Here is a 55,560-nt window from a genome sequence, read left to right as displayed (position 1 = left end):
GTGGACTCGCCGCCGGGGACGACCAGGCCGTCGACCTCGGCGAGTTCCTCGGGACGCCGCACCGGCCTGGCCACGGCGTCGGCCGCGGCCAGGGCGACGAGGTGCTCCCGTACGTCGCCCTGGAGGGCCAGGACGCCTATGACAGGTGCTTCGCTCACGGGTGGGTCACCAGCCGCGGTTGGCGTAGCGCTCGGCCTCGGGGAGGGTGTCGCAGTTGATGCCGACCATGGCCTCGCCGAGGTTGCGGGACGCGTCCGCGATGATCTTCGGGTCGTCGTAGAAGGTGGTGGCCTTGACGATGGCGGCGGCGCGCTTGGCCGGGTCGCCGGACTTGAAGATGCCGGAGCCGACGAAGACGCCCTCGGCGCCGAGCTGGCGCATCAGCGCGGCGTCGGCCGGGGTGGCCACGCCGCCGGCGGAGAACAGCACCACGGGGAGCTTGCCGAGTTCGGCGACCTCCTTGACCAGCTCGTAGGGGGCGCGCAGCTCCTTGGCGGCGGCGTACAGCTCGTGGTTGTCGTAGCCGCGCAGACGGGCGATCTCGTTCTTGATCTGGCGCAGGTGGCGCACGGCCTCCACGACGTTGCCGGTGCCGGCCTCGCCCTTGGAGCGGATCATCGCCGCGCCCTCGGCGATACGGCGCAGGGCCTCGCCGAGGTTGGTGGCGCCGCAGACGAACGGCGTGGTGAACGCCCACTTGTCGGAGTGGTTGACCTCGTCGGCCGGGGTGAGGACCTCGGACTCGTCGATGTAGTCGACGCCGAGCGACTGCAGCACCTGGGCCTCGACGAAGTGGCCGATGCGGGACTTGGCCATCACGGGGATGGAGACCGCGTCGATGATGCCCTCGATCATGTCCGGGTCGGACATGCGGGCCACGCCGCCGTCCTTGCGGATGTCGGCCGGGACCCGCTCCAGGGCCATGACGGCGACGGCACCGGCATCCTCGGCGATCTTCGCCTGCTCCGGCGTGACGACGTCCATGATCACGCCGCCCTTGAGCTGCTCGGCCATGCCGCGCTTGACGCGCGCGGTGCCGGTCTCGGGACCCTGGTTTTCGGAGAGCGTGCTGGACACGAATGACCTCGCTGAGGGGAAAGAGGGGGTTTCTGCAGCACCGAGGAAACGTGAACGGACCAGTCCACAGCAAGGGCCAATGGGAAGCCGGTGGATCCTTTTCGGTCGGCTTCCGTCCCGAGGGTGGCCGGAAACCGTCTCTACGCGGCCCGCTCGACCAGCGCGGCCGGCGGCTCGTCGTCCATCTCGAAGGCCATCGGGAAGGGCGCGTGTCCCGCCAGCCGGAACCAGCGCACCTTGCGGTGCCGGCGCAGCGCCCGCGCGGCCCGTACGGCGTCGTTGTGGAAGCGGCGCGCCATCGGCACCCGGCGGACCGCCTCGGCCAGCTCCAGGGCCGCGTCCTCTCCCCCGGGCGCCTCCCGGACCGCGTCGACCTGCGGCGCGTCGGCGAAGACCGCGCGCAGCGCCTGGCTCAGTTCGCTCTCGGCGACCTCGCGCTGTTCCTCCACGGCCTGCCGTGCGGCGTGCGCCGCCTCGTACAGCACGATCGAGGCGGCCGGGTCGAGCACGCCGGAGGTGGCCAGTTCCTGCGCCACCGAGGCGCGGCGCAGCAGCTGCGCGTCGAGGGCGGCACGGGCGGCGTCGATACGGGCGTGCAGCCGGTCCAGCCGCCCCGCGGTCCAGCTCAGGTAGAGGCCGGTCGCGACGAGGGCGACGAGGATCCAGATCAGGGTTGCGGTCACGGGCGAAAAGGCTAGTACCGCGGGCCGCGGCCGCCGTCCATCGGGGCCGCGGCCCGGCCGTCAGTCGCGGGCCAGGCCGAACCGGGCCCGCAGTCCCGTGGCGCGGTCGTCGGCCGCGACCGCCGCCGCGCCGGCGGTGACCGTCTCGTAGACCGACAGGATGTCCGCGCCGACCGTGGACCAGTCGAAGCGGCGCACATGGGCGCTGCCGTGTTCGCGCAGCTCCGCGCGGCGCTCGGGGTCGGCGAGGAGCCGTACGGCCGCCTCGGCGAGCGCGTCGGCGTCCTCGTTGGCGAAGAGTTCACCGGCGGCACCCCGGTCGAGCACCTGGGCGAACGCGTCGAGGTCCGAGGCGAGCACCGGCGCGCCGGCGGACATGGCCTCGACGAGGATGATGCCGAAGCTCTCGCCGCCGGTGTTGGGCGCCACGTACACGTCGACGCTGCGCAGCAGACGGGCCTTGTCCTCGTCGCTGATCATGCCGAGGAACTCCACGCGCGATCGCAGCTCCTTCGGCAGCGACTCCACCGCCTCCTCCTCGTCGCCCCGGCCGGCGACCAGCAGCCGGGTCTGCGGGCGGGCGGCGAGGATCTTGGGCAGGGCCTTCATCAGCACCGGCAGGCCCTTGCGGGGCTCGTCGATGCGGCCGATGAAGCCGATGGTGTCGCCCTGCCACTCCGGTCTGGGCTCGGCCTCGGCGAAGAAGTCGACGTCGACGCCGTTCGGGATGACCACCGCGTCCCCGCCGAGGTGCTCCACGAGGGTGCGGCGGGCGTACTCGCTCACCGCGATCCGCGCGCTGATCTTCTCCAGGGCCGCCTGGAGGATCGCGTACGCGGCGATCATCGCGCGGGAGCGCGGGTTGGACGTGTGGAAGGTGGCGACGATCGGGCCCTCGGCCGCCCAGCAGGTCAGCAGGCCGAGCGAGGGCGAGGTCGGCTCGTGGATGTGGACGACGTCGAAGGCGCCGTCGTGCAGCCAGCGCCGCACCCGCGCGGCCGACAGGAAGCCGAAGTTCAGCCGGGCCACCGACCCGTTGTACGGCACCGGCACCGCGCGGCCCGCCGAGACGACGTACGGCGGCAGCGGGGTGTCGTCGTCGGCCGGGGCGAGGACGGACACCTCGTGTCCGAGCCGGATGAAGTACTCGGCCAGGTCCCGGATGTGGAACTGGACGCCGCCCGGCACGTCCCAGGAGTACGGGCAGACGATGCCGATCCTCACGAGGTCCCCTTCCGGTCCTGCTGGGAAGCCGCCGTCGCGGGATCCCGGGCGGGATCGAGGTCCGCGGTCCACAGGCGCTGCAGCATGTGCCAGTCCTCCGGATGCTCGGCGATTCCCGTGGCGAAGGCGTCGGCCAGCGCCTGTGTCATGGCAGACGTCTTCTCGGAGCGGGTACCTGACTCGGGGACCTCGACCGGTGGGAGCAGGCGTCCGCGCATGACGGGTGAGTCGTCGTACCAGAGGGTGACCGGCAGCAGCCGGGCCCCGGTGTGCTGGGCGAGGAGGGCGGGGCCGGCCGGCATCCGGGCCCTCTCGCCGAAGAAGTCGACCTCGACGCCGGAGGCGGACAGGTCGCGGTCGGCGACCAGGCAGACCAGTCCGCCGTCGCGCAGCCGCCGGGCCAGGGTGCCGAAGGCGGAGCCGCCGTTGTGCGGCAGCACCTCCATGCCGAGGCCCTCGCGGTAGGCGACGAACCGGTCGTACAGCGTCTCCGGCTTGAGGCGTTCGGCGACGGTGGTGAACGGTATGCCGAGCTTGGTGGTGACCCAGGCGCCGGCCAGGTCCCAGTTGGCGAGGTGCGGCAGCGCGGCGATCACGCCCTTGCCGGCCGCCATGCCGTCGGTCAGGTGGTGCAGGTCCTTGAGGTCGAGGCCGGCCGCGATGCGCTCGGCGCTCCAGGCCGGCAGCCGGAAGGACTCCATCCAGTAGCGCAGGTAGGACCGCATGCCCGCTCGGGACAGTTCGGCGAGCCGCTCGGGCGTGGCGCCCGGCACCACCCGCGCGTAGTTGCGCTCCAGCCGCTGCACGCCCGCGCCGCGCTGCTTCCAGGCGAGGTCGGCGATGGTCCGGCCGAGGCGGACGGCCACCGGCTCGGGCAGGCGCTTGACCGTGCCCCAGCCGGCGCCGTACAGGGCGTCGGTCAGCCGCTGTTGTGCGCTCACTTCGCGGCTTCGCTCCCCCGGGTCTCCTGCCGTCCGGCGGCCTCCGCGTCGGCGGCCTCCGCGTCGGCCGCCTCGGCCTCGGCGGACTCCCGGCGCACGGTGACGACCCGCTGGATCAGCGTGACCAGGCTGCCGACGGCCACGATCCACAGGGCCACCGGCAGCAGGTACTGGATGCCGGGCACACCGAACGCGTGCAGGCCCGCGAGACCGGCCGCGACCAGCGAGACCACCAGCCGCTCGGCCCGCTCGACCAGCCCGTTCACGGCGACCGGCAGCCCGATCGACTCGCCGCGCGCCTTGGTGTACGACACCACCTGGCCGCTGGCCAGGCAGAAGATCGAGACGGCGCACAGGACGTTGTCGTCACCGTTGCCCGCGTACCACAGGGCGAAGCCGCCGAAGACCGCTCCGTCGGCGACCCGGTCGAGGGTGGAGTCGAGGAAGGCGCCCCAGCGGCTGGAGCGGCCCAGCTGGCGGGCCATGTTGCCGTCGACCAGGTCGGAGAACACGAACAGCGTGATCACGACCGTGCCCCAGAAGAACTCGCCCCTGGGGTAGAAGACCAGCGCGCCCGCGACCACTCCGGCGGTGCCGATGAGCGTGACCGTGTCCGGGCTGACCCCCCGCCGGATGAGAAACGCGGCGAACGGTGTGAGGACACGCGTGAAGAATGCACGCGCGTACTTGTTCAGCATGGCCTTCCCGACGGTCGGTGGGGCCGCGTGGCCCCTGCTGGCCACCCGGCGGGCCCAATCGTAGCCACGCGCGCGCGTACGCGGCGGAGTGGCACCCGGCCGCCCGCACCGCCGCCCGCGGCCCGGACCGGCCGCACCGCCGTGATCAGGGCCGGAGTCCGGATCACGTCCTTCGTATGGACGCACCGTGACGGGAGTGGAAAGCTCGAATGACCGCGGGCGTCGCCGGAGCCGCACCGCACGCGGATTCCGCGGGTCCGCGCCCACAGTGACCTCACCGTGCACGGGAGGCAGGATCATGGGCGACAAGGCGCACACACACCCCGGGGCCGCCGGCAGGGCACAGGCGGCCGACCACCCCGCGTCCCTTCGGAATGTGGTGCTGGTCGGCCACTCGGGATCGGGCAAGACGACTCTGGTGGAGGCTCTCGCGCTGACCGCGGGAGCGGTGAACCGGGCGGGCCGCGTGGAGGACGGCGGCACCGTCTCCGACTACGACGAGATCGAGCACCGGCAGCAGCGCTCCGTGCAGCTCTCGCTGGTGCCGCTGGAGTGGGACGGCATCAAGGTCAACCTGCTGGACACCCCTGGATACGCCGACTTCGTCGGGGAGCTCAGGGCCGGTCTGCGCGCGGCGGACGCGGCCCTCTTCGTCGTCTCGGCCTCGGACGGCGTGGACGGCTCGACACGGATGGTCTGGGACGAGTGCGCGGCGGTCGGCATGCCCCGCGCCATCGTCGTCACCCACCTGGAGGCGGCCCGCGCGGACTTCGAGGAGATGACGCGGGTCTGCGCGGAGGCCTTCGGCGGTGACGACCCGGACGCCGTGCTGCCGCTGTACCTGCCGCTGCGCGGCCCGGAGGGGCCCGACGGGCACGCGCCCGTGCACGGTCTGATCGGGCTGCTGTCGCAGAAGCTGTTCGACTACTCCGGTGGCGAACGCAAGGAGTCCGAGCCCGGCGAGGAGCACCTGCCGCTCATCGAGGAGGCGCGCGGCCGGCTGATCGAGGGCATCATCGCCGAGAGCGAGGACGAGACCCTCATGGACCGCTACCTCGGCGGTGAACAGGTCGACGTCAAGACGCTGATCGAGGACCTGGAACGGGCGGTCGCGCGCGGGGTGTTCTTCCCCGTCCTGGCCGCCGCTCCCGCCGCCGCGGGCGCCCGCCAGGGGCTCGGCACGGTCGAGCTGCTGGAGCTGATCACCCGCGGCTTCCCGACCCCGCTGGAGCACGGCACCCCGCGCGTGACCACCCTCGACGGCCGGCCGCGCGACCTCGCGCCGTGCGACCCGGACGCGCCGCTGGTCGCGGAGGTCGTGAAGACCTCCTCCGACCCGTACGTCGGCCGGATCTCGCTGGTGCGCGTGTTCTCCGGCACCCTGCGCGCCGACCAGACGGTGCACGTCTCCGGGCACGGGCTGGCCGACCGGGGCCACGAGGACCACGACGTCGACGAGCGGATCGGCGCCCTGTCCACGCCGTTCGGCAAACAGCAGCGGCCGGTGTCGCACGTCATCGCGGGCGACCTCGCCTGTGTGGCGAAGCTCGGCCGCGCGGAGACCGGCGACACCCTGTCCGCCAAGGACGACCCGCTGCTCATGGAGCCGTGGGAGATGCCCGACCCGCTGCTGCCGCTGGCCATCCAGGCGCACAGCAAGCCCGACGAGGACAAGCTGTCGCAGGGCCTGGCCCGGCTGGTGGCCGAGGACCCGACGATGCGCCTGGAGCAGAACCAGGACACCCACCAGGTGGTGCTGTGGTGCCTGGGCGAGGCGCACGCGGACGTGGCACTGGAGCGGCTGCGCAGCCGCTACGGCGTCCAGGTCGACGTCGTGCCGCACCGGGTGTCGCTCCGGGAGACGTTCGGCGGGAAGGCCGCCGGGCGCGGCCGGCACGTCAAACAGTCCGGCGGGCACGGCCAGTTCGCCATCTGCGAGATCGAGGTGGAGCCGCTGCCGAACGGCTCGGGCATCGAGTTCGTGGACAAGGTCGTCGGCGGCGCCGTGCCGCGGCAGTTCATCCCCTCGGTCGAGAAGGGCGTACGCGCCCAGGCCGCCAAGGGGGTCGCGGCGGGCCATCCGCTGATCGACGTGCGGGTGACGCTCCTCGACGGCAAGGCGCACTCCGTGGACTCCTCGGACGCCGCGTTCCAGACGGCCGGCGCCCTCGCCCTGCGGGAGGCGGCCGCGGACGCGAGGATCCATCTGCTGGAGCCGGTGGCCGAGGTGAGCGTCCTGGTCGGCGACGACTACGTCGGCGCGGTGATGAGCGACCTGTCCGGGCGGCGCGGCCGGGTCCTCGGCACCGAGCAGTCGCCCGCCGGACGCACCCTCGTCAGGGCCGAGGTCCCGGAGATCGAGATCGGCCGCTACGCCGTCGACCTGCGCTCCCTGTCGCACGGCACCGCCCGCTTCAGCCGCCGGTACGCGCGGCACGAACCCATGCCGCCGCAGATCGCGGAACGCGTCAAGGAGGAGGCGCGCAGCGCCTCCTGACCACCGCCGGGTGCCCGCGGACACCTCCGCGGGCACCCGCGCACGCGCCGCGCACCGGCGGCTTCAGGACGCTTCACGTCCCGTCGGCGCCCGCCTTGCGCCTTCCGGCGACGCACACCATCGCCTGGAGATACGCTGAAGAACTGATCAACAGGTGTGCGCAGCAAGGAAGTCGGGAAGGCCGCATGACGACAGTCGCGGCGATCGGGGGCGGGAATGACCGTTGAGGGCGGTTACGCGGAGTTCTTCGGTCCGCAGGTACCGCGCACGGGCGACGAGGGACAGACGCCGACGTTCGCGCTGGCCTCGGCGGCCTACCGGGACAACGAGGCCGAGGAGATACTCAAGGCCAACAACGAATGGCACAAGTCGGCCGTCAGCAAGCCGAGGCTGGCGCTGTTCCGGCCGAATCTGGGCGAGGCGTTCTCACGGGCCCTCATCGACCGGATGCTGGGCCCGGGGCGCGCGCCGCTCATCCAGTCCTTCGGCACCCAGCCGCAGGTGGTCGTGGAGCACGCGCTCGCGGCCCACCGCATCCGCCGGGATCGGGACAACTGGCTGAGCGCCATCATGGTCCTGTGCGGCGTGCTGTTCCTGCCGGGCCTGCTCATGTGGCTGCTGGTCTTCCAGATCCGCACGACGATGGCCAAGCGGGAGGACAAGCGGGCCGGCGTGCTCGCGACCGTCCTGCTGCTCGCGGTGGCCGCGCTCGCCGTGCTCTTCCTGATCCGCATGCCGTTCGGCGGGTTCTGGGGCTGGTACGCGCGCGCCGCGGTGGTCGCCCCGGTGGTGGGCTGGTTCTGGGCGAAGCGGATCTGCGAGCGCACGGCGCACGACCTGCGGGAGCGCTGGAGCGGCCTGCTCTCCGGCAGCAGTGTCGGCGCCAAGGTGCCCGAGGCGGTGCCGAGCAGCCCCGGCGAGACGGCGGCCGAGGCGCTGCGCCAGTCCCTGGCCCGGCTCAGCGCCGAGCAGCAGTCCAACTCCGTGTTCTACGCCGGGCCCAAGGGCATACTCGGCATGGGCACGCGCTGGGGCAGCTGGCAGCTCGCGGAGGATCTGGTGCCGGCCGACCCGGGCCGGGAGATCAACCCGTTCCGCAGCTGGGACGTCGTCAGGGCCATCCACGACCAGCTGCGCATGCTGGAGCGCGGTCCGCTGCACACCGGGGGCTTCCCGAAGCCGTCCGTACGGCACTGGATCGTCACCCCGATCGGCGAGAACGCCGGTTCGGTGTCCCGCCCCGACGGCACGGACGTCGAGGCGTACCAGGTCAAGCCGCACGCGGTTCAGGAGATCTGCAACAAGCAGCAGTTCGGTGCGGGCGACCGGCACTACCTGGGCGTGCAGTGGACGCTGTGGGACGGCCAGCTGGTGATCACCATGCTGATCACGGTGACCGTGCTGCACGAGACGCTGCGCATCGAGGTGACAGGACACGCGCTGGGGCCGGTGCACTCGCTGTTCACCAGCAAGCCTGCGGCGAAGGAGAAGGAGGTCCAGAAGTCGATCAAGTTCTGGGAGACCCGGAAGATCAAGCTCCCGCTGGTCGACTCGGACGAGGTGGTGCGCCTGGCCGCGCGGGCGCCGCTGACCTGGTACCCGCCGCTGCTGTACTGGCTCGGCGGCAAGCTGAGCCTGCCGGAGCCGTTCGGTCTGCGCCACGCGTGGGCGGACAAGCCGTGGCGGCACCGTTTCATGGCGGACGACGCGCTCAGGGCGGCCACGCCGGTGCTGCGAGTGGTGCACTCCGCCGCGATCAAGGTGCTTGAGGAGAACGGCGTGGACACCACGAAGTTCGGTGCGCGGTCGTCGTCCCTGAGCACGGCGGTGCAGGAGGCGACGCCGAAGAAGGCCGACGTCTACGACGCGTGAGCCTCCGGCGGTTAGCGGGAGGTGGGCCGAAGTCGGGGCCGCCGAGGGCTTCGCCCCCGGACCCCCGTCGGCTCAACGGCCTCGTCCTCGAACGCCGGACGGGCTGAATGTTGCGGGCGCCCGCATCAACCGGATCAGCCGGTTGGTGCGGGCGTCCGCGGCGTCCGCGTCCGCATTCGGACGGGCCGGATGATGTGGGGCGTCCGCATTCGGACGGGTCGAATGACGTGGGGCGTCCACATCCCGACGGGCCGGATGACGTGGGGCGTCCGTCACAACCGGATCAGCCGGTTGGAGCGGGCGTCCGCGTCCGCATTCGGACGGGCCGAATGACGTGGGGCGTCCACATCCGGACCGGCCGGACGATCCGGGCGTCCGCGATCCGGATCGGCCGGCTGGTGCCGGCGTTCGCCGCGGTCAGTCGGTCGGCCAGGCGTCCGCCAGCATCTTGCGGGTGTCCGCCAGCAGCTGCGGCAGCACCTTGGTGTGGCCGACCACCGGCATGAAGTTCGTGTCGCCGCCCCAGCGCGGCACGACGTGCTGGTGCAGGTGGGCGGCGATGCCGGCGCCCGCGACCGTGCCCTGGTTCATGCCGATGTTGAAGCCGTGCGCGCCCGAGGCCGTGCGCAGCGCGGTCATGGCCTGCTTGGTGAGCTCGGCGAGCTCGGCGGTCTCCTCGACGGTGAGGTCCGTGTAGTCGGCCACGTGCCGGTAGGGCACCGTCATCAGGTGTCCGCCGGTGTACGGGTAGAGGTTGAGCACCGCGTAGACCAGCTCGCCCCGCCGCAGGACCAGCCCGTCCTCGTCGGACTTGGCCGGGATGGAGCAGAAGGGGCAGCCGTCGTCGGCGCCGGGGCCGGTCGGCTTGTTCTCGCCCTGGATGTAGGCCATCCGGTGGGGCGTCCACAGACGCTGGAACGCGTCCTGCGTGCCCACTCCCAACTGCTGCTCCGGCTCACTCGTCATGCGTGCAGCATATGGCGTGGCCGGGGCGCACGGGAAAGGCCCCCGGGATCGCTCCCGGGGGCCCCGCGGCCGTCCGCGCGGTCAGACCTGGGTCCGCTCCTCCACGACCTTGGCGATCTTCGCGATCGCCTCGTCGACGGGGATGCCGTTCTCCTGGGAGCCGTCGCGGTAGCGGAAGGAGACGGCGCCGTTCGCCATGTCCTCGTCGCCGGCGATGACCATGAAGGGCACCTTCTGCTTCTGGGCGTTGCGGATCTTCTTCTGCATCCGGTCCGAGGAGGAGTCGACCTCGACGCGCAGCCCCTGCTTGCGGGCGGCGTCGGCGAACTTCTCCAGGTACTCGACGTGGGCGTCGCCGATCGGGATGCCGATCGCCTGGACCGGGGCCAGCCACGCCGGGAACGCGCCCGCGTAGTGCTCGAGGAGCACCGCGAAGAAGCGCTCGATGGAGCCGAACAGCGCGCGGTGGATCATGACCGGGCGGGTCTTGGAGCCGTCCGCGGCCGTGTACTCCAGGTCGAAGCGCTCCGGCAGGTTGAAGTCGAGCTGGATGGTCGACATCTGCCAGGTGCGGCCGATGGCGTCCTTGGCCTGCACGGAGATCTTCGGGCCGTAGAAGGCGGCGCCGCCCGGGTCCGGGACGAGCGGCAGGCCCTGCTTCTCGGCGACCTGGCGCAGCGTCTCGGTGGCCTCCTCCCAGGCCTCGTCGGAGCCGACGAACTTCTCCGGGTCCTTGGTGGACAGCTCCAGGTAGAAGTCGGTCAGGCCGTAGTCGCGCAGCAGGTTCAGGACGAAGGTGAGCGTCCTGTCGAGCTCCTCCGACATCTGCTCGCGGGTGCAGTAGATGTGCGCGTCGTCCTGGGTGAAGCCGCGGGCGCGGGTCAGGCCGTGCACGACGCCCGACTTCTCGTACCGGTACACGGTCCCGAACTCGAACAGGCGCAGCGGCAGTTCACGGTAGGAACGACCGCGCGCGTCGAAGATCAGGTTGTGCATCGGGCAGTTCATGGGCTTGAGGTAGTAGTCCACGCCCTCGTCGAGCTGCATGGGCGGGTACATGCCGTCGGCGTACCAGTCCAGGTGGCCCGAGGTCTCGAAGAGCTTCCCCTTCGTCGCGTGCGGGGTGTAGACGAACTCGTAGCCCTCCTCCTCGTGGCGGCGGCGCGAGTAGTCCTCCATGACCCGGCGGACGATGCCGCCCTTGGGGTGGAAGACGGCGAGGCCGGAACCGATCTGCTCCGGGATGGAGAACAGGTCCAGCTCGCTGCCGAGCTTGCGGTGGTCGCGCTTCTCGGCCTCGGCGAGGAACTCCAGGTGCGCCTTCAGTTCGTCCTTGGACGGCCAGGCGGTGCCGTAGATGCGCTGGAGCATCGGGTTCTTCTCGCTGCCGCGCCAGTAGGCGGCCGCGTTGCGCATCAGCTTGAACGCCGGGATGTTGCGGGTGGTGGGCAGGTGGGGACCGCGGCAGAGGTCCTTCCAGCACAGCTCACCGGTCTTGGCGTCCAGGTTGTCGTAGATCGTCAGCTCGCCGGCGCCGACCTCGACGTCCGCGCCGTCGTCGTGCGACGCGGCGCCCTTGAGGCCGATCAGCTCCAGCTTGTACGGCTCGCCCGCGAGCTCCTCGCGGGCGGCGTCGTCGCTGACGACGCGGCGGGAGAAGCGCTGGCCGCGCTTCTGGATCTCCTGCATCTTCTTCTCGATGGCCTTGAGATCCTCGGGCGTGAACGGCTTGTCCACGTCGAAGTCGTAGTAGAAGCCGTCCCGGACCGGCGGGCCGATGCCCAGCTTGGCCTCGGGGAACAGTTCCTGCACGGCCTGGGCCATGACGTGCGCGGTGGAGTGGCGCAGGATGTTCAGGCCGTCCTCGGACGAGATCTCGACGCCCTCGACGGTCTCGCCGTCCTCGACCTCGTAGGAGAGGTCCTTGAGCTCGCCGGCCACGCGCGCGGCGATGATCGAGCGCTCGCCGGCGAAGAGCTCCGCGGCCGTGGTGCCCGTCGTCACCACGCGTTCTTCCCGCTCGGAATCGCGTTGGATGATCACACGGACGTCTGACACCGGTCTCTCCTGACTGAAGGGTGAGTGCGGCGCCATACCGGAGCGCACGCATGGGTGCGATCGTACCGACCCGGGAGGGCCGTCCGCGAAATCAGTCCGCGCACTCCGGCCCGCAGGCCTCTCCGAAGAACTCCAGGTTCTCCTGGAGCGCCTTCATCAGCCGCTCCCGCTCGGCCTCGTCGACCTGTACCGGTGCCAGCTCGCCGGCCTCGGTGAGCCGGCGGAAGCCGCCCCGGCTCTGCAGCCGCCCGCGCACCCGCACCGGCAGCCCGACGAGGTGCGCGTGCCCGGCGATGCGGTAGTCCTCCTCGCCGAGCACGATCCGGACGTGGCCGATGTCGGCGCCCGCGAAAACGCGCAGCCGGACCATGCCCTCGCCCCGGGGCCCCGACCGGTGCATCCGTACGACGGCGCCGGTGAGCCGCACCGTCACGGACGGTTCCGCCCGCTGGTAGCGCAGGCCGGCCTCGCGCAGCACGGTCAGGTCGCCGGCGGAGAACTCGACGGGTTCGGCGGTGGCCGCGCAGCCCTCGGGCACGCCGGCCGCCGGGGCCCAGGCGACGCCGATCCGGGCGCCCTCGGTGCCGCGGACCAGGGCGACGAGCGCCTCGGTGAGTTCGTGGCTGACGCCCACCGCGACGGCGGTGTCGAAGGCGTCCATGCCGCCGGTGGCGCGACGGTAGTCGATGGCCTCGCGGGTGGCGTGCAGGGCCTGGTGGAGGCAGACGGCCAGGGAGCGGCCGGTGGTGACGGGGGCGAACGCGGTGAGCCGGCGTCCGCCCGGCGCGGGACCGACCAGGACGTCCTCGAGCACGGCGGCGGCCGCGCGGCGGTTGCGGGCGCCGTGGAAGCCGGCCCGCGCGCGGGTGGCGAGCGCGGCGGCGAGCAGCGTCCTGCGCGCGGCGGAGCGCAGCTGCTCCTCCGCGGTCCAGGCGGTGGCGCCGCCGGGGCCGGCCGGTGTGTCGCGCTCCCAGTGGATCTCGTCGCTGGGCACGGCGAGGGAGAGCAGGATCTCGCGGGCGGAGGGCGTGCCGCTGCGGGACAGGGCGAGCAGCGCCTCGGCGAGCAGGTCCTCACTGTCGGGGAAGGCGCGGCTGACGGGTACCAGCAGGCTGGTGCCGGTGCCGGGTCCGGGCGGGGTCCAGCGGCCGTAGCGTCCGGGGGCGCCGCCGCGCCGCTGCCAGCCGTGCCGGTGCAGGAGTGCGGTGAGGACGGCGGGGTCGGTGTCGGCCGGGTCGGGCGGCCGGCCGTCGAGGGCGGACTCGGTGAAGGCGGACTCGGCGGGGTGCCGGCGCACGGGGCGCAGTGGTGGTGGCGTCGGGCGGTGCGTCACGGTTTTCCTCCCGTCCCGACCCGCGTCATGATCTCGCACAGCGCCCGGTCGTCGAAGATGCGTGAGGTGGGGATGCGCACGGTGGTGCGGGTGCGGCCGGTGAGCGGGTGTCCGGCGAGGTTGGTCCAGTAGCAGCAGTGCCGCAGGTCGAGCCGGTCGTGGCCGGCGCGCAGCCAGTCGTCCTGCGAGCGCGGCACGATCATCACCACCAGGATCTTGTGCACCGTGACCGGGGTGCGGGCGAGCTTGGCCAGGTGCGCGTTGTCGAGGGTGAAGGAGAAGAAGCGGCCCGGCGGGTTCGGGGCGACCTGGTAGGTCGCCTTCAGCTGGACCTTGATGGTGACCTCGTCGTCGACGGTGTGCCCGGCGGCGCTGTGGCTGACGTGCCAGTCGATGCCGTTGTCCGGGAAGGGCTGGGAGAGCGAGCAGCCGGCGGCCGCGGCGACGGCGTGCAGATAGCCGACCTGCAGGGTCTCCATGCAGGCGGTGGTGGCGAGGGTGCCGCGAGCGGGTGGTGTGCGTTCGGGCAGCAGCCCGCCCCGTTCGGGCTGCGCGATGGCCATGGCCAACAGCCTTCCAGAACAGTGGTGTCCCCGGTGCGGGTCGCTGAACTGCAAGGACCCGTGCTCCTGTTGTCTCCTTCCGGCGTACGGTGCAAACAGCCCGGGTATCACCGTTTCGGGCAGTGGACGGTGCGTCAACTGCCGATGGTGGACAAGGGGTTGTTGGGTATGACGTGCTGGTTCGAAGGGCCGCTGGCAGCCTTTGACACGGAGACGACGGGTGTGGACGTCGAGACCGACCGGATCGTGTCGGCCGCGCTCGTCGTCCAGGACGCCCCGGGCACCCGGCCGCGGGTCACCCGCTGGCTGGTGAACCCGGGGGTGCCGGTGCCGGCCGCGGCGACGGAGGTGCACGGGCTGACGGAGGAGCATCTGCAGCGCAACGGCCGCTGGCCGGCGCCGGTGATGTACGAGGTGGCGGAGGCCCTGGCCGAGCAGGCCCGGGTGGGCCGCCCGGTGGTGGTGATGAACGCACCGTTCGATCTGACGCTGCTGGACCGGGAGTTGCGCCGGCACCGGGCGTCGTCGCTGGACCGCTGGATCGAGCGGTCGCCGCTGCTGGTGCTGGACCCGCGGGTGCTGGACAAGCACCTGGACCGCTACCGCAAGGGCCGCCGCACCCTCACCGACCTGTGCGCGCACTACGGCGTCGCCCTGGAGGGGGCGCACGACGCGGCGGCGGACGCGGTGGCGGCGCTGGAGGTGACCCGGGCGGTCGGGCGGCGTTTCGCGTCCCGGCTGGAGCGGCTGTCCCCGCGTGAGCTGCACACCCTGCAGGCGGTATGGCACGCGGCGCAGGCCCGGGGACTCCAGGAGTGGTTCGCGCGCAGTGGTACGGGCGAGGTGGTGGACCCGGCCTGGCCGCTGCGTCCGGGCCTTCCGGCGGCGGCGTGAACGACCGGTACCGACGGGTGCGGGCGGCGAAGCCCCCGCCCTGCGCGGCGAGGCCGCGCGGAAACGGACGATGGCGACTCCGCCTGCGTTTCTGCAGACACGAGCCGCCATCTACGGTGTGGGCGATACTGGGTTCGAACCAGTGACCTCTTCGGTGTGAACGAAGCGCTCTCCCGCTGAGCTAATCGCCCGGGAACGCACTGAACAATACAGGTCCGGCCGGGCTTCCTTCAAACCGCTTCCAGGTGGCGGACCAGTCCGCGCCTCCCCGCCCGCATCATCAGCGCGTGGTTGGCGCGGAAGAAGGGCCGTCCCGGCACGGCCAGCCGCCGCATCAGCGGCTTGCGGACCTCCACCTCCTGGTCGTAGCGGACGAGGCAGCCGCCGGCGGGCCGGGCGGTGACGCTCCAGCGGGCCCAGCCCTCGAGGTCGCCGAAGATCGCGGCCTCGAGCACCCCGGCCTCCGGATCGCGCCGCTCCTCGCGCATGGTGAGGAACAGGTCGTACGGGAGGAGCGAGCGGATCCGGACGGCGGCGCCGGTGTCGTCGAGCCGGGTGACCTCGCGCACCTGGGGCCACCACAAGGGGTAGTCCTCGAAGCGCGCGAGGGCCTGGTGGACGACGGGGGCGGGCGCGGTCAGGGTCCACAGACTGCGGAAGCGGTAATGGTTCCAGTCCATGGACGGAGTCTGCCCGTCCGCGCCCGCTTCGTGCCTACGGCATGCGGTCGCCCAACAGGGCCAGGTTCTCGATGGCGGCGAGACCGTAGAGCGCGGTGTCGTTGGTGGACACCCAGGTGGCCTCGCTGCCCGCGACGAGTGCCGTCGGGCCGGTCACCTTCTCGGTCTTCCAGGGCGCCGACTCCTTGTAGCCGTCGGAGTCGTAGAACTTCGCCCAGGCCCGCTCGGCGAGCTTGTCGTCGCCGGTCCGCACGGCGGCGTAGGCGTCGAGGCGGGAGTGGCCCTGGAAGAGGATGAGGCTGCCGAAGTGGGCGCCGTAGCGTGCGGCCTGCTCGGCCTTGGTGGCGTTGTAGTAGCGGCAGTAGTCGTAGTACGCCTCCGCGAACTCCGGCATGTCGACCAGGTCGATGAGTTCGGCGCACAGTTCGCCCAGGCCGAAGACGGCCGACAGGTGGGAGACCTCGACCTTCGGTGTGCCGGCGACGGCGAACTTCCCGGTGTCCAGGTCGTACAGGCCGCTGCCCTGGACGAAGCCGTTGGGCTGGGCGGCGATGGTCTCCATGGTGGACAGCACGCGGGCCCTGGCCTTCTCCCACTTCGGGCCCCTGCGCTCCCACTCGGTGAGCCAGGCGGAGACCAGGCCGCTCCAGTCGGTGCCGAAGCCGACGGACAGGGCGTTGCGGTCGGGGGTGTACGGCTCGGTGCGGATCTTGCGCAGCGGGTCGAGGGCGAGGAAGGTCTCGTCGGAGTCGACGTTGGCGTGCATGAGGTCGCCGACGCGTTCGTCGGCGGTGAGGAAGTAGTAGTAGCGCCGGTAGGTGGTGTTGGCGATGCGCTGCTGCTTGGCGCTGTCGGCGAAGTGCTGGACGCCGTGGCGGGTGCCGAGGCCGGCCCACTTGCCGAGGTGGTAGACGTCGACCTCGCCGGTGTGGCGGGTCATGGCCTCGGCGAAGCGGAAGATGTCCGCGCGGCCGGAGCGCAGGTAGGCGTACCAGAGCCACAGGTCGGGCGAGAGCTCGGAGTTGTCCCAGGCGTAGCCGCCGACGTCGTAGCGCCACTGGTGCCGGACGGTGTCGTAGGTGTGCATGATGTCGCCGTAGTCCCAGAAGCCGTACCAGCGGCGCTGCTCCACCTGGTCCTTGTAGTAGGTGAAGAGGAAGTCGAGGTGGTCCTCGATCTTCGCCTTGGCCGGGGTGGAGCGGTCCGGTTCGGAGTACAGGCCCTTGCCGAAGACGCCGGCCCTGATGAGCTGTGCGGGCGGGGCGGCGAGCTGCGGCAGGACGCGGACGGCCTCGACCTGTTGGGCGAGCCGGTCGGCGCCGGGCGTGGACTCGTTGGCCCAGAAGAGGAGTTCGGAGGTGCGGGCGATGCCGTAGGGCGTGCCGAAGCCGGGCTCGTAGTCCTCGTAGGTGATGTTGAGGCCCTCGAGCTGTTCGGGGAAGGTGTCCTGGCCCATGCCGTCGTGGTAGAAGCGCAGGTCCATGGGCTGGGCCTCGGGCGACCAGAGCCAGAGGGTGACCTCGGCCTCGTCGGTGTGGGCGCCGCGGATGTCGAGCTGGGCGGGGTGCTTCTCCCAGAAGTCGCGCAGGCCGAAGGAGAAGCCGCCGCTGACACCTCCGACGTAGCCGAAGCCGGAGGCGCGCCGGCCGCCGCCCGCGGCGATCCAGCCGTGGCCCTTCTTGGTGCGCTTGCGCAGGGCGAAGCCGTCGGCGGAGAGCTGGGAGAGGGTGTAGTCGCCCCACTCGGGGATGTACTGCAGGCGGCTGGTGACGCGCTGGTCCCAGGTGGACGGGTCGGGCAGCTTCTTGCCGTCGAACTGGGCCTGCTGCACGGCGATGCCGGGGTCGCGGCGCAGTCCGGTGATGCCCTTGACGGCCTCGCGGAGCAGGCCGGTGCCCTCGCCGCCGATGCGGATGTGACGGTCGTAGGACTCGTCGCGCATCGGTACGGAGAAGCGGACGCCGATGCCGCGGACGAAGTCGCCGCTCGCCTTTCCGGGTTCCTGCGTCCCGTCGTAGGTGATGGTGTGCACCATGCGGAAGGAGTCGGCGCCCGCGTAGAAGTAGAGGCGGACGGAGAACGGCAGCCAGCCGCGGCTGCCCCTGCGGTGCTTGCCGTCGATGCGGACGACCGCGCGGACCGGTCCGTCCTGCTCGACGGTGACCTCGGAGACGGTGCCGTCGAAGCGTTCGGTGCGGACGGTGGTCTGGTCGCCGTCCTCCAGTTCGGGCTGGCGCAGCACGACCAGGCGGCCGTTGCGGGCGATCTCGGTGGAGCCGCGGGTGACCGACTTGACGATCGTGGCGCCGGAGGTGCCGATCCTGGCGGTGATCACGCCGGTGGAGACGTCGACGGTGCCGCCGCGCCGGTCGACGGTGACCTTCTTCTCGGGCGCGGCGGGGGTGCCCGCGGCCACGGTGAGCTTGCCGGTGCCGGAACTCACCGCGTGGGCGGTCCACTTCAGGGAGCCGTCGGGCCAGTAGGCGATCGGCCAGGACTGGACGGGGACGGACGTGCCGTCGGCGTCGGTGACCGCGAAGGTCTGGTCCTCCTGGTGGGCGCCCCGGGGCCAGGGCACGCCGACGGTGGAGCCGGGGGCCGCGCCGAGGCCGCCCTCCTCCAGCCAGTCCAGGGTCACCGGGTCGGCGGCGGCGGCTTCGTCCCGGGGCGCGGCCGCGGCGTTCTGCGACCCGAGGGCCCAGCTGAACTGGGCTGCGGCGCCGGCGACGGCGGCGGCCTTGAGCAGGGATCTGCGGGGGATGGGGGACATGGCCTGTCCTTTCCGAGCGGGTGCAGGATGGTGTCAAGGGCATGACAGACGGAGGTGCGGCGCCGAAGCGCCGACCTCGAACGAGAGGGGCACCGCGTCTCAGCGGTGCCGGTACCGCTCCTCCACGGCGACGGCCGCCGCCGCGCCGGCCCCGAGCACCGGGACCGCCAGCGGCGCGCTGAACCAGGCGGAGCAGGCCACCACGGCCAGTCCGCCGATGATCAGGAAGGATCCGGCGGGGTCGAGTACGGTGTGCCGGCCGGCCCGTGCGAGCAGGGGCCGCCAGGACGTGCCGGGCCGCCAGAGCGCCGCCGCGCGCAGCAGTGCCGCCGCCGCTCCGATGAGGGCGAACACTCCGACGGCGCCCACCAGCGCGCCTCCGGGCAGACCGGCCCGTACGGCCCGGAGGTCGAACCACACGGCGGCGACGGCCGCCCAGCCGGCGAGACCGACGATCCAGCCCCCGCGCACCGCCGAGCGGAAGTCCGCGGCGAACTCCCGCCATCCGCCGGGCTCGTGGGCCAGGTGCCGGCCGAGGTGCCGGGCGCCGGCCGCGAGCGCGGCGGGGTAGGTGACCAGCGGCAGCGCGGCCACCGCGATCCAGACGCCGGTCAGCAGGCACTCGGCGAACAGGGCGAACCTTCCCCAGAACCTCGACTCGGTGCGCGCCAGGGACATCGTCGCTCACTCAGCCCTTCAGTCCGGAGGTCGCCATGCCGTCGATCAGATAGCGCTGGAAGGCCAGGAAGAAGGCCAGCACGGGCAGGAGCGCGACCAGCGACATGGCGATCATGCCGCCGTAGTTCGCGAGTCCTTCCTGGTCGACGAACATCTTCAGGCCGAGGGAGACCGTGTACTTGCCGGGCTCGTTGAGGTAGATCAGCGGGCCCATGAAGTCGTTCCAGGCGTTGATGAAGGTGAAGATGGCGCTGGTGATCAGGGCCGGCCGGCACAGCGGCAGGACGATCGACCAGTAGATGCGCATGTGGCCGCAGCCGTCGAGACGGGCCGCCTCGTCGAGCTCCTTCGGCAGGTTGCGCATGAACTGCACCATCAGGAAGACGAAGAACGCCTCCGTCGCCAGGTACTTGCCCAGCAGCAGCGGGGTGTACGTGTTGATCATGTCCATGTTGCGGAACAGCACGTACTGCGGGATCAGCAGCACGTGGTACGGCAACAGCAGGGTGCCGATCATCAGCGTGAACAGCAGGTTCCGGCCGGCGAACCTGATCTTGGCGAAGGCGTACGCGGTCAGCGAGCAGGAGATCAGGATGCCGACCACCGAACCGACCGCGAGGAGCAGCGAGTTGACGAAGAACGTGGAGATGGAGATGTCCGCGATGCCGTCGGTGAGGCTGGTGTAGTTGTCGACGATCGGGTCGGCCGGGAAGAGGTCCAGGCTGCCGACGATGTCCTCGCTCTTCTTGAACGACCCGCCGACGACCCAGACCACGGGGTAGAGGATCACCGCGAGGATCGCCAGCGATCCGAGGTGCCAGGCGAGCGAGCCCGGCAGCCTGCGCCGGATGGCGCCCTTCGAGGACGGGGCCGGCGTGATGTCGGTGGCCTGCGCGCTCATCGGCCGCCCTCCTCGTAGTGCACCCAGCGCTTCTGGGACCAGAACAGCACCGCGGTGACCAGGGCGACCGCGACCAGCAGCATCCACGCCATGGCGGAGGCCAGGCCCATCCGGCTGTTCTCGAAGCCCTGGACGTACAGATAACAGGTGTAGACCATCGAGCCGTCGGCCGGACCGCAGGCGTTGCCGCCGGCGCCGCCGCCGACGATGTAGGCCGAGCTGAAGATCTGGAACGAGTGGATCGTCTCCAGCAGGACGTTGAAGAACAGCACCGGCGAGATCATCGGCAGGGTGATGTTCCAGAACTGCCGCAGCTTGCCCGCGCCGTCGACGTCGGCCGCCTCGTACAGCTCGCGCGGGACCTGCTTGAGGCCGGCCAGGAAGATGACCATGGGCGCGCCGAACTGCCAGACGGTCAGCGCCACCAGGCTGTAGATGATCATGTCGGGGTCGCCGGTCCAGCCGCCGACGTCGATCCCGAAGATCTTCTGGGTACGGTCCACGATCGCGTCGTCCGAGAAGATCGCCTTCCAGACGATGGCCACGGAGACGCTCGCGCCGATCAGCGACGGCGCGTAGAAGGCGGCCCGGTAGAAAGCCTGTCCGCGCCGCTTCTGCGCCAGCAGCAGGGCCACGCCGAGGGCGGCGATCAGCTTGATCGGCGTGCCGACGACGACGTACCAGAGCGTGACCTGCACCGAGTGGCGCCAGCGCGGGTCGGCGAACATCTCCGAGAAGTTGTCCAGGCCGATCCACTGCGGGGCGTCGAAGAGGTTGTAGTCGGTGAAGGCGAAGTAGAGCGAGGCGACCATCGGTCCCGCTGTCAGAAGCAGGAAACCGGCGATCCAGGGCGACATGAAGAGGTAGCCGGCCAGGTTCTCCCGGCGGCCCCGCCGCGCGAGGGCGGTGGGGCTCGGGGACTTCACCGGACCGTGCCGCGGCTCGGAGTCCTTCGCCAGGTGCTCCGTCGCAGGGGCGTGTGTCACGGCGGTTCCCATCAGCCGGCGAGAGCCGTCTTCGACTCGGTGAAGAACTGCTTGACGGCGTCGTCCACGGACCGCTTGCCGAGTGCCATCTCCTCGGCGATGCGCAGGAAGGCGGCCTCGCAGACGTCGGCACCGTTCGGGTGCGGGGTGATGGTCTCCAGGACGCCCGCCTCGACGAGGGACTCCTCGTAGGCGGCGATCGCCTTGTTGACCGGGTCGGTCGGGGTGTACGCGTCGTACTGGACCTGCGTGGCGGGCACGCCGCGGTCGTAGCCCATGATCTTGGCGACCTCGGGGTCGTGGACCATGAAGTCGATGAACTGGGCGACCTCCTTGGGGTGCTGGGTGCGCCGGGAGGCGCTCAGCATCAGGGAGCCGAGGTACTGGCCGGTCCGCTTGCCGTCCGTGGTGGGGATGGGCGCGAGGCCGTACTCGCTCTTGCCCTCGGAGGTGTAGCGCACGGTGAAGTTGTCCCAGGTGAACTCGCTGCCGGCGAGTTCGGCGGAGAGCGCCGACTTGGGCTTGACCTGGACGACCTTCTTGGCGTTCGCGAAGAGGCCGGACTTCACGCCCTTCTCCGCCTTGGTCCACCACTGGGTCAGGTCGGCCTCGGTGAAACCGAGACCCTCCTTCGTGAAGAAGGCCTTGCCGTTCTGACGCAGATACAGGTCGTAGAGGTACATGACGCCGTACATGCCGCTGTCGCCGGCGCGGCCCGTGCGGTCGCGGATGTTCTTCATCGCCTCGTCGAAGTCGTCCCAGGTCCAGCCCATTTCGGGCTTCGCGCCCGCCCGGGTGTAGACGGGCTTGTCGATGACCAGGGCCATCGAGTTGGAACCGACAGGGACGCCGAGGAGTTTGCCGTCGATCTCGCCGAACTTCTCCAGGCCCGCACGGAAGCCCTCCATACGGAGGTTGCCGGCCTTCACCTGCTCACTGAGATCGAGCAGGACATTCTTCGCGTCGTATTTGCGAAGAAATCCGATGGCATTCTGGAAGACGTCCGGCGGATTACCGCCGGAGGCCTGGGTGTTGAACTTCTTCCAGAAGTCGCCGTACGGCTGGAAGTCGGTCTTGACCTTGATCTTCGGGTACTTCTTCTCGAAGAGGTCGATGGTCTTGTTGATGCGTTCGGCCCGGTCCTCCGCACCCCACCAGGAGTAACGGATCGTCACCGTTCCGTCTCCCGAGCCGCTGCCGCCACCGCACGCGGTGGCGGTCGCGCCCAGTCCCGCGACGGCCAGTGAGGCCCCCGCGGCCTTGAGGACCGTCCGCCTCCCGGTCACCCTCTCCGCGTCCCTGCCCTGCTGCATATGAGCCTCCCCGCGACGTTCCCGTCCGCCTCGTGAATCGTTTCAAGTAAGCGCTTGCTGGCACAAGTTACGGAGGGCCTACGGGCACGTCAATGATTCGGACAGGAATTCATGGCCGCCCGGCCCGGGCGGCAGCGCCGCCCGCCCGGCCCGCGGAGGCGACCACGGCGGGAAACGTCCAGGTCGAAGCCCTGCGGCCGACCGGCCGAACAGCAGCGGGACGGCCGGGACGAACGCGGCAGAAGGTTACGGTTGGATGAAGGAGGCCGTAAGCGGAACCGCCCGGCGGCCCTCTGGCGACCGCAGTCGAGGCACGCCCGCGCACACGACGAAGCGGCCCGGCTCACGCAGGGTGAGCCGGGCCGCCTTGTGATCCGGTGGGCGATACTGGGTTCGAACCAGTGACCTCTTCGGTGTGAACGAAGCGCTCTCCCACTGAGCTAATCGCCCGGACGCAGGAAGAACATTACCCCATGTCAGGGGGTGCCCGTGACCGGCGGGGGCGAGACGGCCGGGACCGGCGCGCCCCCGCCGCCCCTCACTGGTCCTCGATCTTCCAGGGCATGACCAGACCGAACTTCCAGAGGTAGATCCCCGCCAGCACCGCGATGATCACCAGACCGACCGAGGTCAGAATGATGTTCCGGCGCCGCACCTTCGGATCGAGGGCTCGCTGCGCCGCCTCGGTGACCTTGCGCTTGGTCCAGCGCAGCACCAGCTGGGCCCAGACGAACTCGGTCGCCCAGATGGCCATGCCACCGAAGATCACGACCCATCCCGGTCCGGGCAGCGGCAGCATGATGATGCCGGCCACCACGACCGCCAGGCCGACGACGAAGACGCCGACCTGCCAGCTCAGATGCAGCGCACGACGCGCCTTGATGAATTCCGGTGCCCGCGAGCCGAGCTCTCGCTCGCCCTGGTGCTCGCTCTCGTCCACAGTCGCCCCGTGTGCCGCCACGGCCGCCTCGCCGGGCTTGTTACTCCCCGTGTTCATACAGCCAAACACTACCCGAGCGAAACACATCACCGGAATGGGCGCACGCCGCGAACGATCTCTCGGCCGGAAGAGTTACTCGAACACACGCAAAACACTCAGAGGGGTTTACAACGGCACCGTAGGTGGCATGTCGATTTCGCCGACGTGCGAATCCCCGAGCGCACACTGAGCGAAAGGCCCTGGCGCTTATGAACACCACGGTCAGCTGCGAGCTGCACCTGCGCCTCGTTGTGTCGAGCGAGTCCTCCCTGCCTGTCCCCGCAGGCCTGCGGTACGACACGGCCGACCCCTACGCCGTGCACGCCACCTTCCACACCGGAGCCGAGGAGACCGTCGAGTGGGTGTTCGCCCGCGACCTCCTCGCCGAGGGACTTCACCGCCCCACCGGAACCGGCGACGTCCGCGTCTGGCCGTCGCGCAGCCACGGTCAGGGCGTCGTCTGCATCGCCCTGAGCTCGCCGGAGGGAGAGGCGCTGCTCGAGGCCCCGGCACGGGCCCTGGAGTCCTTCCTGAAGCGCACCGACGCCGCCGTGCCGCCCGGCACGGAACACCGGCACTTCGATCTCGATCAGGAGCTCTCGCACATCCTGGCGGAAAGCTAGGCGAGAGCCACCGGACAGCCCGGCGCCGTCGACTCGGGGAGACGGCTCGGGCCAGGACAACCGCATACAGGCAGCCGTACGCGGCTCACACACCGGCGCCGACGCCGCGGGGTTCCGCGGGGGGCGCCGTTGTGCTGCGCGGGGGTGGGCGGTGCGGGCGTCACCCTGGCCACCACGCCCCCTCCGCCCGTCCGGCTCCGGCCCCGCCCCTGCCCGCCGGACGGACCTCCGCCCCCGGCGGCGTGGACCCACACGCGCCTCAGGCCCGCGCACACGCCCACGACGCACCGTCCGGCCCCGCCCCTGATCGGGAACCGTGGAGGGGTTTCCGGCGTTGGATTCGAAGCCGTGTGCGGAGCGGGGAGGTGCGGGGTGCACCGGAGCCACTACCATCGGCCAGCATCGGCGGGCGCCCGCCCGTCCCTCAGGCCAGGGAGCGAATCGTGCTGATCACCCACGACACCCGGTGTGCGCTCGGCACCGTGGTGGATCTGGTGAACACCGCGCCGGAGGACGACACGACGCCGGAGGGGCTGCCGGATGTCGCGGCCCTGGAGGTCTTCGTGCAGCAGCACAAGGTCAGCGACGTCGGAGTGCTGTCGGAGTTCGACCTGGCCGCGGTGCGCAAGCTCCGCTCCCGGTTCGCGGCGGTGTTCGCCGCTCCGGACGCGCGCAGCGCCGCCGGGCTGATCAACGAACTGATCGCGGCCGCGGGCACCACTCCCCGGCTCACCGACCACGACGGCTACGACTGGCATGTGCACTACTTCGCGCCGGGCGCCTCCGTGGCCGACCATCTGGCCGCGGACTGCGGGATGGCGCTGGCGTTCTTCGTGGTCGCCGGGGAGCAGGAGCGGCTGCGGCGCTGCGAGGCCCCGGACTGCCGGCACGCCTTCGTCGATCTCTCCCGCAATCGCTCGCGCCGCTACTGCGACAGCCGCACCTGCGGCAATCGCCTGCATGTCGCCGCCTACCGGGCACGGCGCAAGGAGGCGGCGGGCTGATCCGCCGGGCGGGGCCGGACTCCGGCGCGCGGACAACCCGGCGGGGTGGGTCGGCGAGGACGGGCCGCCTGGTGACGAAGTACCGACCGGTTGGTTGAAGGGTCGACCAGGCTGTGGGAGTCGAGTCGGCCGGGTGATGGCCTGTCGCGCCGGGAAGTGTTCTCGATGCCGTGCCGACGCGGTCCCGACGGGTGACGCCGGGTACCGCGGGTACGGCTCACAGCCACAGCAGGTCGTGCAGTGCAGCCGTGAGCAGCAGACACCCGATCACCGCAAGGAAGATCATTAGCGGTGGCTGGGAAAGGGCGAAGAGGCATCCACGCGGCTCGTCCTGCTGCGGCGCGGCATCGCTCTGTGTCGTGTCCAGCATCTCGCCGCGATGATGACGCATCGGAGGCACCGACGCGATCAACGTCCATGGAAAGAGCGTCGGCTCGCCGATTCCGCGATCTACGGTTCAGGTTCTGACCGCTTCGGGGCGCTCCTGGACCCTCTGTGACGTTTCAGCTGGTTCCTGCCCGTGCGCCCGCGGGTGCGGCACGGACTGCCGGCCGCTCACGGTCATATGCCGTGCTTCTTGAGGATCGCCTCGATGTCGCTGAAGTCGTCGTCGCCCCCGCGGGACGCCGGCGCGGCTCCGGCAGCTCCGGCCGCCGGGCCGGAGCCCCTGTCCAGGGAGGGTTTCGAGGCCCGCGGCGCCACCGCCTCGGGTGCTGCCGCCGCCCTCGCGGCCGCCCGGCGCTCCTTGCGGGTGCCACCGCGACGGCGCTCCACGGCGCGCGTCGAAGCGAACAGCACCCAGGACAGGCCCAGCAGCCCGAAGCCGGCCCAGGCCGTCGGGCTGAAGGCGGTGTCGGCGAGCCAGTCCACCACCCCGGCCATCACCAGGCCGACGGGAACGAGCGAGTAGGCGGCGATACGGGCCGCCGCGAGAAAACGCTTGCGGTAGGCCGTGATCATCGCGATGCCCAGGCCTGCCGCGGAGACGGCGGAGCAGACGGTCTCGGCAATCATCCGGTCCTCCAGGGCAGCGTGCGGTCGCGACGGGCGCTTCGTCCCTTCCATCCTGCACCTGCCGTACCCCGCGGGGCCATGTTCCGGCCGGCACATCAGGGACATCTCCGGGTCGGCTCATCCGCAGGTCGAGGTGGAGGTGGGCGCCGGAAGGGGCTGGAGGGCGCACAGGTCGGGTCAGAATCCGGGATTCGGAGACGGTAAGACGGGCGCCCCGGGCCGGCGGAAGGAGCGGGACCCGTACGGGAGCAGTCCGGGCAGTACGGGCAGTACGGGCCGTACGGGAGGTGCCGGGGAGGCGGAAGCGCCCGGCCGGATTGGGTGGTGCGGGGCCCGGCTGGGAGACTGGAGGGATGAGTGACTCCTCCCCCGCCCGTCCCGCAGCCCCCGTCCTCGACGTCTGGTGCGAGCTGCAGTGTCCGGACTGCCGCAGCGCCCTCGACGACCTCCGCGCCCTGCGCGCCCGCTACGGCGACCGTCTGGAACTGCGGCTGCGGCACTTCCCGCTGGAGAAGCACAAGCACGCCTTCGCCGCGGCCCAGGCCGCCGAGGAGGCGCTGGAGCAGGGCAGCGGATGGCCGTACGTGGAGGCCGTGCTGGACCGGGTCGAGGAGCTGGACCGGCGCGGTGAACCGTTCCTGGTCGAGGTCGCCCGGGAACTGGGCCTGGACGCCGAGGAGTTCGACACCGCGCTGATCGACGGGCGGCACATCCTGATCGTGGACGCGGACCAGGCCGAGGGCAAGGCCATCGGGGTGACCGGCACCCCGACGTACGTCATCGGCGGTGAGCGCCTCGACGGCGGCAAGAGCCAGGAGGGCCTGCGCGAGCGCGTCGAGGAGATCGCCGACCGGCTGCTGGCGGCCGGGCAGGACGGCTGACACCCGGCCGCCGGGCCCGTGCGACGCACCCGGCCACCGCACCGCGGCTACACCAGAGGCTTGTACAGCGCGTAGCGCGTCGTGTCGTAGCCGAGGGAGTCGTAGAGCCGTTCGGCCGGTGTGTTGCCGGCGAACACGTTGAGGCCGATGACTCGCCGGCCGGCGGCGATCGCCTGGGCCTCCGCGAGCAGCATCAGGGTGCGCCCGTGGCCGCGGCCGCGGTGGGCGGCGTCGGTCTCCACGTCGAAGACGAAGGCGTCCTCCCCGCGCACCGCCAGCCACAGCGTGCCCACGGGTGTGCCCTCGTGCTCGAGGACGGAGAACAGCATGCCCGCGGTGGCGCGGCCGTCGGGCAGCAGCTCGGCGTGGTCCCTCGCCGCCTTGGCGCGCGCCTCGTCCTCCGGCACCCCGCGCGCGATCCAGTCCCGCGCGTAGTCCTCCGCGCCCTTGGCCGCCCAGCGCCCGAACTCGTCGTCCGTCATGGGCCGGGCCGTGCTGCCGTGCGGCAGCTCCGGCGGCGCGGCGGGCAGGGTCTTGGCCATGTTCCGGTTGCGCACCACGTAGCCGAGCGCGCCGGCGAGGCCGAGCGCGGTCGCGGAGCCGGCCGGAACGGCCGCTTCGATACGGCGGCAGCCCCAGCCGCGCGCCACCTCCTCGGCGGCGAGCGCGGCCACCGTGCCCCGGCCCCGCCTGCGGTCCGGTTCCTCGATGCGCAGGCTCACGATCCGGGCCACGGCGTCACCGAACACCGGGTGCGTGCCCAGGTGTATCTCGCCCACGGGCCGGCTGTTCACGCACACCAGGTAGCGGCGCGAGCGGGTCCCGTCGGGGTTCTGCTGAAGCGGCTCGGCCGGCCGCAGGGTGGTGGTCATCACGGGTGTTCTACCCGCTGCCGGGCCCCGGATCAGCCGAATTTCCCGACGTCCCGCCGCCCGGCCGGGCCGTCACGGATCGAGGTCGGCGCCCGAGCGCTCCTCGAAGATCCGCATGGCCTTGGCGGTCACCGGGCCCGGGGCGCCGGGCAGTTCGCGGTCGTCGACGCGGTGCACGGCCTGCACGTCGCGCAGGGTGGAGGTGAGGAAGACCTCCTCGGCCCGCCCGAGGACGTCCAGCGGCAGGTCGGTCTCCTTGGCGCCGGTCCACTCGACGGCCAGGGCGCGGGTGATGCCGGCGAGGCAGCCGGAGGCGAGCGGAGGGGTGTGGAGTTCGCCGTCGAGGACGACGAAGACGTTCGACCCGGTGCCCTCGCAGAGCTGTCCGACGGTGTTGCCGAACAGCGCCTCGGAGGCGCCCCGTTCGCGGGCGCGGGCGAGGGCGACGACGTTCTCGGCGTACGAGGTGGTCTTCAGGCCGGCGAGCGCGCCGCGCTCGTTGCGCGTCCAGGGGACGGTGATGACGGCCGTGGAGTCGGGGCGGCGGGTGGTGCCGCCGAGGGCGACCACCAGGGTCGGGCCGTGGTCGCCGCGGTCGGAGCCGAGCGGGCCGTGGCCGCCGGTGTAGGTGATGCGGAGCCGGCCGAGCGGCATCGGGTTGGCCTCCAGGACGGCGGCGCAGGCGCGGCGGACCTCGTCGAGGTCCGGGTCGGGCAGTCCGAGTCCCCGGGCCGACCGGGTCAGCCGGTCGAGGTGCCGGCTGAGCGCGAACGGACGGCCGTCCACGGCCTTCACCGTCTCGAAGATGCCGTCGCCCACGGTCAGTCCGTGGTCGAAGACGGAGACGCGGGCGGACTCGATGTCCTGCAGCCCGCCGTCGAGCCAGATCTTCACCTCGTGGTCCCTTCACTCACCTCGTACGCTCCCGACGCTACCGCGAGCAGCCGGGACGCCTTCAGCTCGGTCTCCCGCCACTCCCCCTCCGGGTCGGACCCCCAGGTGATCCCGGCGCCGGTGCCGAACCGCAGCACGGCGCCGCCGCCCTCGTCCCGGTCGATCCAGAAGGTGCGGATGCCCACCGCCAGCTCGCCGGTGCCGCGGTCGGCGTCGACCCAGCCGATGCCGCCGCAGTAGGGGCCGCGCGGCGCCGTCTCCAGGGCGTCGATGATCCGCAGCGCGCTCGACTTGGGCGCGCCGGTGACGGAGCCGGGCGGGAACGCCGCCGCGAACAGCTCCGGCCAGCCGGCGCCGGGCCGCAGTTCGCCGCGCACCGTCGACACGAGGTGGACCAGGCCCGGGTGCTTCTCGACGGCGCACAGATCGGGCACCGTGACCGTGCCGGTGGCGCAGACCCGTCCGATGTCGTTGCGGACCAGGTCGACGATCATCACGTTCTCGGCGTAGTCCTTCTCCAGGAGGTCCGCCTCGGTGCGTCCGGTGCCCTTGATCGGTCCGGACTCCACGATCCGCCCGGCGCGGCGCAGGAACAGCTCGGGCGAGGCGGTGGCGACCTCGACGCCGTACCCGGGCAGGCGAATCGTTCCTGCATACGGTGCGGGGTTGCCCCGGGCCAGCAGGGCGGTCAGGGCGTCCACGTCGGCGTCGTCCGGGACGGGCGCGGACAGGACGCGGCAGAGGTTCGCCTGGTAGACCTCGCCGGCGGCTATGTGCGCACGGATGCGGCGGACGGCCGCCGTGTACGCGGCGCGGTCCAGCGACGACGTCCAGTCACCGACAGCCGGCCCCCTCCAGCCGCCCGGCGCGGGCACCGGCCGCTCGCGTACGTCACGGAAGCGAGCGCAGGTCAAACGGCCCTCGAAGTCGGCGCACACGGCCCAGAAACCCCGGGACTCCAGGGCTGCCGGGTCGTCGGTGACGTCGAGGAGGCCCGTGGCGACGCGGTCGCCGAACCGGGCGAGAGGCGGGAGGTCAGGCACGCCACGAGTCTATGGCGGGGGCACTTCGGGCGACGCGGTCGCGTCCGTCACGGCGCCGTGCGCACGCCCGTGAGCAGGCGCACCGCAGCACGCTGCACAAACGGGTTTTTGTACTGGCCCGGGAATCCGCTAGAGTTCAGTTCGTCGCCGGGACGCGGAAGCGGACCGAAACGACAGGCGGACGTAGCTCAGTTGGTAGAGCGCAACCTTGCCAAGGTTGAGGTCGCGAGTTCGAGCCTCGTCGTCCGCTCGAAGGAAGAGGGGCCTCCCGGGCCCCTGCACTCCTGGTGGAGTGGCCGAGAGGCGAGGCAACGGCCTGCAAAGCCGTCTACACGGGTTCAAATCCCGTCTCCACCTCCAAGGACGATTAGCTCAGCGGGAGAGCGCTTCCCTGACACGGAAGAGGTCACTGGTTCAATCCCAGTATCGTCCACTGGATCTCCGGATCCCGGATCCTAGGATCCCCCGCGCGATTAGCTCAGCGGGAGAGCGCTTCCCTGACACGGAAGAGGTCACTGGTTCAATCCCAGTATCGTCCACTGGATCTCCGGATCCCGGATCCTAGGATCCCCCGCGCGATTAGCTCAGCGGGAGAGCGCTTCCCTGACACGGAAGAGGTCACTGGTTCAATCCCAGTATCGTCCACTGGATCTCCGGATCCCGGATCCTAGGATCCCCCGCGCGATTAGCTCAGCGGGAGAGCGCTTCCCTGACACGGAAGAGGTCACTGGTTCAATCCCAGTATCGTCCACTGGATCTCCGGATCCCGGATCCTAGGATCCCCCGCGCGATTAGCTCAGCGGGAGAGCGCTTCCCTGACACGGAAGAGGTCACTGGTTCAATCCCAGTATCGCGCACGCAGTGCCCATGATCGGCTCCCCGGAGTGACCGTGCTCCCGAGGACGATTAGCTCAGCGGGAGAGCGCTTCCCTGACACGGAAGAGGTCACTGGTTCAATCCCAGTATCGCGCACGCAGTGCCCATGATCGGCTCCCCGGAGTGACCGTGCTCCCGAGGACGATTAGCTCAGCGGGAGAGCGCTTCCCTGACACGGAAGAGGTCACTGGTTCAATCCCAGTATCGCGCACGCAGTGCCCATGATCGGCTCCCCGGAGTGATCGTGGTCCCGAGGACGATTAGCTCAGCGGGAGAGCGCTTCCCTGACACGGAAGAGGTCACTGGTTCAATCCCAGTATCGTCCACACCACACCGGAACCCCCGGCCGCCGCAGCGGTCGGGGGTTCCGTCGTTCCCGGTGCCCCGAGGCGTCAGGGACGCTCAGGACGAGAAGAGCATGTGGCCGAAGCTCTTGTGGCGACGGTGACCGTGGTGGTGACCGCCGTGCGGGGCGCCCCACGCGGGAGGCTGCGGAGCCGCCGGGTACGCCTGCGGGGCGGCCGGCGGGGCCGGCGGTGCGGGCTGGGACCACTGCGACTCCAGCCGGGTCAGCGACTCCAGCTCGCCGTAGTCGAGGAAGATCCCCCGGCAGCCGCTGCACTGCTCGATCTGAACGCCATTGCGGTTGTAGGTGTGCATCGGCGCACGACACTTCGGACACTGCATGATCGGTCAACTCCTCGCCGGTCGGCCCTGTTTCACGTTCCGCCAGGACAGACTCCGTCCCGCTTCGGTCGGTTGCACCCTACTTCCCCGGTTCGGGACCTTCCGGAGGCGGGACCGCACTCATGCGCGCACAGGCGTCGATCACCGCCTGCTCCACCTCGTCCGGCCGCCGCCCCTCCCCCACCGCCTTGGTCACCATCCGGGCGGCGGTCTGCACGGTCAGCGCGCGGGCCGGGACGTCCAGGACGGGCCACGGGTCGCCGTCGGCGGGAACGGCCGGTCCGCCCGCCGCCCGGTAGGCGCCGAGGAACCTCGCCCACTCCTCGGCCGGCAGCAGCCCGCACGCGTACCAGGCCGCCGGACGCGCCAGGTCCCACGCCGGTACGCCCACGCCCAGGTCGTCCACGTCGATGAGCCGCCAGGCGCCGTCGGGGAGGCGGACGAGCTGGCCCAGATGGAGATCGCCGTGGCACAGGACGCCGGTGCCCGGCAGGGGCGCCTCGGCACGGGCCCAGGCCGGCAGGCCGGCCCAGGCGCGCAGGACGGGCGCGGCAGCGGGCGGGGCGTCCGCGAGGGCCCGCAGACGGGTCACCGCGTGGGCGGCCTTCGCCGGGCCGCGCATGGCCGGGAGCCCTTCGGGCGCGACGGGCGCGCGGTGCAGCAGGGCGAGCAGGCGGGCGGCCGCCTCCCACGGGGCGGCGTCCGGGTCGTCCGGGTCCACGGGCGTGCCGTACGGCCAGAAGGTCACCAGGCGGCCGTGCAGAGCGGCCGGCGCCGGGCCGAGCGGGGTGAGGAAGACGTCCGGTCGCCGCGCGGCGGCGGCGAGGCGGAGGGCCAGCTGAGCGGGGGACGTGTCCGGCGGGTGGGCCTTGGCGACGGTGTCCGCGTGGCGGACCACGGTGGCGTCGGGTCGGTGGGCGAGCGTACCGGTGGAGGCACAGGGGCAGGCGGGAGCACGCGTGTGGGCGATGCGGCGTGCGTGGGCGGTGAGGTCGGGGAGGAGGAGGTCGCGGGTCACTGGGCTCCCTGGAGTGTCCGGTTCCCGGGGAGCGTACGCGGGTCCGCGCGCTGTCGGGGTCCGGCGTCCGGCGTCCGGCATCCGGCGTCCGGCGTCCGGCGTCCGGCGTCCGGCGGGGACGGTGCCGTGGTCGCCGCTCGTTGTCGCGGCAGGCGCACGGACGTCCGGCGTCGCGCCTCGGGCGGGCCCTTGAGATGTGGGGGCACAGCAATGCCGGCGCAGCTCCCCAGCTGCGCCGGCATTTTGTGCCGTCCGCCGCACCCCCGTCCCCACGGGGTTTCATGGGTGGATGTCCCCGCCCGGACCGCTCTTCCGGGCCTGGGGTCGCCGATCAGCGCCCCAGCATCTCGCCCACGGACGACGCCTGTGTGGTCACCGTCTCCCACCCGTCGAAGACGAGGAGGAGCAGGACCGCCAGAGGAAGGGCCATCAGCGTCGCCACCAGCGGGTGGCGGCGGCCCTCGCCGCTCTCCCGCGTGCGGAGCACAGTCCGCGGTGCCGTGTGGGCCATGGTCCCTCTCCTGACCGTTTCTGTTGTCCTTGGCAGCGGCGGGCGTCTGACCTCGGGGGACGAGTGCTGCCCCCGCCGCTTGACCTCAAATCTAGGGGCCCGGGGCCTTCCGGACGTCATGCCCTCGTACCGATTGCCGGGCCTCCCGGAGGATGAGCCATGCCCCGCTGCGTACTCCCCTGGGTGGAGACGGGCTCCTACGTCTCAGGGACATCCCCGAAGGGCCGTCCGATTGACGCCACCTTCTGTCCCGTTTTCTCCGCTTTCTCCGCGCCCTCCTCCCGCGGTACCGGCTGTTCCACCAGTGCGAGCACACGGGTCGCCATGAAGCGGGCCGTCCGCACGACAGCCCCGGTTCGGGTGACTTCGCTCACTTCGACCACCCCTCGGCGCACCGCCGTCTCCACTCTGCGCCCGGCCCTGCTCGCCACCACCTCGTACGTGCGCGTCGTGTCCCCCGCGTCCACGACGATCTCCACACGGTCACCCTTCACGCGATCAATCCCCCTTCGGTGTCGGGTGGTTGGGATCATGCGCCGCGCGAACCCGGCCTGCTCACGCGCTCCCTGACCACTCTTCAAGTGTCCCACCCGGCACTGACAATCGATCGGTTCGAGAGGGCGCGGCCTCTGCGCACGGGCGGCCGGGGAAACGTAAGCTGTGGCACGTCACAGGACCGGGCAGCGGGGATGAACATGGCGATGATGCGCCTGAGGCGCGAGGACCCGCGCGTCGTCGGCTCTTTCAGGCTTCACCGACGGCTCGGCGCGGGCGGGATGGGCGTGGTCTACCTGGGCTCCGACAAGAAGGGGCAGCGGGTCGCGCTGAAGGTCATCCGGCCGGACCTCGCGGAGGACCAGGAGTTCCGCTCACGGTTCGCGCGCGAGGTGTCGGCCGCACGGCGGATCCGCGGCGGCTGCACGGCCCGGCTGGTCGCCGCCGACCTGGAGGCGGACCGGCCGTGGTTCGCCACCCAGTACGTGCCCGGACCGTCGCTGCACGACAAGGTCGCCGACGAGGGGCCGCTCGGCGCGGCCGAGGTCGCCGCCGTCGGCGCGGCCCTCTCCGAAGGACTGGTCGCCGTCCACGAGGCCGGTGTGGTGCACCGGGACCTCAAGCCGTCCAACATCCTGCTGTCCCCGAAGGGACCGCGGATCATCGACTTCGGCATCGCCTGGGCGACCGGCGCCTCGACGCTCACGCACGTCGGCACCGCCGTCGGCTCACCCGGCTTCCTCGCACCGGAGCAGGTGCGCGGCGCGGCCGTCACGCCGGCCACGGACGTTTTCTCGCTGGGTGCCACGCTCGCCTACGCGTCGATGGGCGACTCCCCCTTCGGACACGGCAGTTCCGAGGTGATGCTGTACCGGGTCGTGCACGAGGAGGCCCAACTGCACGGCGTCCCGGACGCGCTGGCCCCGCTCGTCCGCGCCTGTCTGGCGAAGGACCCCGAGGAACGGCCCACCACGCTCCAACTGTCGCTGCGGCTCAAGGAGATCGCGGCGCGCGAGGCCCAGGGGCTCAACGACGTCCGTCCGCCCGCGCCGCGCGGCGCCGACACGGAACGGCCCACCGGACGCCTCGCCGACACCTACCCGGAGCGCGCGCAGCGCCGGCCCGGCGGCCCGGGCACCCCTGCGCCGCGCGCCGGCTCGGGCGGACGCGGTCCCGCGTCCAAAGGAGGCCCGACGCCTTCGGGGCGGAACAAGCGGACCGTGCCCGCCTCACGCGGCGGCGGATCCGTACGCGACAGCTCCTCGCGCGGTGGTACGCCGTCCCGGTCCAAGCCACGGCCGACACCGGCGTCCCGGAACACCACCCGCTCCGGCACCGGCACCCGCCGTCCCGGCTCCCGGCCGACCGGGACCGGTCTGCGGCCGGCCAACCCCCGGCTGCTCAGACAGCGGATCTTCGTGTTCGTCGTCGTGACGCTGGTGGTGGCCCTCGGCATCGCGCTGGTGCAGGGCTGCCAGGGACCCGCCTGAGCGCGCGGCGGCGCGGGCCGGTCCAGGGACTGTCGTTCGAACCGGCCCGGCTGTGAGGTCCGGTGTCTTCCGGCCCGGGACGGTCCGGACGACAGGCGCTACGCCTCGGGGCGGCCCGTGGCCACCGCGTAGAAGGCGACGGCCGCCGCGGCGCCCACGTTCAGGGAGTCGACGCCGTGGGACATCGGGATGCGGACCCAGGTGTCGGCGGCGTCCAGGGCCCGGCCGGACAGGCCCTCCCCTTCCGCGCCCAGCATGAGGGCCACACGGTCCATGCGGTGCGGCGCCACCTCGTCGAGGGACCTCGCCCTGGCGTCGGGCGTGAGGGCGAGCACGGTGAAGCCCGCCCCGCGCACCGCGTCCAGGCCACGCGGCCAGGTCTCCACCCGGCCGTACGGCACCGAGAACACCGCGCCCATGGAGACCTTGACGCTGCGGCGGTAGAGGGGGTCGGCGCAGTCCGGCGAGAGCAGGACGGCGTCCATGCCGAGCGCCGCGGCGGAACGGAAGATCGCGCCGATGTTGGTGTGGTCGTTGACCGACTCCATGATCACGACTCGGCGGGCGGTGCGCAGCAGTTCGTCCGCGGACGGCAGCGGCTTGCGCTGCATGGAGGCGAGCGCGCCGCGGTGCACGTGGTAGCCGGTGACCTTCTCGGCGAGCGCGGGATCCACCACGTACACGGGGGCGGTCGCGCGGTCGATGACGTCCCGCATGGCGTCGATCCACTTGGCGGACAGCAGCATCGACCGCATCGCGTAGCCCGCTTCCCCGGCACGCCTGATGACTTTCTCGCCCTCGGCGATGAACAGGCCCTCGGCGGGTTCGCGGCGGCGGCGCAGCTCGACGTCGGTCAGGCCGGTGTAGTCGTGCAGACGCGGGTCGTCGGGGTCCTCGACGGTGATGGGTTCGGCCATGTCACGCGGTCCCGGGCCGGCCCACGGCGACGACCTCGCCGATGACGATGACCGCGGGCGGCCTGACCTCCTGCGCGACGACCGTGTCGGCGACCGTGGCGAGGGTGGCGTCGACCCGGCGCTGGGCGGCCGTGGTGCCCTCCTGGACCAGGGCGACCGGCGTGTCCGGGGACTTGCCGTGCGCGATCAGGGTCTCCGCGATCCGGCCGATCTTGTCGACGCCCATGAGGATCACCAGGGTGCCGGTCAGCTTCGCCAGCGACGGCCAGTCGACCAGCGAGCGCTCGTCGTCGGGCGCGACATGGCCGCTGACCACGGTGAACTCGTGCGCCACCCCGCGGTGGGTGACGGGGATGCCGGCCGCGCCCGGCACCGAGATGGAGCTGGAGATGCCGGGCACGACGGTGCACGGGATGCCCGCTTCGGCGAGCGCCTGGAACTCCTCCATGCCGCGCCCGAAGACGTACGGGTCGCCGCCCTTGAGCCGGACCACGGACTTGCCCTGCTTGGCGTGCTCGATCAGCGCGTTGTTGATGGCCTCCTGGGCCATGAAACGGCCGTAGGGGATCTTCGCCGCGTCGATCACCTCGACGTGCGGCGGGAGTTCGGCGAGCAGGTCGCGCGGGCCGAGCCGGTCGGCGATGACGACGTCCGCCTCGGCGAGCAGGCGGCGGCCGCGCACCGTGATCAGGTCGGGGTCGCCGGGGCCGCCGCCGACCAGGGCGACGCCCGCGGTGCGGGTGCGGTGGTGCGGGGCGACCAGGGTGCCGTCGCGCAGGCCCTCGACCACCGCGTCGCGGACGGCGGCGGTGTGCCGGGGGTCGCGGCCCTTGGCGTCGGTGGTGAGGACCGCCACCGTGACGCCCTCGCTGTGCCCGGTCGCCGGGGTCCAGGCGGTGGCCCGGTCGGCGTCGTCGGAGCGCACGCACCACACGCGGTGCCGCTCGGCCTCGGCGGAGGCCCGCTCGTTGGCCTCGGTGTCGCTGGTGGCGATCAGGGCGTACCAGGCGTCGGCGAGGTCGCCGTCGGCGTATCCGCGCCGCTCCCAGGTGATTTCGCCCGCGTCGGCCATGGCCTCGACGGACGGGGTGGCCTCCGGGGAGACGAGACGGACGTCGGCGCCGGCCGCGATGAGTGCCGGCAGGCGGCGCTGGGCGACCTGGCCGCCGCCGAGGACGACGACCCTGCGGCCGGTGAGGCGGAGGCCTACGGGGTAGGCGGGGTGTTCGGCCATCAGGCGAGGCTCCTCGAACAAGCAGTGGGTCAGCGGGCACGCTGCGCCGGCGGAGCGGCCCTGACGTGCGGATTCTAAGCACGTGTGCGGTCGGTGGCGGGGGCGGGTCGGGAGTTTCCCTGCCCAGACCCGCCCCGTTCCGAAACCGGGATCCCGCCCCGGCTGCCGCACGTGTGGGCTACTTCTCCGTCACGCCCGCCGAATCGAACGTCGCGACCTCGTGCATGGCGCGTGCCGTGCTCTGCACCAGCGGCAGGGCGAGCAGTGCGCCGGTGCCCTCGCCGAGCCGCAGGTCGAGGTCGACCAGGGGGCGCAGGCCCAGCTTGTTGAGGGCCGCGACATGGCCGGGCTCGGCGCTGCGGTGGCCCGCGATGCAGGCGGCCAGGACCTCGGGGGCGATGGCCCGGGCCACCAGGGCGGCGGCGCCGGCGCTCACCCCGTCCAGGATGACCGGCGTGCGCAGCGACGCACCGCCGAGGAGCAGGCCGACCATGGCGGCGTGCTCGAAGCCGCCGACGGCGGCCAGCACGCCGACGGGGTCGGCCGGGTCGGGCTGGTGCACCTCCAGGGCGCGGCGCACGACCTCGGTCTTGCGGGCCAGCGTCTCGTCGTTGATGCCGGTGCCGCGGCCGGTGACCTCGGCCGGGTCGGCGCCGGTGAAGACGGAGATGAGCGCGGCGGAGGCGGTGGTGTTGGCGATGCCCATCTCGCCGGTCAGCAGGACCTTGTTGCCGGCCGCGACCAGGTCGCGCGCGGTCTCGATGCCCACCTCGATGGCCTTCTTGGCCTCCTCGCGGGACATCGCGGGTCCGGTGGTCATGTCGGACGTACCGGCGCGGATCTTGCGCGGCAGCAGGCCGGGGGTGGCCGGGAGGTCGGAGGAGACGCCGACGTCGACGACGCACACCTCGGCGCCGACCTGCGCGGCGAAGGCGTTGCAGACCGCTCCGCCGCCGAGGAAGTTGGCGACCATCTGGGCCGTGACCTCCTGCGGCCAGGGGGTGACGCCCTGGGCGTGCACCCCGTGGTCGCCGGCGAAGATCGCGACGGCGGCGGGCTCCGGGATGGGCGGCGGGCACTGCCGGGACAGGCCGGACAGCTGGGCGGAGATGATCTCCAGCATGCCGAGGGCGCCGGCGGGCTTGGTCATGCGCTTCTGGCGCTCCCACGCCTCGCCGAGCGCCTTGGCGTCCAGCGGGCGGATCTGCGCGACGGTCTCGGCAAGCAGGTCGTGGGGTTCCTCTCCGGGCAGGGCGCGACGGCCGTATGTCTCCTCGTGCACGACCCAGGACAGCGGGCGGCGCTTGGACCAGCCGGCCTGCATCAGCTCCGGCTCGTCCGGGAATTCGTCGACGTAGCCGACGCACAGGTAGGCGATGACCTCGAGGTGCTCGGGCAGGCCGAGGACGCGGACCATCTCGCGCTCGTCGAAGAAGCTGACCCAGCCGACGCCGAGGCCTTCGGCGCGGGCGGCGAGCCACAGGTTCTCCACCGCGAGCGCTGCGGAGTACGGCGCCATCTGCGGCTGCGTGTGCCGGCCGAGGGTGTGGCGGCCGCCGCGGGTGGGGTCGGCGGTGACGACGATGTTCACCGGGGTGTCGAGGATGGCCTCGATCTTCAGTTCCTTGAACTGCTTCGCGCGGCCCTTGGGGAGCGACTTGGCGTAGGCGTCGCGCTGGCGCATGGCCAGTTCGTGCATGCTGCGCCGGGTCTCCGCGGAGCGGATGACGACGAAGTCCCAGGGCTGGGAGTGGCCGACGGAGGGCGCGGTGTGGGCGGCCTCCAGGACCCGGAGCAGCACCTCGTGCGGGATGGGGTCGCTGCGGAAGCCGTTGCGGATGTCCCGGCGTTCGCGCATGACCTTCAGCACGGCCGCGCGCTCGGCCTCGTCGTACGGCGGGGCGGCCGGGCCGGCGTGCCGCGGCGCCTCCGGTTCCGCGTCCGTCTCCACGCCCGCGCCCCTGGTGTCCAGGTCGTCCGGGTTCTGGGCCGGTTCGGCGTCCCGCGCGGCCGGCACGGTCACGCCCTGCGGCGGGGTCGGCGCGAGGTGCGGGGTGGTGGGCACGGTGCCGTCCACGGGCACGAACTGCCCGAGCGACCCGTCCGCGCCGGGCTCCTGCGGGACGGTGCCGGGCAGGGGCGCGGCGGGGGTCTGCTGGGGGCCCTGGACGGCGGCCGCGTCCGCCGGGGCGGGCGGTGCGGTGCGGGGCTCGGCCGCGGGGGCGGCGGTGGAGGCGTGGGGCACGCCCTCGTCGGGGCTGGGCACGAGCTCGGTCATGGCGTCGATCCCTCCGTCTGAAGCGTGCTCCGCCTCCTGGATGGAGGCGTTCTGCGTCACGAGGGCCTCGGCCGGGACCTGCTCGGGGGATACGTCACCCGAGGGGGCGGAGGCGGGGGCGGGGGCGTCGCCGCCGAGAGGGGCGGGGGCGTCCTCGCCGGTGGGGGCGGGGGCTGCACTGCCGTCGGCCGCGAGGGCTTCCGCGCCGTCGGCTGCGGGGGCGTCACCGCCCAGCGGGGCCGGGGCCGCCTCGCCGGTGGGGGCGGCGGCGGGTACGGGGGTTTGCGCGCCGTCGGCTGCGAGGGCTTCGCCGCCGGTCCGGGCGGGAGCCTCGTCGGCGGGGGCTTCGCCGTCGGCCGCTGCGGACGCCTGATCGGCGAGGGCGGGTTCGGTGGCTTCCGCCGGCACGGGCGCGGGCTGGGCCGGGGCCTCCTCGGCCATCGGTGCCTCGGTGCCCTGCGGTGCCTCGGTGTCTTGCGGTGCCTCGGTGCCCTGGGGTGCCTCGGGCGCGTCCGTCTCGGCCACCGGCTCCTCGGCCGGCTCGGCCGGGGACACGGCGGTGGACGGATCGGCCGGGGCGACGTCCGGGGCGGGAGCGGGCTGGGCCGGCTGCGGCTCCTGGGCGGGCACCGGTGCCGGTGCTTCGGGGCCCGGGGCCGAGGCGTCCTGCGTCGGCGCTTCCGCACCCGGTGCCTGCGCGTCCGCGAGGACCTCGGCGTCCTGCGCGGGCTCGGGCGCGGGAGCCTCGGTGTCCGGAGCCTGGACGGGCTCGGGCGCCCGTGCCGCCTCGGGCTGCGCGGGCGCGGCTGCCTCGGCAGCCGGCACCGGCACGCCGCCGGGCTCGTCAGCCTCGCCGGTCCCAACGGGCTCCGCAGTCTCAACAGACTCGGGGGTCTCGACAACTTCGGCGGTCCGGGCCTCCGGTGCCTGGGTGTCCTGAAGCTCCGCCGCCGGTACGTCCCCGGGCTCGGCGGCCTCAACGGCCCCGGTGTCCGGCTCCTGAACGCCCTGCGGCTGCTCGGCGGCGACGCCTTCGGGTCCGGCGGTTTCGACGGCCTCGGCGGCCTCAGCGGCCTCAGCGGTCGGCATCTGAGCGCCCTCGGGCTCGGCGGCGCCTTCGGCACCCGGGACCTCGGGGGTCGGGGTCTGCTCCTCCGCGGTGGGCGCGACACCCGGCTCCTGCTCCGGAGTGACCGCTTCCGCCGCTTCCGCCGCTTCTTCCGCCGCTTCCTCGGACGGGACGGCCCCGGCAGCGGGCGTCGCGGCACCCTCCGGCGCCTCGGCAGCCTCCCCGTGCACCGAAGCCGGCGTCGCCGCGCCCTGCGGCGCCTCCGCCACCTGCGCGCCTTCCTGAACAGCGGGCTCCACCACCGGCGCCCGACCGACGGCCGCCTGATGCGGAACGGCGGCAGCCTCCGCAGCCGGAACGGCGGCGGTCTCGGACGGAACGGCCGGAGTCTCGGTGCCGTCCTGCGGTGCCTCGGCCGCGGTGACCGCTTCCGTGGCGACGCGGGCGACGACCGCCTGTGCCGCGTCCACCGGCTCCGGCGACGGAACAACCGTTTCCGCAGCCGTGCCCCTCGCACCGACCGTGGCCTGCGCACCCCAGGGCGCCGCCGCCTGCGGTGCCGCTGCCTGAGGCGCCGTCTGCTGAGGCGCCGTCTGCTGGGGTGCCGCCGCCTCCCGGGCGCGCGGTACGTCGAGGTACTCGGGGCCGAGGGTCGGCGGGCCGGGCTGACGGGCCGGAAGGTCGGCGGGACCGCGGTCGGCGAGGGAACGGACCGGGCTCGCGGAGACGTTGGGGATGGGCGGGCCGAGGTGCAGCGGGCGGCGCGGCGCCGACTGGGGCGGTTCGGGGAGCCGGACGCCGGTGAGGTCGACGGAGCCGCTGTCGCGGCCGGCCATCTCGTGCGGCCCGGGCTCGTGCACGGTCTCGACGACCGGCTCGGGCGCGGGCGGGGCGACCTCGTTGCCCCAGGCGCCCTGGGCGCCGGGCAGCAGCAGGTCTTCGTCCTCGGCCGGACTGGCCGGACTGTCGGAGAGGTAGGTGTACGTGCCGGGCGCGGGGACGCCCGGCTGCTCCACCATGCCTGCGTTCTCCGGCAGTCCCTCGCCCGGGACCTGGCCGGTGTCGGTCATGCGTACCCCTCGCCCATCGGTTAGTGCTCCTACGACCAGCTCACCCGGAACGGCGCACCGACCGCCCCACACTGAAGAACGAGCGTGCGTCCCCAGCGGCACGAACGGCCCGTCCGAAAAAGGCGACAAAGCCATTCACTGGCATTGTCGCGGCCGCACCGCCGTCGCGTCAGCTTGATCGGCGACGGTTCCGCTGTGGACTGCGCCACGTTGCGCGTCCTCCGGTTCTGCCGTACCACACACCCGTCAAAACGGGCGCGCTTTCCGGGACATTGACCGACGAAGTGCCGGGTGTCCGAGTGCGGTACAACGATCGGCCAGCCTACCGCGCGCGGTACGACAACCCGATCACGGGGACGGCTGCCGGATCAGGCGCCGCGTGCGGGCAGCACCCCGCTGAGCAGGAACGCGACGCTCCGTTCCTTCTCCGTCCAGGCCCTGGTGTCGAGTTCGACGGACTGGAGCAGGGCGCACTCGACCTGGTAGCCGTGTTCCGTCAGATTGCGGCCGACGAGTTCGGCCGCGTCGCGGGTGCCGGCGTGCGTGACGATGCGCTGCGGGCGGCGGTCGGCGACGGCGGAGACCACCGCCACTCCCCCGCCGCCGACCCGTACGACGTCCGGCTCGGGGAGGTTCTCCAGGACGTGCGGCGCGGTGCCGTGGACGATCTGCAGCTGGACTCCGTGGCGGCGGGCGGCGGAGTCGGTGCGGGCGCAGGCGTGCGGGTCGCTGTCGACGGCGATGACGGCGGCGCCGGCCCGCGCGGCCTCGGTGGCGAAGGCGCCGCTGCCGCAGCCGATGTCCCAGACGAGGTCGCCCGTTCGCGGTCCGAGCCGGGCGAGTTGGGAGGTGCGCAGCGGTTCCCGCTCGCCCTCGCCGAGTTCGCCGCCGTACTCCCCGGCGGGCAGGGTCCAGCCGCGCGGACCGGTGGAGGGGTCGCGTCCGGCGATCCAGCCGCCGGACTCCGCGGCGCCGACCGGCCCGCCGATGACGATGACCACGTTGGGGTCGCGCCAGGTGTGGTCGGCGGCCTTGTCGGAGGTGACGACGGTGACCCGCTCGCGTTCGGTGCCGAGTTCCTCGCAGATGACGAAGGTGCGGTGGACGCCCTCCAGGAGCAGGCCCAGTTCGGCGGGGCCGGCGCCCGGCGCGGTGAGGACCGCCACCTTGGTGTGCGCCCGGCACACGTTCACCGCGCGGCGCAGCGTGCGCGGGTGTGCGACGACCACGTGGGCGTCGTCCCAGGGCATGCCGGCGCGGGCGAAGGCGGCGGCGACCGAGGAGACGGCGGGGACGACCTCGACCTCCAGGCCGAACTCGGGTGCGCGCAGGGTCCGTACGACGCCGAAGAAGCCGGGGTCGCCGTCGGCGAGGACGACCGCCGTGCCGCGGTGGCCCGCGATGCGGCGGGCGGCGAGGCCGAGGGAGCCGAGCCGGATGCGCTCGGCGCCGGGGGGCACCTCGGGGAGTGCCAGGTGGTGGGAGGCGCCGGCCACCAGTGTGGCGCCGGCCAGCGCTGCGCGTGCCGCGGCGGTCAGTGGCGAACCGTCCCAGCCGATCACCGTGACCCGGTCGGCCATCGTCGTCAGTCTCCTGGGGTTTTCGCAGGTCGTCGGCGTTCCCGCCGGGTGGCGGGTCTGCTGAGGTTACCTGGTGCCGCCCGGGGCCGCTGCGGCGGTACCGCGGGGGCGGTGCACCGGGAGGTCAGTTCCAGTCCGGGTAGCCGGTGAATTCGCCGGTGTCGGCGAGGTGTCCGTCCGCGCCCTCGATGTCCTCGGGCAGCAGGCTCCACACGATGTAGTCGGTCCGCACGTCGCTCCAGCCGCCGTCCTCGGTGCGGACGTGGGCTATGCAGGCGTTGCGCAGCACTCCCTCGCTGATGCAGCCGATCTTCTGGGCGACCTGCTGGGAGGCGGTGTTGTCGGCGGCGGTGCGCAGTTCGATGCGTTCGAGCTTCTGGTCGCCGAAGAGCCACTGCGCGGTGGCGAGCGCGGCCTCGGAGGCGTAGCCCTCGCCGCGCGCCCAGGGGGCGATGATGTAGGACAGTTCGGTGGAGCGTACGTGCCAGTTGGTCTTGGCCAGTTGGATGACGCCGACCAGGCGCTGGGTGAGGAACTCGGTGACGGCGAGGTCGAGTCCGCGGCCGGCGGCGCGTTCGGCGGGTGCGTGCTCGGTGATCCAGGTGCGGGCGGCCCGCTCGGTGAACGGCTGGGGGACGTCGGTCCAGGCGGCGACCTGGTCGTCGTTCATCATCTCGGCGAGTGCGGGGACGTCGTCCGTGTCGAAGGGACGCAGCACCAACCGCTCCGTGCTGATGGAGATGTTGGGGAAGGTGCTCGTCATGCGCCGCTCCGTAACCTGGGGGACCGTCGGGTGCTGCTGAACTGCCCAGCATGCAGCATGAAAGCACCGAACCGCACCACGGGGTCCACTCCCTGCAGAGGAGTGGACCCCGTGGGCGGCCGGTGACGGACCGGGTGGATCAGAAGGACGCGACGACGGAACCGGAGTAGGTGTCCTCGATGAACTTCTTCACCTCGGGGGAGGTGAGCAGCTCGGCGAGCTTCTTCACGCGCGGGTCGTCCTCGTTGCCCTCCTTGACCGCGAGGAGGTTGCTGTTCGGGTTGCCCTTGGCGGACTCGAGCACCAGGGCGTCCGTGGCGGGCTTGAGGTCGGCCTCGATGGCGTAGTTGCCGTTGACCACCGCGGCGTCGACGTCGTCCAGGGAGCGCGGCGTCTGGGCCGCCTCCAGCTCCTTGAACGTGAGGTTCTTCGGGTTCTCGGTGATGTCCGCGGGGGTCGCGGCGGTGCCGACGCCGTCCTTGAGGGTGAGGAGCCCGTTGGCGGCGAGCAGCTGCAGGGCGCGGCCCTCGTTGACGGTGTCGTTGGGGATCGCGACGGTCGCACCGCTCTTCAGCTCGTCGGCCTTCTTGACCTTGTGGGAGTACAGGCCGAGCGGCTCCAGGTGCACGTCGACGACGGACACGACGTGGGTGCCGTTCTTCTTGTTGAAGTCGTCGAGGTACGGCTGGGTCTGGAAGAAGTTGGCGCCGACCGAGCCGTCCTCCGTCGCCGTGTTCGGCGTGACGTAGTCGGTGAACTCCTTGACCTCGAGGTCGAGGCCGGCCTTCTCGGCGAGGTTGTCCTTGACGAAGTTCAGGATCTCGGCGTGCGGCACGGGGCTCGCGGCGACGACGAGCGGGCCGGAGGTGTCGGAGGCGGCGTCCTGCTCCGCGCCGCAGGCGGTGAGCCCGAGGGTGAGGGCTCCGGCGGCGAGGACAGCGGTGGTGATCTTGGCGGTGTTACGCACGAAAAGTGCCTTTCCTTGGGTGGTGCGACCCCGTCTCGGGTATTACGGGGAGTTCTGGGGGTTACGCGACCTTGCTCACGTCGGCCGCGGCGGGCTCCTGGGACTTGAGGAACCGGAGCCTGGGCGCGGGGCCCGAGCGGCCGCCGCGGCTGTGCAGGGCGCGGGCGGCGTAGTCGCCGGCGAACTGGATGAGGGAGATGACCACGGCGAGGATCGCGACGGTGATCCACATCAGGCCGGTCTCGAAGCGCTGGTAGCCGTAGCGGACGGCGAGGTCGCCGAGTCCGCCGCCGCCGACGGTGCCGGCCATGGCGGAGTAGCCGATGAGCGCGATGACCGTGGTGGTGGTGCTGGCGATCAGGGAGGGCAGCGCCTCGGGGACGAGGACCTTGCGGACGATGGTCCAGGTGTTGCCGCCCATGGCCTGCACGGCCTCGACGAGCCCGTGGTCCACTTCGCGCACGGCCGTCTCGACGAGCCGCGCGAAGAACGGGATGCCGCCGATGGCGAGCGGCACGATCGCGGCCTCGCTGCCGATGGTGGTGCCGGTGATCCAGCGGGTGAAGTTCATCAGGGCGACCATGAGGATGATGAACGGCAGCGAGCGGCCGATGTTCACGATCTGCCCGATGACCTTGTTCACCACGGTGTTCTGCAGCAGTCCGCCCTTGTCGGTGAGGACGAGCAGGACACCGAGCGGAAGGCCGGCGACGACGGCGATCAGGGTGGACCAGCCGACCATGACGAGCGTCTCGGTACAGGCCTGTTCGAGCAGCGGCTGCATTTCGGACCAGGTCACTTGGCCCCCTCCTTCACCAGTGCGGGCGTCTCCCGGCCGACGACGTCGATCTGCAGTCCCTGTTCGCGCAGGAAGCCGACGGGTACGACGTTGTCCTCGTAGCGGCCGGGCAGTTCGATGCGCATCCGGCCGACCTGGAGTCCGCCGACGGTGTCGATGGCGGCGCCGAGGATCGATATGTCGATGTTGTAGGTACGCGACAGCTGGGAGATGACCGGCTGGGTCGCGCTCTCGCCGTGGAAGGTGACGTCGAGGACGGTGCGGTCGTCGCCAGTCGCCTCGCCGCCGACGGGGAACAGCGCGGCGGCGAGTTCGGAGCCGGGGGTGGCGAGGAGTTCGGTGACCGTGCCGGACTCGACGATGCGGCCCCGCTCCATGAGGGCGGCGGAGTCGCAGATCGACTTCACGACGTCCATCTCGTGCGTGATGAGCAGGACGGTGAGCCCGAGCTGCCGGTTGAGGTCGCGCAGGAGCGTGAGGATCGAGCGGGTGGTCTCGGGGTCGAGGGCGCTGGTCGCCTCGTCGGAGAGCAGCACCTTGGGGTCGCCTGCGAGGGCGCGGGCGATGCCGACGCGCTGCTTCTGGCCGCCGGAGAGCTGGGCCGGGTAGGCCTTGGCCTTGTCGGCGAGGCCGACCAGGTCGAGCAGTTCCAGCGCCTTGCGGGAACGTTCCTTCCCGGTGGTGCCGAGGATGTCCAGCGGCAGTTCGACGTTGTCCTGCACGGTGCGCGAGGACAGCAGGTTGAAGTGCTGGAAGACCATGCCGATGCGGCTGCGCGCCTGCCGCAGTTCCCGGCCGGCCCGCGGACCGCGGCCGGCCAGCGCGGTGAGGTCCTGGCCGGCCACGGTCACGGTGCCGGAGGTGGGGCGTTCCAGCAGGTTGACGCAGCGAATGAGGGAGGACTTGCCGGCGCCGGACTGGCCGATGACGCCGTAGACCTCGCCTTCGCGGACGTGCAGGTCGACGCCGTCCAGGGCGGTGACCTCGCGGCCGCGGGAGCGGTAGACCTTCGTGAGGCCCGTGGTGGTGATCACGTGGGTTTCCGTCACTGTCGAGTGCGCGGCGCGTCGTGTGCGCCGGGCACGAGGCAATCAGGGTCGAAAGCAGCCTGGGCGGCACGGATCTCGCGGGCGCGGCGGAGACGGCCGTGGCGGGAGACGTGCGCGCGGGGCGTGGCTCGGCCGGGCATGCGGGGCATGCGGCCGGAGGTGAGGGGGCTCTCGCTTCGGGGCGCGAGGCTCAGGTGGTGCGGGGGCCCTCTAGAAGGCGCGCATTCGGCACGGGCACAGACAACGAGCACCGGGCGTCATGGTCGCCTCGGTCGCAGGGGTGCGGTCGCTCGTCGTGGTCATGCGATCAGTAAAGCAGACGTTCGCCGCAGACCGGCCACGGCTGTCCGGATAGTGGACAGCCGTGGACACCTGCGCGTGCGCTTCAGGGGCGTGCGGAGATCTCCACTCCAGCGTCCGTGACCAGCGCGGACAGGGCCGAGAGGTCCTCGACGACGAGATCGGCGGTCAGCTCGTCGGCCCGGTGCGTTGTGGCCAAGGCCACGGTGGTCATGCCGGCGGCGCGGCCGGCCTGGAGTCCTGCCGGGGCGTCCTCAAAGACGACGCAGTGGGCGGGGTCGACGCCCAGGGTGCGGGCGGCGAGGAGGTAGGGCTCGGGGTCGGGCTTGCCCCGGGTGATGTCGTCGGCGGTGACGAGGGTCTTGGGCAGGATGCCGACGGCGCCGAGACGGGCCTCGGCGAGCCGCCGGGTGGCGGAGGTGACCACGGCCCAGCGCTCGGCGGGCAGCGCCGCGAGGAAGTCCTCGGTGCCGGGCAGCAGGTGGACGCCGCCGTTGGGCACGTCCTCGACCTCCAGGTCCTCGATCCGCGCGACGGCCGCCGGGACGGCCTGGGCGGGCAGCAGGTCGGCGGCTATCTCGGCGGCCGGACGCCCGTGCAGCTCGACCCGGGCGAACTGCTCGGCGGTGATGCCGTGCTCCTCGGCCCACCGGGTCCAGCAGCGCTCCACGGACAGCAGGGAGGAGACGAGGGTTCCGTCGTTGTCGAACAGCAGGGCCTGTGCGTGGATCGTCATGCCCTCGACCCTACGGGCCCGGTTCCGCGACCCCGACCGGGACCACCGGGCGCCCCGGCCGGGACCACTGGGCGCCCCCGACCGGGACCACCGGACGCCCCGGCCGGGACCATCGGGCGCCTGGTCCGGGGGCGGGGGCAACGGGGCTTTTCCGTCGTAATAAGGTCGCTGCCATGCTTGATGTCCTGACGGTGGTGACCGGTGTCGCCGCGCTGCTGCTCGGCGCCTGGTGCGGGTGGGCGGCCTACCGTGACCAGCCGACGAAGGACTGGCACTTCATCGGCATGGCCGTGGTGACGCTGCTGGCGCTGGTGCAGCTGGTCGTCGGGATCGTGCAGCTGGCCCGGGGCGAGGACCCGGCGCAGGGCACGACGATCTTCGTGGCGTATCTGCTCGGCGCGTTCGCGTGCGTGCCGGCGGCCGGCTTCCTGTCGCTGGGCGAGCGCACCCGCTGGGGATCGGTGACGGTCGCCGCGAGCGGGGTCGTGCTGGCCGTGCTCGAGGTGCGCCTCTACGACATCTGGGGAGGCTGAGGTGGCCACGGCGCGGGAGAAGCCGGACCGGACCCGGCTGATCGGCGGGCCCGGACTGCTGCTGGTGTGGCTGTACGGGGTGATGGTCGTCGGTGCCGTGTCGCGTTCCGCGTACCAGATCGCCACCGAGTTCGACCGGGCGCCGCTCGCCTACACGCTGTCGGCGCTGGCCGGCGTGGTCTACGGCTTCATCACCTACACCCTGGTCCGCGGCGGTGAGACGGCCCGCAGGGCGGCGCTGGTGTGCTGCGCCGCCGAGCTGGTGGGCGTCCTGACCGTCGGCACCTGGACGCTGGTGGATCCGTCCGCCTTCCCGGACGCGACCGTGTGGTCGGACTACGGGATGGGGTACCTCTTCATTCCGGTGCTGCTGCCGCTGACCGCCGTGTACTGGCTGCGCAGGGCGCGGCCGCGGCCGTCGGCCGCCTGACTCAGGCGGTCGTCGCGTAGTTCTCCGCCCGCTTCTCCAGGACGATCATGGGTACGCCGTCCGCGCCCTGGGACGTGCCCACCCGCTGGTAGCCGACCTTGCTGTACAGGCTGAGGTTGCTCTCGCTGCGGTGGCCGGCGTGCAGCCGGAACGTCCTGGCGCCGCGCTCGCCGGCGAGGGACGCTTCGGCGGCCGCGAGCAGCCGCGCGCCGATGCCGTGTCCCTGGAGCCGGGGGTGGACGCAGAGCTTGCCGATCGCGGCGGCGCCGTCCTCGGTGATCCTGCCGTGCACCGAGCCGACGATCTCGTCGCCGAGGCGGGCGACGAACACGCAGTCGGCGGCGACCTCCTCGCGGACCGAGTCGAGGGTCTGGACGAGCGGGTCGATGCGGTAGTTGCCGTAGAGGGCCGCTTCGCTCTGGAAGCACAGGTACTGCAACCTGAAGATCTGCTCCGCGTCCTGCTCGGCCGCCGCAGAGATGGTCACACTCATGCCCATGTGCGCATGCCTCCCGCTCACCTGATCACCTGTCGTCCCCCACTCCTATCCCCGTCCTCAGCGCGCCGCAACCTCCGGTGTGAGCAAACGCCGCAGACAACCCAGGCATCTGGAACGTTCCGGGCCGAGACTGCCCTGTGAGATACCCAACTCCCCCGCGATTTCCCGGTATGTCGCATCACGCGGGGACAGCAGCGCGGTCATCAGCCGGGGGCAGCGGCCGGGCAGGCGCCGCACGGCGTCCAGCAGGCCGCGGCGGCGGTCGGCGGCGAGCGCGAGGCGTTCGGGGTCGTGCCGGCCCCCGTCGACGGGTTCGCCGGGTTCGCCGGGTTCGCCGGACGAGGCGATCTCGCGGCGGGCGGTGCGGCCGAGGCGGCGGGCCTCCGCGCGGACGGCCCGGCGCAGCCAGTCCGGCGGGTCGGCCGGCGGGCCGTCGGTGTGCAGGCGTTCCAGGAGGCGCAGCCAGACGGCCTGTTCGAGGTCGCCGGGTTCGGCGCCGCAGCCGGGCGCCTCGGCGGCGGCCTCCGCGCCCAGCAGCGGGCGCAGGGACAGGACCAGTTCGTACGCCGTGGCCGGCAGGTGTGTCATACGGGCAACGACTCGGCCGCCCCGGGCGCGGTTGCCCGGGACGGCCCGTGGTTCACCCCGACCGGTGGCGGGCGGTGTCAGCCGTTGACGAAGTCCTCGCGGGCCAGCAGTCCGGTGTCCGGGTGGTCGGTGAAGACGCCGTCGATGCCGGTGGCGAAGTAGGCGCGGTAGGCGCCGAAGACGTCGCCGTAGGCGTCGGGGTCGGTGCCCTTGCGGAAGTCGGCGGGCAGGAAGGGGTTCTCGTTGCGCAGCGTGTAGGGGTGCAGGATGAGACCCGCCCGGTGCGCGTCGCGGACCAGGGTGGTGGGCTCGGTGAGCCGGCCGGCGGAGTCCCGCGGGATGACCAGGTCGAGGGTCGGGCCGATGCCGTCGGCGTAGGAGGCGATCTCCTTCAGGCCCTCGGGGGTGATGAGGTCTGCGGTGGTGCGCGGGTCGCCGGTCTCGACGAAGTCCCAGGGGCGGGTGTCGGCGCCGGAGAGCAGGACGGCGAGCGGGTTGCCGACGAGCTTGTTCATCCGCTGGATGCTGATGGGCTCGAAGGACTGGATGACGACCGGCGAGTGCTTCTTGTCCTTGCCGTGCCTGCGCAGCAGCGCGGCGAGCCGCTCCTCGGTGCCCAGGCCCAGCTTGCGGAAGTAGGTGGGGCGCTTCAGCTCGGGGTAGATCCAGACCTGCTTGCCGCGCTTGCGGGTCTGCTCGTCCTGCCAGCGCAGCACCTCCTCGAAGGTGGGGATCTCCCAGCGGCCGTCGTAGAGGGTGTTGTGCGGGCGGTTGGCCGGGATGCGTTCGGTGGCGCGGAGCGTCTTCAGCTCGGCGAGGGTGAAGTCCTCGGTGAACCAGCCGGTGGTGGCGACGCCGTCGAGCTGCTTGGTGCGCTTGCGGTCGGCGAACTCCGGGTGGTCGGCGACGTCCGTGGTGCCGCCGATCTCCGGCTCGTGCCGGCAGACGAGGTGACCGTCCTTGGTGGGCACCAGGTCGCCGGCCTCGACGATGTCGGCGCCCATGTCGAGGGCGAGCTGGTAGGCGGCGAGGGTGTGCTCGGGCCGGTAGCCGCTGGCGCCGCGGTGGCCGATGATCGTCGGGACGGGCAGGCCCTTCAGCCCCTTGCCGCCGCCGCGACGGGTGTCGGCGGCGGCCGCCGTGCCGCCCAGTGCGAGGACCGTTCCGGAGGCGCCGAGCACCGCCGCGCCGAGGAGGGCCCGCCGTCGGGTTCCGCCCGTCTGTTCGTTCGACTCCCGCGTTGCCATGAGCGCCTCCTGCTGTCGCCTCGTTCGGTGCGGGCCGATCGTAGGTGCGCGTGGATGACCGGCGGGAGACCCCGGGCCGAACACACGGGTGATGTTGGGTGTCGTACCCCCCTCGTGCGGATGACGTACCCGCGGTGGGCGTCCGTCGTATTGCTTCCGGGATGTGACGGCTCGTCCGATTGGGTCGGCCGACCGGGGGGACCCGTCGGGGTGTGGGGATCCGGGCGGGCCGCGCCGCCGGGTGACGGCCCTGTTGCGCGCGGGTGGCGCGCACGTCGCGGCGGAGGACACCACGTCACGAGTGCGTAAGACACCGGTGAACTCCCACGAGCCCGATGTGCGCAACACCCCGGCCCGCGAGTAATGTCCTCACCTGCACAGACTCATACGGCATTCACCGACGTCCGCTTCGTACCGGAGGGCCCGTTGTCCCGCTTCGCGCTCATCAAGGCAGTGCTCGGACCGATCATGCGCCTGATGTTCCGCCCACAGGTCGAGGGCGCGGAGCGCATCCCGGGCGACGGTCCGGTCATCCTGGCCGGCAACCACCTGACGTTCATCGACTCGATGATCCTCCCGCTCGTCTGCGACCGTCAGGTCTTCTTCATCGGCAAGGACGAGTACGTCACCGGCAAGGGCCTCAAGGGCCGGCTGATGGCGTGGTTCTTCACCGGTGTCGGCATGATCCCGGTGGACCGCGACGGCGGCCGGGGCGGGGTGGCGGCGCTGATGACCGGGCGCCGGGTGCTGGAGGAGGGCAAGGTCTTCGGCATCTACCCGGAGGGCACCCGCTCCCCCGACGGCCGTCTGTACCGGGGCCGTACGGGCATCGCCCGACTCACGCTGATGACCGGCGCGCCCGTGGTGCCGTTCGCCATGATCGGCACGGACAAGCTGCAGCCGGGCGGTGCGGGTCTGCCCCGGCCGGGCAAGGTCACGGTCCGCTTCGGCGAGGCGATGGAGTTCTCCCGCTACGACGGCATGGACCGTGACCGCTATGTGCTGCGGGCGGTCACCGACTCGGTGATGGCCGAGGTGATGCGGCTGTCCGGGCAGGAGTACGTCGACATGTACGCCAGCAAGGCGAAGGCGGCGTAGACGGCGGGCGCCGACCTGGGGTGGCGCTGCGGGTGCGGGCGGGTCGTGGCCGGTCGCGCGGTTCCCGGCGCCCCGTCGACGGCTAGGGTCTGTCGTTTGGATCATGTCGGTTTCGCGGGGCGTGGCACGCACATCTGCTGCGTTGTCGTCGGTTGTCGACGCTCCGCGTAGCCGCCCTCCTCCGCCTTGCAACTGCACGCACCACGCCCCGCTCTGGTGGGCTGAGAAGCGCTGCGTCTCCCAGCCGACCTGATCCAAACGACAGACCCTAGGGGCGGTCCTCCAGGCGTTGGCCGCGGAGCATGAACCATGCGGCCACCGATGCCGCCAGCAGGATCGCCGCTCCCGTGCCCGCCGCGAGGGCGAGGCCGTCGACGAAGGCCCGGCGGGCCGCGTCGAGCATCGGCACCGCGACCTGGCCGGGCAGACCGGCGGCCGCCTCGACGGCGCCGCCCAGCGACTCGTGCGCCTCGGCGGGGGTTCCGGCGGGGCCGGTGAAGTCGCGGTAGACGCCGGTCACGATCGAGCCGAGCACCGCGATCCCGAGGGCCGCGCCGAGTTCGTAGGCGGTCTCGGACACGGCGGAGGCGGCGCCCGCCTGTTCCTTGGGCACGCTGGAGAGGATCACGTCGGCCGTCACGGTGAACGAGAAACCGGCGCCGGCGCCCACCACCAGCAGTGCCGTCCCGAGCAGGGGGTAGCCGGTGGACTGGCCGATCACCGTCAGCGCGGCCAGGGCGAGGCCCACGGTGGCCAGTCCGCCGGCGACGACCGAGCGCACCGAGAAGCGCCGGGCGGCGCGGCCCGCGACCAGTCCGGCCGCCACCGCGCCGATCGCGGCGGGCAGTTCGGCCAGTCCCGCCTCCAACGGGCTTCTGCCCTGGACCAGTTGCAGGTACTGGGAGAGGAAGAACACCAGTCCGGACAGTCCGAGGATGCTCAGCAGGTCGGCCAGGACGGCGCCGCTGAAACCGCGGTGCCGGAACAGCCGCATGTCCAGCAGCGGGGCCGGCAGGGTCAGCTGCCGGCGGACGAACCCGTACAGCGCGCCCGCGCCGAGCAGGCCCGCGGCCGCCACGGAAGTGCCGAAGCCGTGCGAGGCGGCCTCCTTCACCGCGTACACCACGCCGACCATGCCGACCAGGGACAGGACGACGCCGATCAGGTCCCAGGGGCCGGGGTCGGGGTTGCGGGACTCGGGGAGCAGCCGGGCGCCGACGACCACCAGGACGGCCATGACGGGCAGGTTGATCAGGAAGACCGATCCCCACCAGAAGTGTTCGAGGAGGAAGCCGCCGACGACGGGCCCGACCGCGGCACCGGCGGAGGCGGTGGCGCCCCAGATGCCGACGGCGAGGCTGCGTTCGCGCGGGTCGTGGAAGAGGTTGCGGATCAGGGCGAGGGTGGCCGGCATCAGGGTGGCGCCGGCGACACCGAGCAGGGCGCGGGCGGCGATCATCAACTCGGGCGTGCCGGCGTAGGCGTTGAGCACGGATATCGCGCCGAACGCGGTGGCGCCGCCGAGCAGGATCCGCTTGCGGCCGATGCGGTCGCCGAGGCTGCCCATGGAGACGAGCAGACCGGCGATGACGAACGAGTAGATGTCCCCGATCCACAGCAGTTGGCTGCCGGTGGGTGCGAGGTCCTCGCTGATGTACGGGGTGGCCAGGCCGAGGACGGTCGCGTCGACGGCCACCAGCAGGACGGCGAGTACGAGGACGCCGAGCGCGAGCCACCGGCCCGGCCGTCGCACCGCCTCGGCCGCGGTCTCCTGGCGCAGTGTGCCGGTCATGCGTCCGCCCTTCGTTCCCGGTCGTCCGTCCGGCGGGCCGGGGTGTCCGGGTGCGCCGGGGCGTCGGGGCGTCGCACACCGCCGAGCAGCAGTTCGGTGACCATGTGGGTGAAGTCCCTGGGGGCGACCCGGCCTTCGGCCACCGCCCAGGCCCCGGAGGCCAGCAGTCCGTAGAGGGCCTCGGTGAGCCAGGCCGGGGTGAGGTCGATGCGGAACTCGCCGCTCGACTGGCCGCGCCGGAACAGGGCGGCGATGCGCTCGTCGATCCTGGTCCAGCCCTCGTTCAGCTCCTCGCCCTCGAAGAGCTGGTTCTCGGAGTAGAGGAAGGCGAGCAGCGGGGCGTGCGGTTCGATGCGGGCGACGAGCCGGCGCACGGCGTCACCGGCGGGCCCGTCGTCGGGCCGGGCCGCCTCCAGGGCGGCCTCGCACTCCGCGATCCCGAGCGCCTCCAGCGCCCGGACGAGCGCGTCCCGCCCGGCGAACTGCCGGTGCAGCGTGGCACGGCTGATCCCGGCGGCCTTGGCGACCTCGTCCATGGTCGCGGTGGATTTGCGGGTCAGCAGCGCGGCGGCGCTGCGCAGCACGTGGTCACGATCGACAGCCATGAGACAACCGTACCCCATGTGAGACATTCATGTCTCATTCAAGGCGTACGAGTCTCACGGCTGTCGACCGCCGGAGGACGACCGGGGGCTCAGTGCCAGGGCAGTCCGCCGCGCCGCGCCCAGTAGGCCGAGGGCTCCTCGACCAGGGAGGCCAGGCGGGCGAGCTGCTCGTCGGTGAGGTCGACGGCGGCGGCGTGGAGGTTGGAGGCGAGCTGGGCGACGGTCGCCGCGCCGGAGAGGACGACACCGGCCCACAGCTGCCGCAGGACGACGGCGAGCGCGACGGCGTCGGGGCCCAGGCCCGTCTCCTCGGCGACGGCACGCAGCGCTTCGGGGGCGTGCGGGCCGGCCAGCCGGCCGTTGGCCATGCCCTCCTTGACGATCACGGTGAGTCCGGCGTCGTGGGCCTCGGCGAGCGCGGGCCCGGCGGAGGTCTCCAGCGCGTTGTAGGTGGACTGCACGGTACGGAAGAGCGGTTCGCCGTCCACCGTGATCGCGAGGGCGGCCCGGATGGCGTCCGCCTGGGCGGGGCCGCTGGTGGAGAAGCCGACGGTGAGCCCGCCGGCCGCCGCGTCCGCGAGCCGGGCGTGCAGCTCCTTGTCGGTGAGGGCGGGGCTGTCCGGGGTCACCGAGTGGATCTGGTAGAGGTCCAGCCGGTCCCCGAGCAGCGCCTCGGACTCGGCGCGCTGACGCTCGTACGCGGCGAGGGAGTGGTCCTTGACCTCGTGCCGCTCGGCGTCGGTGGACCAGTCGGCGGTGTAGGTGTAGCCCCATTTGCTGCCGACGACGACGTCGGCGGCGTCCGGCCGGCGCGCCAGCCAGTCGGCGAGGAACTCCTCGGAGCGGCCGTAGGAGCGGGCCGCGTCGACGTAGCGCACGCCCTGGGCGTAGGCGGCGTCGAGGAGTTCGTGGGTGCGGGCGCGCAGCGTCTCCACGTCCCGGTCCTCGCCGAGGTCCTCGTCCCGGCCGAGGTTGATGTAGCCGGGGCGGCCGACGGCGGCGAGGCCGAGGCCGATGTGGCAGGTGGGGGTGGTCGCTGTTGCCAGTCGGGCGAAGGGCATCGCGGGCTCCGTCGGTCGGTTCCGGCACGGTTGACGACCAACGTAACCCGAGGTGGGCCCGGCCCCGCCGAAGAGCGCGGGGCGCCCGGCGCGTTGACGGGCGCGGGCCGTTCGTTGACGGGTGCCGGCCGTTCGCGGCCCGTCGCGTCCGCGCGACGGGCCGCACCGGCACGGCCCCGGAGGTGGGCCGCCCTCAGCGGCGTCCGGTCAGCTCTGCCGCCCGGCGTTCGCCCAGGCGTGCTGGGCCGCCACGTCCGCCTTGACCTCGGCGAGCTGGACGGCGACCGCGCTCGGCGCCGTGCCGCCGCGGCCGTTGCGGGAGGCCAGCGCTCCGGGGACGTTGAGGACGGTGCGGACCTCGGGCGTCAGATGGGAGGAGATCTTCGCGAACTGCTCGTCGGTCAGCTCGTCCAGCTCCTTGCCC

Annotated in this window: 52 protein-coding genes and 10 tRNA genes (2 of these 62 cut by a window edge); 18 read left to right on the top strand and 44 right to left on the bottom strand. The window is 72.2% G+C overall.

From position 1 onward, the window contains the following. The 6 genes from pdxT to pgsA form a co-directional block, all read right to left on the bottom strand. Positions 1–158, bottom strand: partial view of a pyridoxal 5'-phosphate synthase glutaminase subunit PdxT gene (pdxT, locus tag FGW31_RS28900; RefSeq protein ID WP_142196489.1) — the 5' portion only. Its footprint begins 451 nt before the window's first position; 158 of the gene's 609 nt are visible here — the first part of the coding sequence; it begins with the start codon at positions 156–158; its stop codon lies off the left edge, out of view. Between the two features lie 7 nt (positions 159–165). Beyond that, complete coding sequence (gene pdxS, locus FGW31_RS28895; protein ID WP_093768304.1) at positions 166–1,077, bottom strand: pyridoxal 5'-phosphate synthase lyase subunit PdxS; 912 nt, start codon at positions 1,075–1,077, stop codon at positions 166–168. Between the two features lie 140 nt (positions 1,078–1,217). Then, positions 1,218–1,760: a LemA family protein gene (locus FGW31_RS28890; RefSeq protein ID WP_142196488.1), complete on the bottom strand. Its 543-nt coding sequence runs from the start codon at positions 1,758–1,760 to the stop codon at positions 1,218–1,220. 60 nt (positions 1,761–1,820) lie between these two features. Beyond that, positions 1,821–2,984, bottom strand: a complete 1,164-nt coding sequence (locus FGW31_RS28885; RefSeq protein WP_142196487.1) for a glycosyltransferase family 4 protein — start codon at positions 2,982–2,984, stop codon at positions 1,821–1,823. Further along, positions 2,981–3,925, bottom strand: a complete 945-nt coding sequence (locus FGW31_RS28880; protein ID WP_142196486.1) for a phosphatidylinositol mannoside acyltransferase — start codon at positions 3,923–3,925, stop codon at positions 2,981–2,983. The genes FGW31_RS28885 and FGW31_RS28880 overlap by 4 nt, the downstream gene beginning before the upstream one ends. Continuing rightward, entirely contained in the window at positions 3,922–4,623 is a 702-nt protein-coding gene (gene pgsA, locus FGW31_RS28875) for a phosphatidylinositol phosphate synthase (protein ID WP_142196485.1), read from the bottom strand. Before pgsA ends, FGW31_RS28880 begins: the two co-directional genes overlap by 4 nt. 298 nt (positions 4,624–4,921) lie before the next feature. On the opposite strand from pgsA, the gene FGW31_RS28870 reads away from it, so the two are divergent. Then, positions 4,922–7,120 carry an elongation factor G-like protein EF-G2 gene (locus FGW31_RS28870; protein WP_142196484.1) on the top strand — a complete coding sequence of 733 codons (2,199 nt, stop codon included), beginning with the start codon at positions 4,922–4,924 and terminating at the stop codon, positions 7,118–7,120. A 216-nt stretch (positions 7,121–7,336) separates the two neighbouring features. Further along, entirely contained in the window at positions 7,337–8,992 is a 1,656-nt protein-coding gene (locus FGW31_RS28865) for a hypothetical protein (RefSeq protein WP_142196483.1), read from the top strand. 417 nt (positions 8,993–9,409) lie between these two features. Here the strand turns inward: FGW31_RS28865 and FGW31_RS28860 are convergent, their stop codons facing one another. From FGW31_RS28860 to FGW31_RS28845, 4 genes are all read right to left on the bottom strand, one after another. Next, positions 9,410–9,958, bottom strand: coding sequence for an HIT family protein (locus FGW31_RS28860; RefSeq protein ID WP_142196482.1), 549 nt, complete (start codon positions 9,956–9,958; stop codon positions 9,410–9,412). A gap of 81 nt (positions 9,959–10,039) precedes the next feature. After that, entirely contained in the window at positions 10,040–12,016 is a 1,977-nt protein-coding gene (gene thrS / locus FGW31_RS28855; RefSeq protein WP_142196481.1) for a threonine--tRNA ligase, read from the bottom strand. 91 nt (positions 12,017–12,107) lie between these two features. After that, complete coding sequence (locus FGW31_RS28850) at positions 12,108–13,349, bottom strand: hypothetical protein (protein WP_142196480.1); 1,242 nt, start codon at positions 13,347–13,349, stop codon at positions 12,108–12,110. Next, positions 13,346–13,912, bottom strand: coding sequence for a DUF4365 domain-containing protein (locus tag FGW31_RS28845; protein ID WP_142196479.1), 567 nt, complete (start codon positions 13,910–13,912; stop codon positions 13,346–13,348). The genes FGW31_RS28850 and FGW31_RS28845 overlap by 4 nt, the downstream gene beginning before the upstream one ends. 168 nt (positions 13,913–14,080) lie before the next feature. Here FGW31_RS28845 and FGW31_RS28840 point away from each other — a divergent pair, with 168 nt between their 5' ends. Further along, on the top strand, positions 14,081–14,806 hold the full coding sequence (locus FGW31_RS28840) for a 3'-5' exonuclease (RefSeq protein ID WP_142196478.1): 726 nt from the start codon (positions 14,081–14,083) through the stop codon (positions 14,804–14,806). Between the two features lie 119 nt (positions 14,807–14,925). Here FGW31_RS28840 and FGW31_RS28835 read toward each other — a convergent pair. The 9 genes from FGW31_RS28835 to FGW31_RS28795 all read right to left on the bottom strand — a co-directional run bounded on the left by FGW31_RS28835 (position 14,926) and on the right by FGW31_RS28795 (position 23,131). After that, positions 14,926–14,997, bottom strand: a tRNA-Val gene (locus FGW31_RS28835). A 39-nt stretch (positions 14,998–15,036) separates the two neighbouring features. Continuing rightward, a complete protein-coding gene (locus FGW31_RS28830; protein ID WP_142196477.1) occupies positions 15,037–15,486 on the bottom strand; it encodes an SRPBCC family protein in 450 nt (149 codons plus the stop codon). 34 nt (positions 15,487–15,520) lie between these two features. Further along, positions 15,521–18,256 (bottom strand): exo-rhamnogalacturonan lyase family protein, encoded by a 2,736-nt coding sequence (locus FGW31_RS28825; protein ID WP_142196476.1) that lies wholly within the window; start codon positions 18,254–18,256, stop codon positions 15,521–15,523. A 99-nt stretch (positions 18,257–18,355) separates the two neighbouring features. Further along, positions 18,356–18,934 carry a hypothetical protein gene (locus FGW31_RS28820; protein WP_142196475.1) on the bottom strand — a complete coding sequence of 193 codons (579 nt, stop codon included), beginning with the start codon at positions 18,932–18,934 and terminating at the stop codon, positions 18,356–18,358. Between the two features lie 10 nt (positions 18,935–18,944). Beyond that, a complete protein-coding gene (locus FGW31_RS28815; RefSeq protein WP_142196474.1) occupies positions 18,945–19,835 on the bottom strand; it encodes a carbohydrate ABC transporter permease in 891 nt (296 codons plus the stop codon). Continuing rightward, positions 19,832–20,833 carry a carbohydrate ABC transporter permease gene (locus FGW31_RS28810; protein ID WP_167530135.1) on the bottom strand — a complete coding sequence of 334 codons (1,002 nt, stop codon included), beginning with the start codon at positions 20,831–20,833 and terminating at the stop codon, positions 19,832–19,834. Before FGW31_RS28810 ends, FGW31_RS28815 begins: the two co-directional genes overlap by 4 nt. Next, positions 20,833–22,134: an ABC transporter substrate-binding protein gene (locus FGW31_RS28805; protein WP_142196472.1), complete on the bottom strand. Its 1,302-nt coding sequence runs from the start codon at positions 22,132–22,134 to the stop codon at positions 20,833–20,835. The genes FGW31_RS28810 and FGW31_RS28805 overlap by 1 nt, the downstream gene beginning before the upstream one ends. A gap of 378 nt (positions 22,135–22,512) precedes the next feature. Beyond that, positions 22,513–22,584, bottom strand: a tRNA-Val gene (locus FGW31_RS28800). Positions 22,585–22,672: 88 nt separating this feature from the next. Continuing rightward, positions 22,673–23,131 carry a TIGR02611 family protein gene (locus FGW31_RS28795; RefSeq protein ID WP_142196471.1) on the bottom strand — a complete coding sequence of 153 codons (459 nt, stop codon included), beginning with the start codon at positions 23,129–23,131 and terminating at the stop codon, positions 22,673–22,675. Positions 23,132–23,322: 191 nt separating this feature from the next. Between FGW31_RS28795 and FGW31_RS28790 the strand changes: the two genes are divergently transcribed. Next, on the top strand, positions 23,323–23,736 hold the full coding sequence (locus tag FGW31_RS28790) for an SsgA family sporulation/cell division regulator (RefSeq protein WP_004002642.1): 414 nt from the start codon (positions 23,323–23,325) through the stop codon (positions 23,734–23,736). 443 nt (positions 23,737–24,179) lie between these two features. After that, positions 24,180–24,740: a CGNR zinc finger domain-containing protein gene (locus tag FGW31_RS28785; RefSeq protein ID WP_142196470.1), complete on the top strand. Its 561-nt coding sequence runs from the start codon at positions 24,180–24,182 to the stop codon at positions 24,738–24,740. Between the two features lie 217 nt (positions 24,741–24,957). On the opposite strand, the gene FGW31_RS35145 is transcribed toward FGW31_RS28785, so the two are convergent. Further along, positions 24,958–25,110: a hypothetical protein gene (locus tag FGW31_RS35145; protein ID WP_019523797.1), complete on the bottom strand. Its 153-nt coding sequence runs from the start codon at positions 25,108–25,110 to the stop codon at positions 24,958–24,960. A 191-nt stretch (positions 25,111–25,301) separates the two neighbouring features. Further along, positions 25,302–25,754, bottom strand: coding sequence for a hypothetical protein (locus tag FGW31_RS28780; RefSeq protein WP_142196469.1), 453 nt, complete (start codon positions 25,752–25,754; stop codon positions 25,302–25,304). A gap of 353 nt (positions 25,755–26,107) precedes the next feature. On the opposite strand from FGW31_RS28780, the gene FGW31_RS28775 reads away from it, so the two are divergent. Then, positions 26,108–26,635: a DsbA family protein gene (locus FGW31_RS28775; RefSeq protein WP_161175800.1), complete on the top strand. Its 528-nt coding sequence runs from the start codon at positions 26,108–26,110 to the stop codon at positions 26,633–26,635. Positions 26,636–26,682: 47 nt separating this feature from the next. Here FGW31_RS28775 and FGW31_RS28770 read toward each other — a convergent pair whose 3' ends face one another. The 3 genes from FGW31_RS28770 to FGW31_RS28760 form a co-directional block, all read right to left on the bottom strand. Beyond that, positions 26,683–27,507, bottom strand: coding sequence for a GNAT family N-acetyltransferase (locus tag FGW31_RS28770; RefSeq protein WP_142196467.1), 825 nt, complete (start codon positions 27,505–27,507; stop codon positions 26,683–26,685). Between the two features lie 72 nt (positions 27,508–27,579). Next, positions 27,580–28,401, bottom strand: a complete 822-nt coding sequence (locus FGW31_RS28765) for an aminotransferase class IV (protein ID WP_142196466.1) — start codon at positions 28,399–28,401, stop codon at positions 27,580–27,582. Next, positions 28,398–29,444, bottom strand: a complete 1,047-nt coding sequence (locus FGW31_RS28760) for a chorismate-binding protein (RefSeq protein ID WP_142196465.1) — start codon at positions 29,442–29,444, stop codon at positions 28,398–28,400. Before FGW31_RS28760 ends, FGW31_RS28765 begins: the two co-directional genes overlap by 4 nt. Positions 29,445–29,621: 177 nt before the next feature. On the opposite strand from FGW31_RS28760, the gene FGW31_RS28755 reads away from it, so the two are divergent. From FGW31_RS28755 to FGW31_RS28710, 8 genes are all read left to right on the top strand, one after another. After that, positions 29,622–29,694 (top strand) — tRNA-Gly (locus tag FGW31_RS28755). Positions 29,695–29,730: 36 nt separating this feature from the next. Further along, positions 29,731–29,804 (top strand) — tRNA-Cys (locus FGW31_RS28750). Between the two features lies 1 nt (position 29,805). Beyond that, positions 29,806–29,877 (top strand) — tRNA-Val (locus tag FGW31_RS28745). 37 nt (positions 29,878–29,914) lie between these two features. Beyond that, positions 29,915–29,983 (top strand) — tRNA-Val (locus FGW31_RS28740). 37 nt (positions 29,984–30,020) lie between these two features. Continuing rightward, positions 30,021–30,089: transfer RNA gene (locus tag FGW31_RS28735), tRNA-Val, on the top strand. 37 nt (positions 30,090–30,126) lie between these two features. Continuing rightward, positions 30,127–30,195: transfer RNA gene (locus FGW31_RS28730), tRNA-Val, on the top strand. A gap of 34 nt (positions 30,196–30,229) precedes the next feature. Beyond that, positions 30,230–30,301 (top strand) — tRNA-Val (locus FGW31_RS28725). A gap of 273 nt (positions 30,302–30,574) precedes the next feature. Continuing rightward, positions 30,575–30,646: transfer RNA gene (locus tag FGW31_RS28710), tRNA-Val, on the top strand. A gap of 76 nt (positions 30,647–30,722) precedes the next feature. Here FGW31_RS28710 and FGW31_RS28705 read toward each other — a convergent pair. The 4 genes from FGW31_RS28705 to FGW31_RS28690 form a co-directional block, all read right to left on the bottom strand. Then, the gene (locus tag FGW31_RS28705) at positions 30,723–31,007 is read right to left on the bottom strand and encodes a TFIIB-type zinc ribbon-containing protein (protein WP_142196464.1); all 285 of its coding nucleotides are present in this window, start codon (positions 31,005–31,007) and stop codon (positions 30,723–30,725) included. Positions 31,008–31,086: 79 nt separating this feature from the next. Next, positions 31,087–32,025 carry a phosphotransferase family protein gene (locus FGW31_RS28700; protein ID WP_142196463.1) on the bottom strand — a complete coding sequence of 313 codons (939 nt, stop codon included), beginning with the start codon at positions 32,023–32,025 and terminating at the stop codon, positions 31,087–31,089. 331 nt (positions 32,026–32,356) lie between these two features. Beyond that, complete coding sequence (locus FGW31_RS28695) at positions 32,357–32,536, bottom strand: hypothetical protein (RefSeq protein WP_142196462.1); 180 nt, start codon at positions 32,534–32,536, stop codon at positions 32,357–32,359. Between the two features lie 197 nt (positions 32,537–32,733). Then, complete coding sequence (locus FGW31_RS28690; protein ID WP_142196461.1) at positions 32,734–33,030, bottom strand: hypothetical protein; 297 nt, start codon at positions 33,028–33,030, stop codon at positions 32,734–32,736. Positions 33,031–33,225: 195 nt separating this feature from the next. Between FGW31_RS28690 and FGW31_RS28685 the strand changes: the two genes are divergently transcribed. Next, positions 33,226–34,521 (top strand): serine/threonine-protein kinase, encoded by a 1,296-nt coding sequence (locus FGW31_RS28685; protein WP_142196460.1) that lies wholly within the window; start codon positions 33,226–33,228, stop codon positions 34,519–34,521. A gap of 98 nt (positions 34,522–34,619) precedes the next feature. Here the strand turns inward: FGW31_RS28685 and FGW31_RS28680 are convergent, their stop codons facing one another. The 9 genes from FGW31_RS28680 to FGW31_RS28640 all read right to left on the bottom strand — a co-directional run bounded on the left by FGW31_RS28680 (position 34,620) and on the right by FGW31_RS28640 (position 47,283). Then, entirely contained in the window at positions 34,620–35,438 is an 819-nt protein-coding gene (locus FGW31_RS28680; RefSeq protein WP_142196459.1) for a TrmH family RNA methyltransferase, read from the bottom strand. Between the two features lies 1 nt (position 35,439). After that, positions 35,440–36,672: a uroporphyrinogen-III C-methyltransferase gene (gene cobA, locus FGW31_RS28675; protein WP_142196458.1), complete on the bottom strand. Its 1,233-nt coding sequence runs from the start codon at positions 36,670–36,672 to the stop codon at positions 35,440–35,442. Between the two features lie 178 nt (positions 36,673–36,850). Then, positions 36,851–41,089: a nicotinate-nucleotide--dimethylbenzimidazole phosphoribosyltransferase gene (cobT, locus tag FGW31_RS28670; RefSeq protein ID WP_142196457.1), complete on the bottom strand. Its 4,239-nt coding sequence runs from the start codon at positions 41,087–41,089 to the stop codon at positions 36,851–36,853. 368 nt (positions 41,090–41,457) lie between these two features. Next, positions 41,458–42,669 carry a precorrin-6y C5,15-methyltransferase (decarboxylating) subunit CbiE gene (gene cbiE / locus FGW31_RS28665; RefSeq protein ID WP_142196456.1) on the bottom strand — a complete coding sequence of 404 codons (1,212 nt, stop codon included), beginning with the start codon at positions 42,667–42,669 and terminating at the stop codon, positions 41,458–41,460. 124 nt (positions 42,670–42,793) lie between these two features. Then, a complete protein-coding gene (locus FGW31_RS28660; protein ID WP_142196455.1) occupies positions 42,794–43,432 on the bottom strand; it encodes a GNAT family N-acetyltransferase in 639 nt (212 codons plus the stop codon). A gap of 139 nt (positions 43,433–43,571) precedes the next feature. Next, positions 43,572–44,399: a MetQ/NlpA family ABC transporter substrate-binding protein gene (locus FGW31_RS28655; RefSeq protein ID WP_142196454.1), complete on the bottom strand. Its 828-nt coding sequence runs from the start codon at positions 44,397–44,399 to the stop codon at positions 43,572–43,574. A 61-nt stretch (positions 44,400–44,460) separates the two neighbouring features. After that, positions 44,461–45,198: a methionine ABC transporter permease gene (locus tag FGW31_RS28650; RefSeq protein ID WP_161175863.1), complete on the bottom strand. Its 738-nt coding sequence runs from the start codon at positions 45,196–45,198 to the stop codon at positions 44,461–44,463. Then, complete coding sequence (locus FGW31_RS28645; RefSeq protein ID WP_142196453.1) at positions 45,195–46,232, bottom strand: methionine ABC transporter ATP-binding protein; 1,038 nt, start codon at positions 46,230–46,232, stop codon at positions 45,195–45,197. Before FGW31_RS28645 ends, FGW31_RS28650 begins: the two co-directional genes overlap by 4 nt. 400 nt (positions 46,233–46,632) lie before the next feature. After that, positions 46,633–47,283, bottom strand: coding sequence for an HAD family hydrolase (locus FGW31_RS28640; protein WP_142196452.1), 651 nt, complete (start codon positions 47,281–47,283; stop codon positions 46,633–46,635). A 173-nt stretch (positions 47,284–47,456) separates the two neighbouring features. On the opposite strand from FGW31_RS28640, the gene FGW31_RS28635 reads away from it, so the two are divergent. After that, complete coding sequence (locus tag FGW31_RS28635) at positions 47,457–47,816, top strand: hypothetical protein (RefSeq protein WP_142196451.1); 360 nt, start codon at positions 47,457–47,459, stop codon at positions 47,814–47,816. 1 nt (position 47,817) lies between these two features. Next, entirely contained in the window at positions 47,818–48,246 is a 429-nt protein-coding gene (locus FGW31_RS28630) for a hypothetical protein (protein ID WP_142196450.1), read from the top strand. A gap of 1 nt (position 48,247) precedes the next feature. Here FGW31_RS28630 and FGW31_RS28625 read toward each other — a convergent pair whose 3' ends face one another. The 3 genes from FGW31_RS28625 to FGW31_RS28615 all read right to left on the bottom strand — a co-directional run bounded on the left by FGW31_RS28625 (position 48,248) and on the right by FGW31_RS28615 (position 50,580). Further along, complete coding sequence (locus FGW31_RS28625) at positions 48,248–48,745, bottom strand: GNAT family N-acetyltransferase (RefSeq protein ID WP_142196449.1); 498 nt, start codon at positions 48,743–48,745, stop codon at positions 48,248–48,250. Positions 48,746–48,802: 57 nt separating this feature from the next. Beyond that, positions 48,803–49,333: a sigma-70 family RNA polymerase sigma factor gene (locus tag FGW31_RS28620; RefSeq protein WP_142196448.1), complete on the bottom strand. Its 531-nt coding sequence runs from the start codon at positions 49,331–49,333 to the stop codon at positions 48,803–48,805. A 77-nt stretch (positions 49,334–49,410) separates the two neighbouring features. Continuing rightward, entirely contained in the window at positions 49,411–50,580 is a 1,170-nt protein-coding gene (locus FGW31_RS28615; protein WP_142196447.1) for a glycerophosphodiester phosphodiesterase, read from the bottom strand. A gap of 426 nt (positions 50,581–51,006) precedes the next feature. On the opposite strand from FGW31_RS28615, the gene FGW31_RS28610 reads away from it, so the two are divergent. After that, entirely contained in the window at positions 51,007–51,678 is a 672-nt protein-coding gene (locus FGW31_RS28610; RefSeq protein WP_142196446.1) for a lysophospholipid acyltransferase family protein, read from the top strand. 268 nt (positions 51,679–51,946) lie between these two features. On the opposite strand, the gene FGW31_RS28605 is transcribed toward FGW31_RS28610, so the two are convergent. The 4 genes from FGW31_RS28605 to argH all read right to left on the bottom strand — a co-directional run. After that, positions 51,947–53,470, bottom strand: a complete 1,524-nt coding sequence (locus tag FGW31_RS28605; RefSeq protein WP_142196445.1) for an MFS transporter — start codon at positions 53,468–53,470, stop codon at positions 51,947–51,949. After that, on the bottom strand, positions 53,467–54,075 hold the full coding sequence (locus FGW31_RS28600) for a TetR/AcrR family transcriptional regulator (protein WP_142196444.1): 609 nt from the start codon (positions 54,073–54,075) through the stop codon (positions 53,467–53,469). Before FGW31_RS28600 ends, FGW31_RS28605 begins: the two co-directional genes overlap by 4 nt. Before the next feature lie 89 nt (positions 54,076–54,164). After that, complete coding sequence (locus FGW31_RS28595; protein ID WP_142196443.1) at positions 54,165–55,136, bottom strand: aldo/keto reductase; 972 nt, start codon at positions 55,134–55,136, stop codon at positions 54,165–54,167. Positions 55,137–55,343: 207 nt separating this feature from the next. Next, positions 55,344–55,560, bottom strand: partial view of an argininosuccinate lyase gene (gene argH / locus FGW31_RS28590; RefSeq protein WP_142196442.1) — the 3' end only. 1,217 nt of this gene lie beyond the right edge of the window; 217 of the gene's 1,434 nt are visible here — the last part of the coding sequence; its start codon lies off the right edge, out of view — the gene reads right to left on this strand; the stop codon is at positions 55,344–55,346.

It is taken from the genome of Streptomyces calvus (genome assembly GCF_006782915.1).
In the GTDB taxonomy this organism is placed as follows: Bacteria; Actinomycetota; Actinomycetes; order Streptomycetales; family Streptomycetaceae; genus Streptomyces; species Streptomyces calvus.
This window is presented reverse-complemented; position numbering and strand designations above follow the sequence as displayed.

Coding starts and splice junctions, on each gene's coding strand:
- cbiE (WP_142196456.1), bottom strand. CDS start 42,669: ATGGCCGACCGGGTCACGGTGATCGGCTGGGACGGTTCGCCACTGACC.
- FGW31_RS35145 (WP_019523797.1), bottom strand. CDS start 25,110: ATGCTGGACACGACACAGAGCGATGCCGCGCCGCAGCAGGACGAGCCG.
- FGW31_RS28695 (WP_142196462.1), bottom strand. CDS start 32,536: ATGGCCCACACGGCACCGCGGACTGTGCTCCGCACGCGGGAGAGCGGC.
- FGW31_RS28865 (WP_142196483.1), top strand. CDS start 7,337: ATGACCGTTGAGGGCGGTTACGCGGAGTTCTTCGGTCCGCAGGTACCG.
- FGW31_RS28810 (WP_167530135.1), bottom strand. CDS start 20,833: ATGGGAACCGCCGTGACACACGCCCCTGCGACGGAGCACCTGGCGAAG.
- FGW31_RS28640 (WP_142196452.1), bottom strand. CDS start 47,283: ATGACGATCCACGCACAGGCCCTGCTGTTCGACAACGACGGAACCCTC.
- cobT (WP_142196457.1), bottom strand. CDS start 41,089: ATGACCGACACCGGCCAGGTCCCGGGCGAGGGACTGCCGGAGAACGCA.
- pgsA (WP_142196485.1), bottom strand. CDS start 4,623: ATGCTGAACAAGTACGCGCGTGCATTCTTCACGCGTGTCCTCACACCG.
- FGW31_RS28685 (WP_142196460.1), top strand. CDS start 33,226: ATGAACATGGCGATGATGCGCCTGAGGCGCGAGGACCCGCGCGTCGTC.
- FGW31_RS28605 (WP_142196445.1), bottom strand. CDS start 53,470: ATGACCGGCACACTGCGCCAGGAGACCGCGGCCGAGGCGGTGCGACGG.
- FGW31_RS28660 (WP_142196455.1), bottom strand. CDS start 43,432: ATGACGAGCACCTTCCCCAACATCTCCATCAGCACGGAGCGGTTGGTG.
- FGW31_RS28860 (WP_142196482.1), bottom strand. CDS start 9,958: ATGACGAGTGAGCCGGAGCAGCAGTTGGGAGTGGGCACGCAGGACGCG.
- FGW31_RS28815 (WP_142196474.1), bottom strand. CDS start 19,835: ATGAGCGCGCAGGCCACCGACATCACGCCGGCCCCGTCCTCGAAGGGC.
- FGW31_RS28635 (WP_142196451.1), top strand. CDS start 47,457: ATGCTTGATGTCCTGACGGTGGTGACCGGTGTCGCCGCGCTGCTGCTC.
- FGW31_RS28830 (WP_142196477.1), bottom strand. CDS start 15,486: ATGGACTGGAACCATTACCGCTTCCGCAGTCTGTGGACCCTGACCGCG.
- FGW31_RS28615 (WP_142196447.1), bottom strand. CDS start 50,580: ATGGCAACGCGGGAGTCGAACGAACAGACGGGCGGAACCCGACGGCGG.
- FGW31_RS28680 (WP_142196459.1), bottom strand. CDS start 35,438: ATGGCCGAACCCATCACCGTCGAGGACCCCGACGACCCGCGTCTGCAC.
- FGW31_RS28825 (WP_142196476.1), bottom strand. CDS start 18,256: ATGTCCCCCATCCCCCGCAGATCCCTGCTCAAGGCCGCCGCCGTCGCC.
- FGW31_RS28845 (WP_142196479.1), bottom strand. CDS start 13,912: ATGGCCATCGCGCAGCCCGAACGGGGCGGGCTGCTGCCCGAACGCACA.
- FGW31_RS28870 (WP_142196484.1), top strand. CDS start 4,922: ATGGGCGACAAGGCGCACACACACCCCGGGGCCGCCGGCAGGGCACAG.
- cobA (WP_142196458.1), bottom strand. CDS start 36,672: ATGGCCGAACACCCCGCCTACCCCGTAGGCCTCCGCCTCACCGGCCGC.
- FGW31_RS28705 (WP_142196464.1), bottom strand. CDS start 31,007: ATGCAGTGTCCGAAGTGTCGTGCGCCGATGCACACCTACAACCGCAAT.
- FGW31_RS28600 (WP_142196444.1), bottom strand. CDS start 54,075: ATGGCTGTCGATCGTGACCACGTGCTGCGCAGCGCCGCCGCGCTGCTG.
- FGW31_RS28795 (WP_142196471.1), bottom strand. CDS start 23,131: ATGAACACGGGGAGTAACAAGCCCGGCGAGGCGGCCGTGGCGGCACAC.
- FGW31_RS28770 (WP_142196467.1), bottom strand. CDS start 27,507: ATGACCACCACCCTGCGGCCGGCCGAGCCGCTTCAGCAGAACCCCGAC.
- FGW31_RS28820 (WP_142196475.1), bottom strand. CDS start 18,934: ATGTCCCTGGCGCGCACCGAGTCGAGGTTCTGGGGAAGGTTCGCCCTG.
- FGW31_RS28625 (WP_142196449.1), bottom strand. CDS start 48,745: ATGGGCATGAGTGTGACCATCTCTGCGGCGGCCGAGCAGGACGCGGAG.
- FGW31_RS28620 (WP_142196448.1), bottom strand. CDS start 49,333: ATGACACACCTGCCGGCCACGGCGTACGAACTGGTCCTGTCCCTGCGC.
- FGW31_RS28780 (WP_142196469.1), bottom strand. CDS start 25,754: ATGATTGCCGAGACCGTCTGCTCCGCCGTCTCCGCGGCAGGCCTGGGC.
- FGW31_RS28790 (WP_004002642.1), top strand. CDS start 23,323: ATGAACACCACGGTCAGCTGCGAGCTGCACCTGCGCCTCGTTGTGTCG.
- FGW31_RS28840 (WP_142196478.1), top strand. CDS start 14,081: ATGACGTGCTGGTTCGAAGGGCCGCTGGCAGCCTTTGACACGGAGACG.
- FGW31_RS28595 (WP_142196443.1), bottom strand. CDS start 55,136: ATGCCCTTCGCCCGACTGGCAACAGCGACCACCCCCACCTGCCACATC.
- FGW31_RS28805 (WP_142196472.1), bottom strand. CDS start 22,134: ATGCAGCAGGGCAGGGACGCGGAGAGGGTGACCGGGAGGCGGACGGTC.
- FGW31_RS28775 (WP_161175800.1), top strand. CDS start 26,108: ATGAGTGACTCCTCCCCCGCCCGTCCCGCAGCCCCCGTCCTCGACGTC.